The following is a 55,878-nucleotide window of genomic DNA, read 5'->3' as shown; positions in this document are numbered from 1 at the left end:
GATGTCGCTCATGGGGTTCCTTGTTGTTGCTATAACGTCATTTTTGACGGCGATCCCTATGATCAGACACGAATGCTGTCCCTCTCAACATAGGGTTTCAGCTCTGGCCTCAGAGCCTTGTCGGTGACCAGATCAACGGGGCAGCCGAGCAGGTCTTCAAGATAGAACTGCACACCGAAGTAGCGTTTTGAAGTAGCAGGGCCTTTAAAGCTGACGAGTATGTCGACATCGCTGCTATCGGTATTGGTCGCACGGGCGGTTGAGCCAAACAAAGACAGTTCCTGAACGCCAAAGCGAGACTGAAGTTCAGCCTTGCAGTTACGTAACGCGCTGAGTGTTTGTTCCCGGATCATGGCGATTCTTCCATGAGTAGGCTTTGGCTGAGCGTAGCGCCTTACCGGAGTTATGGGAAGGTGGGTTCGGTGCGCGGCAAGCTTCGGCCTTCAGGCCGGGGAAGGATAGCGCGGACGCCGTAGGCGTCCTTTCGGCGGTCAGTGTGGTGTCTGCTGCTGCTCGATGTACTGGCGGATGATTTCGATGGGAGCGCCGCAGCAGCTTCCGGCGAAGCAGGACGGCGACCACCGCGCCACCGTTTCTTGCGGATGCTCGAGTCGTTCTTCTTGCGGATCATCCGGCTGGAAACGCCTTTCAGGCTGTTTACCAGCGCCGAAACGGCAACCTTCGGCGGGTAGTTCACCAGCAGGTGGACGTGATCGTCCTCGCCGTCGAACGCCACCAGCTCCGCCTCGAAGTCGGCGCAGATGCCGGAACGATCGTCGAGGATTTCCCTGGTGAACACCTCGCGACGGTATTGGGTCACGAAGACCAGGTGAACGTGCATCAGGAAAGCGTCATGTCGCCCGCGCCGCATATCGTTTTCGTTACTCATAGGCTAAGCGTATAATTCCGGCCATGCAACGTCTTCAAGCCTTCAAATACGCACTCATGCCAAGCGGCGAACAGCAGTGCCAGATGCACCTAACAAGGCACTCGCATTGCAGCAGGAACGCTACGAGCAAGGTGAGAAGAAACTCGGCTACGCCGGGTTGTGCAAGCGGCTCACCGAGTGGCGCAACGGCACGGAAACACCGTGGCTCAGAGCGGCCCCGACGCACCCGTTGCAGCAGACGCTCACCTGGAGCGGGCCTATGCTAACTTCTTCGCCAAGCGGGCTGAGTTTCCACGCTTCAAGAAGAAGAGTCAGGGCGACAGTTTTCGCTATCCCGACCCGAAGCAGATCAAGCTCGATCAGGCCAATTTCCGCATTTTCCTGCCAAAACTCGGCTGGCTGCGCTATCGCAACAGCCAGGACGTGCCGGGTGAGGTGCGAAACGTCAGCGTCAGCCAGTTGTGTGGCAAGTGTTTCATCAGCATCCAGACCGAGCGCGAGGTTGTACAGCCGATCCCCAACGGCGGTGCGGTCGGCATCGACATGGCCCGTTTCGCTACGCTGTCGGACGGCACGTTCCACGCGCCACTCAACCGCTTCAAGTGGCACGAAATCGCGCTGCGCAAGGCGCAGCAGGCGATAATCCGCAAAACCAGATTCAGCAGCAACTGGAAGAAGGCAAAAGCCCGCGTCCAGCGTATTCATTCCCATATCGGCAACGCCCGCCGCGACTTCCTGCACAAGACCTCTACCGCGATCAGCCAAAACCACGCGATGGTGTGTATCGAGGAGTTGCAGGTACGGAATATGTCCAGGTCGGCGGCAGGGAGTACCGAGCAACCGGGCAAGAACGTACGGACCAGGTCCGGCCTGAACAAATCCATCCTCGATCAGGGCTGGTTCGAGTTCCGCCGTCAATTGGATTACAAGCTGGCATGGAATGGCGGACACCTGATAGCGGTGCCGCCGAAGAACACAAGTCGAACGTGCCCATGTTGTGGGCATATTTCGGCGGACAACCGGCGCACGCAAGAAGGGTTCACCTGCGTCGAATGTGGCTTTGAGAAAAACGCCGATTTGGTCGGCGCGATCAATGTTTTAAGGGCGGGACACGCCCGGTTAGCCTGTGAAGTGAGCGGTGCAATCATGTCGCCAGCAGCAGGAACCCACCGAGGTGAGCCAGGCGTTTTCGCCAATCCCCTCCTTCCCGGTCAAAGACCGGCGAGCGTTAGCGAGAGGACGTCAAAATCAACGGGTCATCAAGTCCTTTCCGGTGTGATTGCGGGCAGCCTGACCCGCGCGCAGAGACCGCCACCAGGAGTCGGGAGCAGTTCCAGTCGGCCGCCGTGCATCCGGGTTATACGCTCGACGATGGCCAGGCCCAGGCCGGTGCCGGGCGTACCACTGCGGGCAGTTTCACCGCGCACAAACGGCTGGCGCAGGTGGCGGGCTTCAGTGGCGGTGATACCGGGGCCGTGGTCGCGGATCTCAATCCAGACGTCGCTATTGCACTCTCCTGTATGCAGAGAAATCGGTGGCTGGCCGTGCCGCCAGGCGTTGATCAGCAGATTGCTGATAACCCGTTGCAGCGCCAGAGGCCGGCCGCACACTGCGGTGACGGCGGGCAGCTCCAGCTGAATGGCCTGTTGCCGATCGGGCAGCTGGCGGACCACGTCCAGGGCCAGCTCGTGCAATTGCAGCACTTGCTCCGGCTCGGCGCTGCCGGGATTGGCGAAGTCGAGAAACTGCCTGATAGCGGCATCAATCTGATCGATGCCTCGCTCCATACCGTCACGCAGATCGGCTTCGGTGTCCGCAGGCAGCAGTTCGACATACAGCCGCAAATTGGTCAACGGTGTACGCAGGTCGTGGGAGATACCCGCCAGCATCAGAGCGCGCTCCTGTTCGGCACTCGACAGACTTTCGACCAGCAGGTTGAAGCTGCGGCTAAGAGTAGCGATTTCCAGAGGGCCGTCTTCCGGCAGCAGTGGCGGTCGTTCGTCGTGGACTACCGCTTCGGCAGCAGCCACGACCCGCGCCAGTGGTCGATGCAGGCGACGTTGCAGCCACAGGGCGCTGGCCAATGCCAGCAGGATGCCAACAGCGGTCATGGTCAGCAGTGCGCCGTGGGTGCTGCTGTCGGGCACGACTTCCGACAGCACCAGCCGATAGATCTGGCCATCCAGCGGCATGCTGACCAGCAGATTGCCGGGGTGGTCGGGCCAGGGTTCCACTATCATCTGTTGGCTGGTCAGCCGCTTGCTCAAGGCTTTTACAATGTCGGCATCCAGCTGTCGCCGCAGTACACGCCAGGGCGCATTCCGGGTATCCGTCTGACGATCGTCAGGCCGGGCGTGGCGGTTGAAACGTTCGATAAATCCTAGGCGTTGCGCCTCCGGCAGTTCGGCAAGGCCAGCCTGTATGGCCTCCAGCTGGCGCGCAGTGAGTTCGGCCAGGTGTTCGGCACGTGGTAGAAAAATCAGTCGGCTGACCAGACTGACCCCCAGCAGTTGCCCTGCCAGTATGACTCCGATCAACATCAAGGCATGGCGGCTGACCAGCGTACGTGGCCAATTCATTGGTGCCGCCGGTTGCCGTCAGGAACAAACACGTAACCCACGCCCCATACGGTCTGGATAAAACGTGGTGCAGAGGGCTCGGTCTCGATGAGTTTACGCAGCCGCATGATCTGTGAGTCGATGGCACGGTCGGTTGCGACATGATCCCGGCCGTAGGCCAGCTCGATCAGGCGATCCCGTCCCAATGGGCGGCGGGGGTGCCGGGCCAGAGTGCTGAGCAAACGGAATTCGCCGCTGGTCAGCGGTACGTTCTCGCCGTCCCGGTCGAGACTGTGACTGTCCAGATGCAGGCTGTACGGGCCAAAGCGCAGCGGGCTGTTCTGAGTCGGCCCGAGGTGGGCTCCCAGTATGTGTTGACGACGCACCAGGGCCAGGATGCGTGCCAGCAGTTCGCGTGGATGGAAGGGTTTGGCCAGATAGTCATCAGCCCCCATTTCCAGCCCGACCACCCGGTCGACCGGGTCGCCCCGGGCGGTCAGCATCAGAATGGGGATGGTCTCGCCTTCGTGACGCAGGCGTCGGCACAGGCTCAGCCCGTCCTCGCCGGGCATCATCAGATCCAGCACCAGTACGTCGAAGCGTTCGCGGGCCAGCAGGGTGCTCACCGTTCCGGCGTGGGCCTCGGCGCGCACCTGACAGCCCTGATCACTGAGGTAGCGTCGCAGTAAACCGCGCAGTTCGGCTTCGTCATCCACCACCAATACCTTGACCGGATCGTTCATGAGGTATCTTCGTTGTTATCGGGGTCGTGGTGCAATTCTAGAGAGGCCTTCCGGAGGGAACCAGAGGAAATTATGGCAAACGATGGCAGACCGGCCATTGTGCCATACGTTGCCATACACCGCCTGTTGGCGGCCATGATTGCACCACACCGGCCGTTCAGTATGGCGTCATGGTCTGCAACGCCGGTTGATGGGCAACCTGTGTGAGTCAGACTCCATTCCACAAGGAGAATCCCCATGTTCCGATTGATATTGTCACTGCCACTGGGTTTGCTGCTGTTGGCGAGCGCCGTTGAAATCCGGGCTGAGGACGATACGCGTCAGCAACGCATTCTGGACGAACTGCAGCAGCGTTTTACCCAAGCGGATACCAACCATGACGGTTTGCTCAGTCGTGAGGAAGCCGAGACCGGTATGCCCAGGGTTTACAAGCGCTACGATGCTATTGATACCGACAAAAAAGGTGCTTTGAGTCTGGAGGATATTACCGACTACCTGGCGCAACAGCGTGGCAAGCGCTGAAACGGTCATCAGGGAATGGAGAACACCCCAAAGAGAGAGCCGCTGCGAGGCCCTGTGTACTGGTGGCTGGCTGCTCTGCTGCTGGCCTTTTGGCCTGTCCTGTTGCTGTTGCCTGAGCCTGGGACGGCAGCTGACACCCTGGACCCGGAGCGAACCTCCGGAGCGCTGCCCATGCGGGGAGCGGGAGAGCTGGTAGCGCGGGAGGAAGCGCTGCTGGCCAGTCGCAGCACTCTGAGGGTGGCATCGATAGTGGTGGATGTCGGTGACCCTGTGGTACGCGGGCAGGTCCTGCTGGAACTGGATGCTGCAGAGCTGGAGGCCAATCTGGCCGCTGCTCGGGCTGGATGGGATAACGCCCGTGAGGCCGAGGTTGTGGCACGGCTGGCACTGCAGCGTGCCACCGTCTTGCACCAGCAGACCCGGCTCGATGGCGAGCGGGCGGAGCAGTTGTCACGGCTGTCTCCGGGGGCTCTTGCTGTCAGTGAACTGGACGCCCGTCAGACGGCTGCCCGCACGGCGGCTCTGGATGCGAAGGCCGGAGAGTCGCAATGGCGAGCCGCCGAGGCTGCCCATGCGCAGGCACAGGCCAACTGGCTGGCGGCCAGCGCCCGTCTGGAGGACGCTACCCTGCGAGCCCCCTTTGACGGTGTTGTCATTGCCCGTCACTGCAGCGTTGGTGATGTGGTGGCTCCGGGCCAGCCTGGTCTGACCCTGGTGGATCCGGACTCGCTGCGGGTGCAGGCGCGTTTCGACGAGTCTCTGTTGAGCCGGATCCGGCCTGGAGACAAGGCTCAGGTATGGCTGAAGTCGCAACCATTGACCCCGATTGCAGCGCAGGTTGTGCGGCTGAACCGGATGGTAGACACGGACACACGAGAGTTTTCGGTTGATCTGCAGCTGATGTCATTACCACCAAACTGGGCACTGGGTGAGCGGGCTATGGTGGAAGTGCAGCCTGTCCTTGCTGGGTCGCCGGAAGGTTGCTCCGGGCCATCCTGTGCAGGCATACCGGCTCTGGCGGCGGAGGTGACCCCGTGAATCTGGCTGTAAAGGACATTCGGGCCAACCTGGCGCGATTTCTGTTAACGGGGCTGGGCGTTGGCCTGACCTTGCTCGCGGCGATGTCGATGACCGGGCTTTATCACGGAATTGTGAGTGATGCGCTGGCCATTATCGATGATTCCGGGGCCGACCTGTGGGTGATCCAGGCTGGCACCGAAGGGCCATTCGCCGAAGGCTCTTCCATTGACCGCCGCACGCTGGCGCGCACGCTGTCAGTGCCGGGGGTACGGGCGGCACGCCAGTTCACACTGCAGTCGCGGCGTTTTGAAATTCACGGCAATACCGTGCGTGGCTCGCTGATCGGGCTGGATTTTCCGGCCGATCGCGGTGAGTGGATTCCGCTACTGGCCGGACGTCCACTGGCAGCCGGACGTGGCGAGGCCATTGCTGACGAATCCACAGGTCTGCGCCTCGGTGATGAGCTGCATCTGGACGGTACTCGCTGTGTGGTCGTTGGTCTGGCGCGTCATTATCTGGATTCCAGCGGCAATCCGGTGGTGGCGCTGGGCATCAACGATGCTCTGGACGTTCAGACTCACCGTCCGGCGGATGCGGTGGCGATTGCCCGCGCTGCCGGGCGGCCGGTGCCAAGTGTTCGCGCTGCCAATGTCGCCGCTATCATGCTGGAGCTGGAGGACTCTGCCGATGTCACGGAGGTGCGTCGCACCATTGACCGCTGGGGCGATGTAACGGTTTTGAGTGCCGAGGAGCAACGCACCGTGTTTCTCTACGGGCGGCTGGGTCGTTTGCGCGGACAGATCTTGATGTTCACGGCGGTACTGTTGCTGGTGAGTGCGGTGGTGATTGCGGTGACCATCTACACCATGACACTGGAGAAGCAGCACGAAATTGCCTTGCTGAAACTGATTGGCAGCCCCAACGGCCCTATTGTCTCCATGATCCTGCAGCAGGCACTGGCGTTGGGCGCACTGGGCTACGGTATCGCGGTGCTGCTGGGGCCCTTGATCTGGCCCTTGTTTCCACGGCGGTTGGTACAGCCACCGCAGGATTTTCTGATGTTCGCGGCCATTGTGCTGGTGCTTTGTGGTGTGGGGGCGTTACTGGGTATCTGGAAGGCCATGCAGGTCGAGGCTCGGGAGGTGTTGTCATGACGGCTGTTTTACCGCTCCGGGAACCGGTATTGGCAGTTCCCGCGCTGGAGTTGCGCGGGGTGAGCAAGGTCTATGGTAGCGCAGACATGGCCGTGGCTGCTCTGTCGCGGATTAACGTGCAACTGCAGGCCGGTCAGATGGCGGGTTTGCTGGGACCCAGTGGAGCAGGGAAGTCAACGTTATTGATGATGGCAGGCCTGCTGGATGAACCGACCGAGGGTGAAGTGTGGCTGCATGGCCAACTGGCCAGCGGCGCCCGCGCCACGATTGGCGACCACCGGGCCTTTCGCCGCGCCTGCATTGGTTTTGTGTTCCAGAAACCCAACCTGATTCCCTTCCTGACCGGGCTGGAAAATGTGCTGCTGGCGCTGGAGGTCAACGGTGTACGCGGGGCTCCTGCCAGCGTACGTGCGATGGAACTGCTGAACTATCTGGAAGTCGCCCATCGGCGTGACAACCTGCCCAGTCAGCTCTCTGGCGGTGAACAGCAGCGAATCGCCATCGCCCGCGCTCTGGCCAACCGCCCGCCACTGCTGCTGGCCGACGAACCCACCGCCGCACTCGACAGTCAGCGTGGCCGTCAGGTCATGACCCTGTTCCAGCGTGTGGCCAAGGATACCGGGGCAGCGGTGCTGGTGGTCACCCACGACCACCGCAGCCTCGATCTTTTTGACCGGATCTTTGAAATGGATGACGGCTGTCTGGCGGAACGTCCCGGAGGATCATGATTTTGCCCTGCTTTTACGAACCCCTTTTGACTCAGCAAAAGGTGCCCAATGCCAGCCTGCAAAAATCAGAAAAAGACGACGCAATACTCGTTGGAGTTCAAGCAGAGTCAATCAGGAGGCAACCCGCAAGAGACAACCCGGACAACCACCCAAATCAGCATTCTGTAATTTGGAGAAAACCAGAGATTCACAAGACGAAAACCGGATTTCCGATGCATTCAATGACTACGCCAGGGCCTATGCAGCAGCTAGGATAAACTCTTGCTGCTCATCAGCCATTGGTGGATGTCCCGGTTGTTGCGGGCCAACAGCCAGTCGTTCAACCGTTACAGCTATGTAATGAACAACCCGGTCAGTCTGGTTGACCCGAGTGGTTATCTCTGGAATCCGGTTAGATCCCTGACCAGGGCGGTCAGTAAACTGGGCAGTTATGTTGGCAGCCGGGGGTCAAACAGGACGACTAGCAACGCTAATATACCGACCAGTCTGGTGCCTGGTTCCGCGAAAAAGCGGCCAGTAACCCCCGAACGTTTGCGTTATTGCCGGCGGCGGCGGGGTGTGCTGCGACGGCGGCTCCAACCGCAGGGATGGGGTGTGTGGCGATTCAAGGTATATCATCCGGGATCATTGCCAAGGGCTTCAAGGTTGGTTTGAAGACGGCAGCGATTGCGGCTGTTACTGTTGGTGCATCATACGGGATTGGTGAGCTGGCACAGGCTGGTTCCATTACCGGGGCTGAGCGAGTCGGGTTGCATATGTTGGTGGGTGGAGCATCGTCTCGGGCAAGTGGTGGCAGTTTCTGGCGTGGAGCTGCTTCCTCGTTTGCAGCCAATACCTTGCCACAGCAAATGGTCGAGATGGCACCACAAAGCTGGCATTCCGCTATGAACAGCGCCATGGGTCATGCCATGCTGGGAGCAATCGTGGGCGGCACCACATCCGTGATTACGGGTGGTGGTACGCAAGGGTTTGTCAATGGTGCAATGACTGGTGCCATGCAGCAGTTGTTTAATGATTTTATGCATCAGGGAGATGCACAAAAGGACTACTCCATTACAGATGCTGAACGCCAACTTGTAGCCGACGGAAAAATCCAAGAGTTTTGGGAATCCAGGTTGGCTGCAGGTGATCCAGTTGCAAGGGCAGGGTTAGGATCTTTAAATCCTGAGAGTGGTATCGTTGATTATCTATTCGGTGGAACCAGTATCAACAATCGGCTACAAGCATTTGCTAATGTGTAATTTCGATGAGTCGCCCATGCAACGATTGTAATCCGGTAAAACTGCGGTGCCAGTGTACTGCCCAGGGCGAGTGCGGAGCTGTATCATCGGATTCTTCAAAGTTCCAGCTGTCGCCTATCACTTCTCCGGGTTTAATATCGTCGTATTGGGTGTCGGCAAACAGATTGCAGGCGTTTTCCCGCAGACGTTCGAGATAGCTGATGGTATCGGTATCCGGGGTTAATCCCGAGACAATTTGCAGGCGTTTGCGGATGTCGATAATAGAGTGACTGCGCTGCCAGTGTTCGAACAGAATTTTATAACCGCTCCAGGTCTGACTGCCGTCAATCGCAAACAACAAGATCAATCTGGCGCCCAGATCGGTAATACAGCTGGAAGCGACTTCGTCGATACCGGCGCGGGAGTCGATCAACACAATATCGGGCTGATACTTGTTTTCGAGTTGTAGGATCAGCCGCTGCAGACGTTGCGACCAGCTTTCGCGGCTGCCGTTGGCCTGCAGTTTGGGCATCCAGACCCGGCCCAGCTTGGAAATATATTCGCCGGGATGTGCACCATGGGCAGGTATGACCAGAATCTCACCATCACGAGATAAATCACTGCTGGCGACCATGTGTTGCATGACGTTATCGCCGTTATCGACCAGATCCTCGACCAGCCAATCCGTAATACCGTAAGCGGGCTGCTTTTCGAGAGGCAGAATCGCAGTCGAGAGACCGGGGGATTCCAGATCAAGGTCGAGCACCAGAACCTTTTTACCAGCCTGCGCCAGAGACCAAGCCGTAGCAGCCAGAGCCGAAGAACGGCCAACGCCACCTTTGATGGAGAAGAACACCACACGGGCCGGGCCAGATTCAGATGCTTGGGTTATGGTTTGCCAGTCGGTTTCCGTCGCCAGGCGGTCAACAATGAATACGTCATCGAACCCGTCAAGCGCAAAACCTGGAGCTTCTTTTTTTATTGCGTCCAGATTTTCTTCAAACAGTACTAGTCTCTCTGCGGGCCATGCATGTGGAGCCAGTTGTTCACTGATGGCTTCAAGCAATGGCTGCAGTCGCGAAGTCAGTTCTGCATCATTTTCAACGGTTTCCGACAGAATCAGGCGCACACGACCGTTCAGGTCGCGGTTAATCAGCACGGTGCCAAGCTCCGTCAGTAACGGTAAGTGTTGGGCAAATATTGCCTGAAGAGTCGAGGTGATCTGGTCAAAGGTGATCATGGTTTTTCTTGGCTCAGTTGGTAGTCTTTAACCAGTTTTTGGATGGATTTTGCAGCTTTTTGGTGTTGTTGCACGCGTTCCTGAGTGAATTCATTTTCGTTAGCATAACGATCCGAGGCATCCCAATTTGAGAAGGGATTCTCGCTCGGAATGACATACTGAGTTGCCAGCTTGCCATCTATAAATGAATTGTATTTGGCCCATAGTTCGTTGATGTGCTTGAAAAATCTATGTTTTTCATTCTTATTCTCTGGCTGATCAGAGCCAGCGTTCCATTTAATACCAGTTTTCAGAGTGCAGCTTTTATGAGTGTATCGAGTGCTGGTTAATGCTTCGCCAGCCACTCTCGTCCCTGTTCGGCAAACTCAAATAGCTGCCGGGTGTAGCCACCCTGAATCACGCTGCGGACAATGTCCGGGTCAACGTTCAGATAATCGTGAACCAGGACATTTCGCAAACCAATGACCTTGCGCCATCCGACCAGTGACTGGGTTTCCAGTTGCTGGTGTTGTGCCAGTATTTCGAAGGCCATACCGGCATTTTCAGGACTGCTGCCAGACAAGGCTTTGGCCCAGTGTTTGGCGATGCCAATACAGCTTTCGATGGTGATTTGTAAGGTGCGCTCGGCAGCACGGTATTCAAGGTTTGAGAGTGAACGCTGGGCCAGCAGACCGGATAGCTCGTCCAGTTCAGCCCGACATCGGGCCAGAGAGTTTTTCATGGCATACAGGTAAGCGCTATCTGTCATGGATGCCTCCGTTGTGGGTCGTGGAGAAACTTTGGTAGTCCAGCTCCATCATCGACATGATCCGGGCTTCTTCTTGTAATCGCCGCCCTTTATCGGCGCTCCAGAGTACCCGATTCGCGGATATCACCGAATAGGCAAGCGGAATGGGCGATTGATTAATGTCCAATATCGAAAGTCCGTTTTCTGACAACCCCAATTGCTGCCGCCAGTCTTCCGCTAACAGCTCCGGACGCAAACGGGTTTCCAGCTTGTTGGCCAATTGCACAGGGTCGAATGCAACAGCCAGATCAATGTCCGAGTATGCGCCTGCATTGCCTTTGGCGTGTGATCCGTAGAGCCAGACAACCTGCACTTCGGGGCGCTGTTGCGCCAGAGCAATGATCTTTTGTTCAGGAAAACTCATGGTTTATTCCTGTCTGCTTGGTGGTCTGCTGCGCGGCATTCATTCAGAAAACGAGTGACACCGCTCAGAAATTGCCGATAGCTTTCTGACTGGTTATCGATCAGGGATAAATGGGGAGCGATGGCCCGAGCACCGGAGTTTTTCTGGTAACCCTTGATCAGCTTTTTCAGTTCCTGCTGGGCGTTTGCAAGAGCATCCGGGTTGCGAAACTTCTTGCTGTTTTGCTTTTTGGCCAGTGTCGGTTGGTTAAAAGCATGGGCGACTGCTGCAAGGTCTCCCAGAAACCAGCTTTCCAGTTCGTGAACCACGATACGTACCAGGGTTTCAGGTCGCCCATTGTCGGTGCAGAGTTGTTTCAGTCGTTGTTTGAGCGCAATGCAGTCCCCTTGATCCTTGTCTCTTACGACAACGAACCAGCTATTCGGGACGTTCCAGCCTCGTAGTTTATTGGGAATGGATTGCTCCAGATCGGTCTTCCCTTCATGAGGTATACAGATAAAAGTCACCTCTGTGGGAAGGAATCTGGGCAGTATTTCATCAAGTACCTTTTTGGCCGAAGGCTCTTCCAGCAGAAACACCAGCATGGTCATATCAAGGGTCTACTCCATCAAACAGTCCTTGTTTCCAGAGTGCACCGGGCAGGTCTCCGGCAGCCGCCAGGTTGACCAGCAACGGATTGTCAGAGGCGCGTTGAATGATCGTCAGTCCTTGCTCTTTTTTCAGCCAGAAAATTTCTGATAACTGAATACTGTTGAGCATATCGGGGGAGTGGCTGGACACCAGAACCTGTCCTCCGCGTTCGGCATAAAGACGGAATTCTTCCGCCAGTTCGGGCATCAAGCTGGGATACAGTTGGTTCTCGGGTTCTTCGACACAGAGTAGTGGATGAGGGGCCGGGTCATGAAGCAACAGAAGGTACGCGAACATCTTGATAGTGCCATCAGAGACATAACGAGAAATAAACGGGTCTTTGAATGAGCCATCCTGAAACTTGAGCAGAATACGGCCATCATCTGTTTCGATCGCCTTGACATCTTTGATACCAGGAACCCGTTGTTTCATCTTTGCCAGTACCTGGCTAAAGATATCCGGGTGTTGTTCGTACAGATACTGGGCTACCAGCGCGGTGTTATCGCCTCTGACCGACAGATGTTCGGCATAACCGGCATCCTGCGATGGGCGAGCCTCACTGATGTGAAAGTCAGACACATGCCAATGTTCTATCAGCTGCCGGAAGGCACTGGCCGCCTTGAAACGCTGGAATTGGCCCAGTCCCTTGATGGCCAGAATATCCGGGCTGTCCAGGGTTTGTTCTTCTCGCTCCAGCTCTGAGTCTTCTTTATTAAAATCGTCTTCATTAACGATGGCGTAACCCTTGCCTTTCTGGAAATCGATAAAGTGATAGGGAGAGCCATATTTACCACGTTTGTATCTGAGTATTTCGCTGGCAATGACAGGGCGATTATTGTCGAGACAAATTTCCAGCCGGTAGGTCACCAGACGTTCTACGTCGTTGATCAATAACCGAAATTGTACCGAAATTTCGATGGCTTCATGGGCGTGGCCACGGGTGACGACTTCATGAAAACCACCCCGTTTTTGCAAGGCAGTACGGACGTTGCCAGCCAGAGCATCCTTGAGAAAACCAAACACATCGAACAGGGTGCTTTTACCCGTACCGTTGGCTCCGACAAAGACACAGAGGCCCGGCATCTTCGTGATTTCCACTGACTGGAATACGCGGAAGTTTTTGATCGACAGAGACTCGATTTTCACTCTGTGCTCCTGTTATGCGTTCAATGGCGTACGTTAGCAGTTTTAACCGGGGGTTTCTTGGGGGGGCATCTATTTAATCCTGCACGGCTCTGCGCGAGTGTTGCCGTTGTTCAGGGCAAGGCGACGAATGCAGCGAAATGACGAGTCCTTTTCAAATTCGTCAACACCGCACTGGACGGCGGCAACCCGCGCCCTTCGGGGGCTGCCGGATGATCTCGACTCGGTGTCGCCGACTTTTGACTTGACCCGTCAGGCCTGCAAGTCGGCTTCGTGATTCGAAACCATCCGGTGGCCCAGAGTGAGCACCGGATTAAATAGATGATGAGATGGACGCTCCCCATATGATCCAGCGTCAAATGCGCTAAGGTTTTGTTACGAGCAAAACGTCAATATGAGGAGCGTCCACATGAATGATATTAGTACCATCGCCATCGATCTTGCAAAGTCCGTTTTTCAGATCTGCATCGTCTCCGGGCACAACAAGGTATCGAAGCAGTTACGCCTCAGCCGGGAGAAATTCAGGCAATTCATGCTGGAGCAAACACCCTCCAGAGTCGTCATGGAGGCCTGTTATTCCTCGCATTACTGGGCCAGGTTATTTCAGCAACAAGGCCATCAGGTACTGTTGATTCCGGCCCAGCATGTCACGCCATTTGTGCGGGGCAACAAGAACGATCAGAACGATGCTCTGGCCATTTATGAAGCATCCATGAGACCCAATATCCGGTTTGTACCGATCAAGTCATTGGGTCAACAGGATGTTCAGAGCCTGCATCGAATGCGAGAACGGCTGGTCAAGGATCGCACTGCGCTTTGCAATCAGATGCGCGGTTTGTTGACGGACTACGGTTATATCTTTCCCATCGGGATCAATGCTGTGTTTAAAGGGTTGCGCGAGATTCTGGAACAAGGTGAGCTGTCTGGCATGATGCAGTCGGAGTTGAATTGGACATTGACTGAATATGACCTGTTATCGCGTCGGATTGATCACATTAACGAAGAATTAAAGCGTTATGGCGAACAGGATCAGCAATGCCAGAACCTGATCTCTATCCCTGGAATCGGGGCTCATATCGCGACGGCCATCAAGAGTACGGTGGGCAATGCGGAGGTCTTTCATAACAGCCGGGATTTTGCGGCGTGGACGGGGTTAACGCCGAGACAAAAGGCCAGTGGTCATAAATCGGTGATGTCAGGGATTACCAAGCGTGGGGATGCCTACTTGAGAAAATTACTGGTGCAGGCTGCACGTCACACACTGCGCTGGGCCAAGCGAAACGAAGACACAAATCTGGCGCGCTGGATGATAGACATCGTCCAGCGTCGCGGATTGCACAAGGGCGTTGTCGCCATTGCGCATAAACTGGCGCGGATTATCTGGAGCGTTTTGACACGTCAAACGGTCTTTAATCCGGCCTGAAAGCAAGAACCCATCGGGTAGTCGTTGTTTGATGATGTAACGGGGCAATCCGTCCCTGGTAGAGCCTGAGCGGGACACGATCGGCGTGGTCAGATCGAATAGATGTTAAAGGTGCCAGGGTTCGGATTTCATCAGGGCTGCGGGAGCTGATCCCGAACAGAAGCCGGATATATGTCAGAACTGCCACTGTCATCGCAACGAACGACGAAGGGTCAACAGGAAAAAAGAAGGGCATTTGGAGGTGCCAGGGTGAAGTCGTCCTTGACACCGCGGGAGCGTCTATATATGTCCCCTTTAGAAGAGTTGCCGAAGGATTACTCCAAGAATAATTAATCCAGGCAGTATCATTATCTATTGCCGGTGTTGGTGACGCGAGCGGTTGAGCCAAACAGAGATAATTCCCGTACTCCAACGCAATCCTGAAGTTCGTGTTTGCAGCTACGTAAAGTGGTGAGTGCTTGCATGACGTTATCCCGTCAACAAAGCGGATCACAGCGTAGCGCCTGGCGGCGGTGAGTGGAAGTGCATCGGGTGCTGTCGGAAATGTCTGATGTCAGTATGCCTGGTCAAGGTGCTTGGTCAAAGTGCTTGGTCAAAGTGCCCGGGTTACTTGTCGGGTAACGGTGGCAAATGTTCCTGCTTGTATATCTCGCAGCCGCACTGGCTGCATGGCCAGTACGGGCTGTCCCATTCACCGGCTTGATTGATTACCGGCATTTCGCAACCGCCGATAATCACTTTCCCTGTATGTATGTCAGCCTGCATTTGTTCGTCGTACATTGGAAAACCGTAGAGAATATTTGCCGTGCTCAAGAGTGAATAACTTGATGTCGCTCATGGGGTTCCTTGTCGTTGAGGTGTCGTGCCCGGTTGTTGTGCTGCCGTCACTGCCGCCGTTTTTCCGGTTCTGGCAGCTCATTCTGAATAATGCTCCAGACCTTATCGTCACAATGCCGGAATCGCCATGGATCAGTCGATTCCGGATGGCACAGTAATACGAGGCAGGTATTGGGCGGACTGCCTCCTGATTGGCTGGTTTGGTACGGCTACCGAATATCGGGAGTGTGAAATTTGCAAAGGGAAACAGCAAGCGCCAGGTTTATATCCCGGTGCGTTGTGCCAGTCGCTCGGCAACAAAATCAATAAAGCAGCGTACTTTGGCAGACATGTGTTTGCGGCTGGGGTAGATCAGGTAGATATCAATCACCATCGGTTGGTAGTCGGTAAACAGTTCGATGAGTCGGCCACTGCTGATTTCGTTGGTGAATAAAAATGAGGGCATGCGGGCGATGCCTTGTCCGGCGAGGCAGAGGGATATTTCCATTTCTGAGCTGTTGCTGCTGACCCGGCTGTTTACCTCGACCTGGATGTCTTTGCCGTATTGGTTGCGGTAGTGCCAGAGACGCGGTGTTTTCAGGTAGGTGTAGGTGATGCAGTGATGTTCGGTGAGTTCTTCTGGCCGTTGCGGAGTTCCGTATTGTTGCAAATAGGACGGAGCGGCGAGTGTCACGGCCCGTGAACGCATAACGCGACGGCTGATGAGGCTGGAGTCTTCCAGTTGCGGGGTGGCTCGTATCACGACGTCGAAGCCGTCTGCGACGATGTCGACCTTGAGGTTGTTGAAGTCGATTTCGAGGCCGACCTGCGGGTAATGCTGCAGAAAGTCGGAGAATATGCCGCGCATCTGGGCCATGCCAAAGCTGACTGGGCAGCTGACCTTGAGGGTGCCGGTGGGTTGTTGTTGCTGGCCCATCAGGGCGTTTTGGGTATTGCTGACATCGGCAATGATTTGCTGGCATTGCTGGTAGTAGAGTCGGCCTTCGGCGGTCAAGTGCAGTGAGCGGGTGGTGCGGTTGAGCAGGCGGGTGCCGAGGCGTTCTTCAAGTCGGGCGATTTCTTTGCTGATGTAGGAGGTGGAGTGCCCGGTGTTGTCGGCGGCACGGGTGAAGCTGCCAGCACTGACCACTTCGGCAAAGATGATGATGCCGTCCAACAGGTGGGCATTGTAAGTCATGCTGTCTCCTTTTCTCACATCACGAGATGTTGGGTACTGACGGCGTGAATAATGGCTTATTGATAGTCAGGTGGAAACAATAACTCCACAAAAACGCTATTAATTAATCTGTGTGGCTAATGTAAGGTGCACCTCATCAACCAATCTTCATCTTGAAGGAGCCACCGCATGAAAGTATTAGCGTTTGCCGCTACTAACAGCCGTCAGTCCATTAACAAGCAGCTGGTCACTCATGCGGCCAAGCAGCTGCAGCAGACCACTGGCGCTGAGTTGGAAATCCTCGATCTGAATGACTTCGAGATGCCAATTTACAGTGTTGATCGTGAACAGGAGTCTGGTATTCCTGAACCTGCCCAAGCGTTTTTCAAGAAAGTCGGCGAAGCCGATGCCGTGCTGATCTCGTTTGGTGAGTTTAATGGTTCATTCAGTGTGGCGTATAAAAACGTGTTTGACTGGGCTTCCCGTATCGATCAGAAGGTTTATCAGAACAAGCCGGTCGTGGTAATGGCAGCTTCCCCTGGCCCTGGTGGTGCGCAGAGTGTATTAGCGACTGCTGTGGGTTCCGCGCCGTATTTCGCCATGGACGTGAAAGCTCAACTGTCGGTGCCGTCGTTCTACGATAACTTTGATGTTGAGAAAGGTGAGCTGAGCAATGCGGAATTGACTGCAGCGCTGACCGAAGCGTTGGCAACGCTGGCGTGATGCCTCGCATGGCCTGATCGCTGTAAATTTAAAAACCGGCTCTGCCGGTTTTTTTGTGCCTGAATGTAGGGACGCCCTCCGTGGCTGTCCGACGCCCTCCGTGGCTGTCCGACGCCCTCCGTGGCTGTCCGACGCCCTCCGTGGCTGTCCGAATACGTGTGAACCGGTTGGGTGGACACGGACGGAGCCGGTCCCTACGTTGTATCAATGGCGGTCAATGGTAGGGACGCCCTCCGTGGCTGTCCGAATACGTGTGAACCGGTTTGTGGACACGGACGGAGCCGGTTTGCGGACACGGACGGAGCCGGTTGGCGGACACGGACGGAGCCGGTTGGCGGACACGGACGGAGCCGGTCCCTACGGGCAAGGCCGATCCTTTCAGGCGACGATACGCATATCCATTTCACTGAGGTGGTTGAGGAACAGGGTGAAAATTTCGCTTTGTTGCGAGGTGTTCAACCGGCCATGGATGTTTTTGCGATGTACCTTGACGGTGCCAACACAGATGTTGAGCAGCTCGGCGATGGACTGGGAGCTGTGGCCTTGCAGAATCAGGGCGGTGATTTCCTGCTCGCGGCGGGTCAGGACGCCCTGGCCGAAAGTGCGTAATGCCTGGGTCAGGGTGCTGCGGCTCTGGCCGTTGGGCAGATATTCATCGGCGTTGGAGAGCCAGAATTGGCGAATCAATGCACTGACCATGGCGCAGTGTTCCTGCAGCCGGTTCATTTCTGCACGGGTGATGCTGCCAAGGCTGGATTTGCGACCGAGAGAAAGGGTGAAGTAGCGGTTTTCCGCCAGTTCGATGACCAGGTTGATTTCGTCAACGAGGTCAAATTCCTGATAGCAGCTATTAAAATATTCGCTTTGGGTGAAGGAATCCGGGGCGATGTTGCTGAGGCGGCTTAACCCGGTAATCTGGTTGCTACTGCTCTGCTGCAGAGCGCAGTAAAGCGGGTCGAGCAGATAGCTGTGGTGCAGGTAAGTTTCCAATGCTGCGCTGGGTGCGTCAGTCTCGGTGTAAATCAGCGTTGGTTTCGCACCGGGAACAAACACCAGCATCAGGCAGGTATCAAAATGCGCCAGGCTGGTGAGGTAACTGGCCAACTCCTTCGGAAAACTGGTCAGGCGAATGTGATCGACCAGATTCGCCAACGCTTTGGTTGCGGTTGTCTCAGACATCAGAGTGCTCCTGCCTGTTGTGCACTGGCCAGTGTCAGGTCGAGACAGAGGCGGACTTTTTGGCACAGTTCGTTGATTTCTGCTTTGTTGATCACCAAGGGTGGCGACAATACCATGCGGCTGCCGACCGCACGCATGATCAGGCCATTATCAAAACAGTGGTCACGGCAGATCAGGCCGATGTCCAGCGTTGATGGAAACAGGGTTTTGCTGACCTTGTCTTGCACCAGTGCCATACCGGCGATCAGGCCGATGCCTTCGATATGGCCCACTAACGGGTGATCAGACAGGCTTTCACGCAGGGTTTTCTGGAAGTAAGGGCCGGTGTTGTCACGGACTTGCTCAACAATATGTTCATTTTTCATGATGTCGATGGTTTTTAATGCCACTGCGGCGGCGACCGGGTGACCGGAATAGGTGAAGCCATGGTTGAAGTCTTCATCCTGCGCCATCAACGTGTTGGCAATACGATCACCGACCGCAACCGCTGCAATCGGCAGGTAGCCGGAAGACAAGCCCTTGGCCATCGACATAATGTCTGGCTGGATATTAAAGGTATCGCTGCCGAACCAGTTGCCAGTGCGGCCAAAACCGCAGATGACTTCATCCACTGCCAACAGAATGTCGTATTTGTGGCAAATACGCTGAATCTCGGGCCAATAACTGGCGGGTGGTACGATCACGCCACCGGCACCCTGAATCGGTTCTGCCACAAACGCGGCGACGTTGTCTGGCCCAACCGCGAGAATTTTTTCTTCCAGTGCCCGCGCTGCTAGCAGGCCAAATGCTTCTTCGCTTTGATCACCGCCTTCGCCATACCAGTAAGGCTGCCGGATACGTTCGATATTCGGCACCAGCGGCCCTCCCTGTTTGTGCATGCCACCCATACCGCCCAAGCTGGTGCCACCGATGGTGCTGCCGTGGTAGGCGTTCTCGCGGCTGATCAGAATGTTACGCCATGGCTTGCCCTGGAGCGCCCAGTAGTGGCGGGTCAGACGCATCACAGTATCAATGGCTTCTGAGCCGGAGTTGGCGAAGAAAATCCGGTTCAGATCCCCAGGCGTCACACTGGCGATGGCTTCAGCCAGTTCGACTGCGGGGCCATGGGTAGTTTGAAAAAAGGTGTTGTAGTAAGGCAGTGTGCGCATTTGGGCATCGGCGGCTTCGGCCAGCTCCTCACGGCCATAACCCAGATTGACGCACCACAAGCCTGCCATGCCATCGAGAATCTTGTGGCCCTGTTCATCCCAGATGTACACCCCGTCGGCGTGAGTGATCACCCGTGCACCCTTGTTGTTCAGGCGCGTTGTGTTGGTGAACGGATGCAGGTGGAAACGGGCGTCGCTCTGCTGCAGGGAGGAATGACTGGTTGCAGTAGTGGTGTTGGAATCGTGGCTCATGTCACGTACCTTAATTCTTTAAATGTGATCACAATTTTGTGATCACAAAATGAATTGGTCAATGGCTGTACAAAATGACTGGCCTGAAATCACCAATCGTCCAGATTGTCCAATAGCGGACGACGACAAAATATGCGTATCAGGCGGCGTCGGCGAAGAAATGTGTGCGAAGCGAAGTCCTGCAAAGAAAAGCCATGCAAAGAGATGTTGTTAAGGCGATGAGGAATACAAATGGCAGCGGCCCGGCAGCCGGGTCTTGCTAACCGAGCAATTGTTGCAGCTGTTCTGGTGAGGAGGCAAAAGCACAACCGTCGCGAATATCAGCGCTGATGGCCATTTGTAAGGCCAGAGAATCGCGCTCACGAATGGCGGCAACGGCCTCCTTGTGGCGATCGACCTGGTAATAATCATCAAGATTTTCGCTGGCGACTTGCATAAACGGCGCCAGTTGCAGCCACAGACTTTCGATTAACGACTGGGTAACCTGATGCGGGTTGGCGGTGTAAAGCAGACGGTGGAATTGCTGATTGTACCGGGTTACATCGTGGCTGTTGCCGGTCTCGCTGGCGATATCAATGCGGCTGTCGAGCTCTTCCAGCTGGGCCAGCCGGGTTTCATCAATGTAGGGCATGGCGCGCACAGCACTGTGGGTTTCGAGGCAGATGCGGGCTTCAACCAGCTCGGCAAATTTCATCGCCGTCATTTTCGGCACCATAACGCGGCGGTTTTCGAGAATTTCCAATGCCCCTTCTGCCGACAACTGGCGTAGAGCCTCGCGGATGGGCATTGGGGATACATCGAGCAATGTCGCCAATTCGCGTATGGTAAGAGCACGCCCTGGCGCTATTTTCCCCAGCAATACGGCCTGGCGCAGTGTGCTGTATACCCACTGGGTGATAGTTACAGCGCTGTGGCGCTCAGTTAGGGTGAGATCAATCGGGGTGTGTTTATCCATGCTGATAGCGCTCTGTCTGCGGTTTTTGCTCGTGTTTGCTACTTGCCTGTCATCGAATATGTGATCACAATTCGGGATATTCAAGCACAACACAGGCGGGGCAGCCAGAGCGTTTGTGTGCCCCTTCTTTCCTTGTGCTCCTTCATGACCAGGTGTTCCATGCAAAATGATTTTGATCTTTTTATCGTCGATCTGAACGGCAACCTGCGAGGCAAACGCCTGTTAGGCAGCTCGCTGGATAAAGTCTATGAAGAGGGCGTCAAGTTGCCACGCTCCGTTATCGGTGTCGATTTTTGGGGCGGTGATGTCCCTGATAACGGCCTGGTGTTCGAAACCGGTGACAACGACGGTATTTGTATACCCGTGCAAGACAAACCGACTCTGGTGCCTTGGGCTGGCGAAGAGCGCCATCAGTTGCAGGCGATGATGATGAACCCGGACGGCTCGCCCTTTAACGTCGATCCGCGCCAGGTATTAAAAAACATCGTCGACCGTTTCCATGAACGTGGCTGGTATCCGGTGATGGCCACCGAGCTGGAATTTTATCTGATGGATGGCGATTCCGAAGAAGTGCAGCGTCCGCGTCCGCCGGTACTGGATCGTGGCCATGGTCGCCGCCTCAACACCACCGATGCCTACTCAATTGAAGACGTTGATGGCCTGGAATCGTTTTTTGCTGAAGTGCGTGCCGCCTGTGATGTACAGGGTGTATTGGCCGATACCATTATTTCCGAGCTGGGGCCGGGTCAGTTCGAGATCAACCTCAAGCACGTCTCCGACCCGTTAAACGCTGGTGACCAGTCGATCTGGTTCAAGCGTCTGGTCAAGGGCATTGCCCGCAAGCACGGTTACACTTCCACTTTTATGGCCAAGCCTTACGCCGAACATTCCGGTAACGGCTTTCACGTGCATTTCAGCCTGGTCGACAAAGATGGTAACAACCTGTTCGACAACGGCGGCGAAGAAGGCACCGAGATGCTGACCCAGGCGATTGCCGGTTTGCTGGAATTGATGCCTAGCTCGATGCTGCTGTTTGCGCCGCACCTGAATTCCTATCGCCGCTTTCAGGACGGTTCCCATGCGCCGGTATTTGCCTGTTGGGGTTATGAGAATCGCACGACTGCAGTACGGGTACCGGAAGGTGACCCGGAAGCACGGCGGCTGGAGCACCGGGTGTCCGGTGCCGACGCTAACCCGTATCTGGTGTTGGCGGCCGTATTGGCCGGGTCTTTGTATGGCCTGAATAACAAACTCGTTCCGCCAGAACCGATGGAAGGCGATGCCTATGCCGATTCCCACGAGTCGACGCGTTTGCCTTATCGCTGGGACGACGCCATCAAGGCGCTGGACAAGAGTGCAGTGCTGCGTGAATACCTGGGCGATGAGTTTGTGGATGTTTTCTGTGCGATCAAGCGCCAGGAAATTACCGAGCTGAACAGCCGTATTTCCGACATTGAATATGAGTCGTACCTCGGCCTGCTGTAACCGCAGCACAAGCCTGGCACTGGTCGCGTCAGCGACAAGACGGGTGCGACAAACAATGAATGACACCATCGACACCACAATCTGAGTGACAACAGTGGGCGGCCCATCGGGTCGCCTGTTTTGGTTGTGGAGTACTGTGCTGGCTTTGGATGTGACCAGTGCGGCTCAGATTCGCAGGGTGGCGCGGCTGGTAATGTGAACATTGTCGGCCAGCTTGTGGCGGAAATAAGCCACTATTGGCTCTACAGGGCCTGATTTTACTGGCCTGTATAAAGCCCACCGGGGATCTAGCCCCTGGGGGGTATGGGAATGCCTCGGCGGCATCCGTAGCGTGACGATCAAGGTTGCTCGACTAACGTGTTATTTCTGGAGAAACATATGCTCAAACTGTCTGCTCTGATGGCCTCTGTATGCGCGCTGACGGCCGCATCCAGCGCTCTGGCCGCTGATAAGGAACTGAATATCTACAACTGGTCGGATTATATCTACCCGGAAGCGGTGGCTGAATTCGAACAAAAAACCGGCATCAAGGTGAACTACGACGTTTACGATTCCAACGAAGTGCTGGAAGCCAAATTGATGACGGGCAGCAGCGGTTACGACCTGGTAGTACCGACCGGTGCTTTTCTTGAACGTCAGATTCAGGCCGGTATCTACGCCACCATCGACAGCAGCAAGCTGAGCAACTACGGCAACCTCGACAAGACCCTGCTGGAAAAAGTCGCCCGTCACGATGCCGGTAATGCCCACAGTGTGCCATGGGCCTGGGGCACCATTGGTCTGGGTTACAACGTGGAAATGATCAAGGCGCGACTGGGTGAGATGCCTGTCGATACCCTCGACCTGATCTTTGATCCAAAAATTTCTGCCAAGCTGAAAGACTGCGGCATTGGCTTGCTGGACTCTCCGGCTGAAGTGATGTCGATCGCCCTCAACTACGTCGGCCTTGACCCCAACTCAGAAAGCAAAAGCGACCTCGGCAAAGCCGAAGCCCTGATGAAAGCCAATCGTGACAACTACCGTTATTTCCATTCCAGCCAGTACATCTCCGATCTGGCCAACGGTGAAATCTGTGTCGCGCTGGGCTACAACGGCGATATTCTGCAATCCCAGAGCCGCGCAGAAGAAGCCGGACAGGGAGTGGAAGTGGCGTACGTCATTCCGAAAGAAGGCACGCTGGTATGGTTTGACCTGATGGCGATTCCTGCCGATGCCCCCAATAAAGACGCGGCTTACCAGTTCATCAACTTTGTCCTCGAGCCAAAAACCGCAGCCGGTATCTCCAACTACGTCTATTACGCCGTACCGAACACCGCTGCCGAGCCATTCCTGAACGAAGACGTGATCAGCAATCCGGGCATTTACCCAAGTACCGCCGTGAAAGCCAAGCTGTTTACCCAGCAAGCCCACACAGCCAAGTTTGACCGCGTGCTCAACCGTGCCTGGTCAAACGTCAAAACCGGCCGTTAATTGATATTCGCACCGACCCGGAGAAACATCCGGGCGGTGCTGCCATTCCCGAGGGGGGCAGCCCCCGTCTAACTGGTAGCCAGGTTATGACAACAGCACAACAACCCGCCCCGAAAACCAACCCGCTGACGGCACCCACGCCAGACTTGTGGCGCGACCCCAATGCCCATCCGTTTGTCTTCTTTGACGGGGTGACCAAACAGTTTGGTGACTTTACCGCCGTCGACAACATCAGCCTGAAAGTCTACAAGCGCGAGCTGTTCTGTTTGCTGGGCGGCTCCGGTTCGGGCAAAAGTACCCTGCTGCGGATGCTGGCCGGGTTCGAACAGCCGACCAGTGGCCGTATTCTGATTGACGATGTGGACATGGCTGGCATTCCGCCGTGGAATCGACCGGTGAACATGATGTTTCAGTCTTATGCGCTGTTCCCGCATCTGAGCGTTGAAAAAAACATTGCCTTTGGCCTCAAGCGCCAGCGGCTGGCCGACGTCGACATCAAGCGTCGCGTGGCCGATATGCTCGACATGGTGCAACTGGGCCATCTCGGCAAACGCAAGCCACACCAGCTCTCCGGTGGCCAGCGCCAGCGGGTCGCGCTGGCGCGCTCACTGGTAAAGCGTCCGAAGTTGCTGCTGCTCGACGAACCGCTGGGAGCGCTGGATAAAAAACTGCGCGAAGAAACCCAGTTTGAGCTGGTGAACATTCAGGAAGAGCTGGGCGTGACCTTTGTGGTGGTGACCCACGACCAGGAAGAAGCCATGACGCTGGCGACCCGCATCGGCGTGATGAACCAGGGCAACATTGTCCAGGTGGGTGAACCCCATGATATTTACGAATACCCCAACAGCCAGTTTGTCGCCCGGTTTGTCGGCTCGGTCAACCTGCTTAATGGTCGGGTGACGGAAGACGAACCGGATCGCGTGCGTATTCGCTGCAACGACTTTGAGCCAAGCGTGTACCTCAACCATGGCATCAGCTGTGCACCCAATCAGGAAGTGTGCGTGGCCATCCGGCCAGAAAAAATGCTCATCAGCCACGAGCCACCGGTACAAACCGACAACACCTGCTCCGGCGTGATCGAAGACATCGCCTACATGGGCAGCCTGTCGGTCTTCCGTGTACGCCTCGACAGCGGCAAGGAAGTCCGTGTGACCCAGCCCAATACCTCCCGCGACAGCGGTGCCCGTTTTACCTGGCATGAACGGGTACACCTGTACTGGGATGTGGATAGCGCCGTCGTGCTGACCAGCTGAGGATACCCTTATGAGTCAATTCAACGGCTACACAGCCGCACAAGCGCTGTTGCAACGCGCGTTTCACAAACTGCCATTGAAACGGATTAACTGGGGTCGCCAGCTGGTGATCTCGGCCCCGTTTGTATGGCTGGCGGTGTTCTTTTTTATCCCGTTTCTGGTGGTGTTCAAGATCTCGCTATCGGAAACCGCCATCGCCATACCGCCCTACACCGCGTTGGTTGAGCTGGAAGACGCCTACTTCAACATCAAGCTGAATCTCGGTAATTACCTGTTTCTGTGGGAAGACTCCTTCTACCTGGAGGCTTACCTCAGTTCGATCCGGATTGCCGGTATCTCGACTCTGCTGGCACTGATCATCGGCTTCCCCATGGCCTACCTGATTGCCCGCAGCGAATCCCGTACCCGCACCCTCTTGCTGGCGCTGGTGGTCTTGCCTTTCTGGACCTCGTTCCTGTTGCGGGTATACGCCTGGGTCGGGCTGCTGAAAAAGAACGGCCTGGTCAACGACATACTGATCAACCTGGGCATCGTCAGCGAACCAATCCAGATGTTACAAACCGACTTCGCGGTCTATATCGGCATCGTCTACACCTACCTGCCGTTTATGATTCTGCCGCTCTACACCACGTTAGAGAAAATGGACATCTCGCTACTGGAAGCCGCAGAAGACCTGGGCTGTCGGCCAATGCAGAGTTTCTTCCTGGTGACCGTACCGCTGGCCATGCCCGGTATTCTGGCAGGCTGCACCCTGGTGTTTATTCCGGCGGTGGGGGAATACGTGATACCGGCGTTACTGGGTGGCTCCGATACCCTGATGATTGGCCGGGTACTGTGGGATGAATTCTCGCTCAATCGCGACTGGCCGATGGCATCGGCAGTGGCCACCGTGATGCTGGTGGTACTGGTATTACCCATCATGCTGCTGCGTAACCGCAAGGAGGCCGAATAATGGCCGCACAACGTCGTTCCTGGTTTTTATATTCTGCCTCGGCACTGGGGTTTCTGTTTCTCTACGTGCCGATTATTTCACTGATCATCTACAGTTTTAACAAGTCCAAACTGGTTACCGTTTGGGGTGGCTGGTCGCTGAAATGGTATGGCGAACTGTTCCAGAACGAACAGATACTCAGCGCCGCCTGGCTCAGCATCAAGATTGCCTTTATCTCCGCCTCGCTGGCGGTGGTGCTCGGCACCATGGCAGGTTTTGCACTCAGTCGAATGGGCAAGTTTCGCGGCAAAATGATGCTCTCGGGCTGGATTTCTGCCCCGTTGATCATGCCGGAAGTCATTACCGGCCTGTCGTTGTTACTGCTGTTTGTGGCCATGGAAGACCTGTTTGGCTGGCCTGCCGGACGTGGCACCCTGACCATTATCCTGGCCCACACCACCTTCTGCATGGCCTACGTGGCCGTGATTGTGCAGGCGCGGATGGCGGATTTTGACGAATCCCTCGAAGAAGCAGCGATGGACCTGGGAGCCAAACCCTCATCGTTATTCTTTCTGGTCACCTTGCCATTGATTGCCCCGGCGATCCTGTCGGGCTGGCTGCTGTCGTTTACCCTGTCGCTCGACGACCTGGTGATCGCCAGCTTTGTCTCCGGGCCAGGCGACAGCACCCTGCCCATGGTGATCTTCTCCAAGGTGCGCCTGGGCGTGACCCCGGAAGTCAACGCACTGGCAACGCTGATGATCCTGATCGTGGCGATTGGTGTCGTCGTGGCGATGATGCAAATGAAAAAACGGCCTCAGCCGTAACGCCTGCTTGTAACAGGCAACCCGCATAACACACCACTGGCGTGTTATGCGCACCCTACGACCGTTAACAACGAGCACTTTATGAAAATCGGTATTCTGGTCACCGGGATCACCCCGGATACCTTGATCGACCAATACGGCTCCTACGCCGATATGTTTATCCGCCTGTTCCAACCCCACAACCCCGGCTTCGACTACGTCATCTACAACGTCAGCCTTGGCGAATTCCCCGCCAGCGCCAACGACTGCGACGGCTGGGTGATCACCGGCTCGAAACACAGCGTCTACGAACAGCTGGACTGGATTACGCAACTCAAGGAACTGGTGCGCCAGATAGCCACATCGAAACGACCGTTAGTCGGCATCTGCTTTGGCCACCAACTGATTGCCGAAGCGCTGGGTGGCAAGGTCGAAAAATACAGCGGCGGCTGGGGTTTGGGAATCAACACCTACCAGCTCGACAACGGCTTTGCCCAACAGCTCGAACAAGCCACCGGACAAGCGCCGCCAACACTCAACATCAACGCCGTGCATCAGGATCAGGTGAGCATACTGCCAGAAGGTGCGACCGTACTGGCCCACTCCGACTTCTGCCGCTACGCCGCGCTGAGCTACTGCGACAACCGCATTGTCAGCCTGCAACCCCACCCGGAATTTACCCTCGACTTTGAAGATGCCCTGCTCGACGAACGCGGCGGCGAGGGCATTCCGTTGCAAGACGCCCAACAAGGACTAGCCAGCGTACGACAACCCGGTGCCTGCCTGGACTCCCCGGTGATTGCAGGCTGGCTGGTGGCCGTGTTGCAGCAAAAACAGTAATAAACGGCCGCAACGACGATGACGTAGGGACGCCCTCCGTGGCTGTCCTAACGCCCTCCGTGGCTGTCCTAACGCCCTCCGTGGCTGTCCTTAACGCCCTCCATGGCTGTCCTTAACGCCCTCCGTGGCTGTCCTTAACGCCCTCCATGGCTGTCCTTAACGCCCTCCGTGGCTGTCCTTAACGGAGCCGGGCGGACACGGACGGAGCCGGTCCCTACCCGAAACGCTACGAAAAATGGAAAGCGGCAAAACGTCTTAATCCCTTTTTATTCAGGGTTGGTTTCTTACTTTAACGACGGCATCATGGGTTCTATGGCATCGAGTGCGGCACTGGTATAGGCGGCGTGAACATGGGTGTAGTAGCCGCCTCTCTCTTTGCTGACTTTTGGGCAGTATTGTTGTTTGGCGAAATCCAGATCGGATTCTTTACGACAGCGCAAAGTGAGCCTGTTTAATAAATTATATTGCTCACAATTTAATTTTTAGCAATACTCCTTTCATTAAATGGAGTTCTGTATGACCGATTCCGCTGCGCCTGATCTTGCGGCAAGCACTGTTGATGACCGTGGACTCCGGCTGGATGAGCAGTTGTGCTTTCCGCTGTATGCTGCATCCAATCTGATTGTGAAGGCCTATGGCCCGTTGCTGAAGCCGTTGGGGCTGACGTACCCGCAGTATCTGGTGATGTTGTTGCTGTGGGAGCAAGCGGAATGGACGGTCGGCGCGCTGGGCAAGCGTTTGCACCTGGATTCCGGCACGTTGACGCCGATGCTGAAGCGTATGGAGCAGACCGGGCTGGTTTGCCGTCGGCGTTGTCTGGAGGATGAACGCCGGGTGCTGGTATCGGTCACAAGTGGCGGTGCGGCGTTAAAGGCGTCCGCTGCTGGTATTCCTGCTGCAATGGCATGCCGTCTGGCAGCCGATAACGAGTGGCTTGCGCGGCTGCGAGCGGATTTGAATTCACTGATTGAACTGATGGATTAGCACGTAACGTGCTGCACACCCACCCGCACTCCTTTGGAGATATATTATGAGTACGATTTACGAAACCACGGTGAACACCATTGATGGCGAAGCAAAATCCCTGGCCGACTACGCCGGTAAAGCTTTGCTGGTTGTGAATGTGGCGTCCAAGTGTGGTCTGACGCCACAGTACGAACAGTTGGAAGCGCTGTACAAGGAAGCGCAGGCCAGCGGTCTGGAAATTCTTGGTTTTCCATGTAATCAGTTTCTTGGTCAGGAGCCGGGTACGGAAGCGGAGGTGAAGGAATTCTGTTCGCTGACGTATGGTGTGTCGTTCCCGATGTTCAGCAAGGTTGAGGTGAACGGTGAGGGTCGTCATCCGCTGTATCAGCAGTTGATTGCCGCTCAGCCACAGCGTACTACCGAAGAGGGTAGCGGCTTCAAGGACAAGCTGGCGGGTATGAATCTGTTGTCTGACGATGAAACCGATGTGATGTGGAATTTTGAAAAATTCCTGATCAGCAAAGACGGTGAAGTGATCGGTCGTTTTGCGCCCGACATGACGGTGAATTCGCCGATTCTGAAAGCCGCTGTCGACGCCGCACTGACAGCCTGATCGTCTGGAGCCCGGTATCGCCGGGCTTTTTTTGTTATAGCGCTATTCCTCCTTCCTGAGTCGGGTACTTTCAACCCGAAGGCACCATGGTATGCATGTGGCAGATGAGTAATCTGACATGGATACTCTGAGTTGGTGACCTTATGTCTGCTCCGCTGTTTCTTTTACCGTCGTCAATGGCGGATGTTGCGCTGATGCTTGCTTGGCGCCGCTGGTTGTTGTTCTGTTTATGGTTGGGTTGCTGGCCGTGGCTGCTGATTGGTTGGGCGGCGCTTGAGTCTCCGACGGTTGCCCGTTCTGATTTGGAGCAACAGCAACGCATTCAGGCGTTGGTTTCGCCACTACTGGGCTTGGGAGAGACAGAAGCGGCTTACAAGTTACGGGCGTTGGCGTATGAATCCATCGATATTGAGTTGGTCGTGCGGTGGCAGGCGGGTCATCGGGTGTATCCGGATCTCTCCGGGATGTCGACGTTTCCTGAGTCGACACTGTTGACGGAAGCTTTGCCCGGCATGACGGAGTTGCGGCGTCGTCTGGAGTCTGGCGACACGGGTGTGGTGTCATTAGCTGTGTATCTCAGTACTGGCCAAGCCAGGCTGTATTGTTGGCAACCGCATGTTACGGCGCTGGCAGAGACCTTGTGTGTGGCGGCTGCGGTTCCTGCTGCTGTTTCTTCCGCTGTTGTTTCTGCTACTTCTTCTATGGCAGCGATGCCTGATCGTCAGCTGTTTGCCAGTCTGCTGCACGGTGGAATAGCTGGTAGCCAAGATGATGAGAGGCTGGGGCGACAACAGGCATCACAATCCTGGACTCTGCTCTGGGGTAAAGACGATCTGCTGTTTCTGGGGTTGGTGATCAGTACACTTGCGGGCATGGTGTTGTGGGGTTGGCGCTGGTTAACGGCAGCCCGGACACGCCGTGTGCTTGCTGTCGAGCTCCGCGAGCAACTGCGGGAGTTGATCCATGATCTGCGTTTGCCATTGGCAAATGTGCTGTTGTACAGCGGTCTGATGTCCCGTCAGCCCGACGCTGCAAGACGTTATTGTCCGGTGTTGGAGGAAGAAGGGCAGCGGTTGCAGTCGCTGGTGTCTGAGCTGGCTGCTTTGCTGTTTCCGCTGCAACCCCGGCGGTGGAGCAACAGTCAGGTTTCGCGACTCGCGCATTGTCCCCAGGATCAGATTCGCCGTCTGGCGCGTGCTACGGCTGCCCGGCTAGAGCAGTCACAGTGTCAGTTGACGCTCGATCTGGGTGGCACAACGTTGTTGTCTTATTCCCCTGAAGCATTGAATCGTATTCTGCATAACTTGCTCGATAACTGTGCACGCCATGCACCGGGTAGCCGGGTGACTCTGGCCTGCAGGGAAGAGGGCAGTGGGACGGCAGCGGCTACTCTGGTGATTGAGTTGTGTTGCAGGTATCCGGCGGGCACTCGGCGACGTTCTGGCTGGTGGCGGTGGCATGAGTGGGCGGGCACGGGCCTGGGATCTTGCCGCCGTCTGGTGCGAGAGCAAGGCTGGTGCTGGCGGAGCCAATTGACCGCGGAGGGCTATCGGGCGGTGCTACAGATGCCGTTATCTGACGCGGTGCCGGTTTTTGAGTCGGGTGTGTTGCGTGTATAGCTTGTTGCTGGTGGAAGATGATCGGCATCTGCGTCTCGGGCTGGTCGAGTTGCTGACGGCGGCGGGTTATAGCTGTCATGCTTGTGCTTCGGTAGAAGAGGCGGAACAGCTGCTTGCGGGGGGAGCAGTGGCCGGGAATCTCAGCGCCTTGGTGCCGGATTTGTGTATTCTGGATCGTCATTTGCCCGGTGTCTCCGGCGATGAATTGTGCCGCCGCTTACGCCAACATCACCCGCTGCTTCCGGTGCTGATGCTTTCGGCCAGGGGTCAGGTGGCTGACCGGGTGAGTGGATTACGCGCCGGTGCAGATGATTATCTCAGCAAACCCTTTGTGATCGATGAGCTGCTTGCCCGTCTTGCTGGTATGACGCGTCGATTGTCATGGATGCGGTCGCCAGAGCGCTCAGTCAGTGGCTTTTTTATCGGTGACCGCTATATCAATTGTCAGGCCTTGAGTCTCGGCTTTGCCGATGGTCGACAGATGACGCTGCACCTGAGGGAATTCCGTTTGCTCGAACTGCTTTATCAGCGTCGGGGTGAGGTCGTCAGCCGTGATGAACTCTATGATCGTGGCTGGGGACGAGAGCATTTACCGAACTCTCGCGCACTCGATCAGTACATGGTAGGCCTGCGTGCCAGGCTGGAGGATACCGCCAAACATCGCAAACTGATCCAGACGGTTCGCGGTGTCGGTTATTGCTATCAGCCCGATTTGGCCGACCCTTGATTACTCTGTTCTCCAGCGGTTATTTCTGACCGCAATCTGACATTGGCGTTGGCCTTCCCCGTTAGGCTCGCTGTGACCATAACAATAAATGCAAACGGGGGTTTTTATGTCAGATCAACCGCAATCATCGGCGGACAGCTGTGGTTGTCATCCGCTGACGGATTCAGACGTGAATGTCGGGCGTCGTCATTTGATGACATCCATGGTGGCAGCGCCGTTACTGGCGGGGCCATGCGCTGCTGCAATGGCGTTGGGTTCCGGCCAGCCAGAGCGCACGTTTGAGGTGGCGAGCGTGCGGGAGCAGTTTCGGGCGCTGGCTCGCCTCAGTGCCGCGCCTATCGATCGTATTGAATCTTTTACCTTGCGGCCGGATAACCTGCCCTGGACGCTAGCGCTTGGTCAGTTGCAAGAGGGGCAACAGGTATCGTTTTTTCTGGGCGGACGGTGGTGGTTTGCGAAAGATGCGGGGCGGTGGCTGGAGCCGGGGTTTGTGTTTTGTACCCGCGTGCGGGGTGTGGATGGCACCACGCCTTTTCATAACCTGATGCAGAACACCGGCACGATGACGGCCACTCAGTCCGGCACGCTGGAAATTGCCCGTTCAGTCGGGGAGTTTGCGTCGCCTGCGGGGGATTTATGGGTTCCTCCGGAGCATTATCTGGCGGGGGAGGGGCAGGTTGATGGCGTTGCCATTGTCTGGAACGAAGCTGCAATCTCTGGCCTGCTTAAATTATCTGCGGCTGGGGATGTACAGGGTTTTCTCAAGGCGGAGCTGAATCGCTTGCGGCTGCTGGAACGAATGCCAGTGGGCTGGAGTAACTTTTTTCAGTTTGGAGATGGCAGTATCTACCAGGACTCCGCTGCCGGGGATATCGACTGTTACACCCATAAAAACGTTGGCATTTTGCAATACCCGTTAGCGCACCAGCCACTGGTTGCGGGGTTAACACTGGATTGGTCCTGGGTGGTGGATCAGCTGCCGTCCGACTTGCCGGAAGATCAGCTGCTAAACCACGATTATCTGTCCATTGCTGTGGCGTTTGATGACGGCCAGGACATTACTTATATGTGGAGTTCGCAGCTTCCGGTGGGCAAGGTTTTTCGTTGTCCGATTCCAGGCTGGGATGGAGTGGAAACCCATGTCGTGCAGCGCTCCGGGGTGGCGCAATTGGGGCAAGAGGTGATGGACAGTGCCGACATCCACGCTGATTACCAGCGTATTATTGGTGGCCCGGCAAAGAACGTTGTACAGGTTTGGCTGATTGCCAATTCCCTGTTTATGCGTGGCCATGGCCGCTGCGCGTATCGGCAAATTCGTATCGGTCAGCCAGGATACCAACAGCGGATACTGTAGAGGTCATCGATTACATCCTGCAGCGCGAGCGCCTGGGATTCCTGCTTCGCTCTACCCCCTGTATCCATGCCATTGTGCGCGAGTGTTACTGGATGTCAGGGCAAGGCGGCGAACGCTGCGAAATGATGACATCATCCGCAGCGTTCAGCCTCTGCACCATTACGGCTCATTTTATCGGCTCTGGTTCACATTTCTCCCTATAAACGGGCGCTCCATGCATAGATAGCGCCTTGTTTTATCGCAGTGGCGCGTTTTTTTGATCTGGAGCAGTTATTGCATCGAGGCTCAAGCTAACTTTCTTTCGAATATGCCAGATCTGAGTCGTTACGCCCCTTGACCTGCTAAAAGCCCACTATCTGGTGATTCTTTTACTGTCAACGTGCTAGCGAAGCACTAACGATAATATGGAACCCAGGAGAATAAGATGAGTGGAAACCAGGCGCGCCTGATGGCGATCAGCGACATTGTCAATCGCCAGCCTATGTCCGTGGAAATGCCCAAGCCGTTAAGCCGCATCTGGGCGACCGATGTGTTCAATATGGCGACGATGGAAGAAGTGCTTTCCAAAAATGCTTTCAAGGCGATGAAAAAAACCGTACAAACCGGTGCGGCGCTTGCTCCTGCTACGGCCGATGTGGTCGCTGCAGCGATGAAAGACTGGGCTCTCAGTAAAGGGGTGAAGTTTTTCTCCCATATATTCTACCCGATGACCAACGCCACGGCTGAGAAGCACGATGGCTTTATTATTACCAATTCCGACGGCGGTGCGATTACCGAGTTTACCGGTAGCCTGCTGATCAAGGGTGAGCCAGACGGCTCCTCATTCCCTAACGGCAGCCTGCGGATGACCAACGCGGCCCGTGGTTACACTGCCTGGGATCCAACCAGCCCGGCCTACATCATGCACACGGATAACGGCGCGACGCTGATGATTCCTAGTGTGTTTATGTCGTGGACCGGTGAAGCACTGGACAAAAAAATTCCATTGTTGCGTTCTAACGCGGCGATGAACAAGGCCGGACAAAAAGTTCTGGCATTGATGGGCGAAGCCGAGATCGCCACTCTGAACTCCAGCTGCGGCGCCGAGCAGGAATACTTCCTGGTTGATGCGGCTCTGGCCTCTGCCCGCCCGGATTTGATGCTGGCTGGTCGTACCCTGTTTGGTGCGCCGTCGGCCAAGGGGCAGGAATTCGACGACCATTATTTTGGTGCCATTCCTGAGCGTGTTCAGGTGTTTATGCAAGATTTCGAGGACAAGCTGTATCGCCTCGGTATCCCAGCCAAGACCCACCATAATGAAGTGGCACCGGGACAGTTTGAAATTGCCCCTTACTTTGAAGCCGCCAACGTGGCATCGGATCACCAGCAGCTGCTGATGACGCTGATGAAACTGACCGCCAGACAGCATGGTTTTATGTGCCTGTTGCATGAAAAGCCATTCGCAGGGGTCAACGGTTCCGGCAAGCACGTGAACTGGTCTGTAGGTAACGCCACACAAGGTAACCTGCTGGATCCGGGTGATACGCCGGACAAAAACCTCAACTTCCTGCTGTTTTGTGGTGCCGTGATTCGTGGTGTTCACGTTTATGGGCCACTGTTACGCGCTGCGATTGCTTCGGCTGCCAACGACCACCGTCTGGGTGCGAACGAAGCGCCTCCTGCGATCCTGTCTGTGTACCTGGGTGATCAGCTGGAAAAGCTGTTTATGGATATCAAGGACGGGGCGATCAGTGAGACGGTTAACGGCGGCCTGATGGATCTGGGTCTTGACCAGATTCTCAAGTTTGAACGTGATCCGGGCGACCGTAACCGTACTTCGCCGTTTGCGTTTACCGGTAACCGTTTTGAATTCCGCGCCGTTGGTTCTTCGCAGTCGGTCTCCGGGCCGCTGGTGGCGATGAACACCATGCTGGCAGATTCTCTGACCTGGATTGCGGCCAAGCTGGAAGCTGCGCTGGAAACCACCAGTGACAAGACCGAAGCTGTGGTTATTGTGCTGAAAGAACTGATGGAACTGCACAGTAATGTGATCTTTGGTGGTGACGGTTACTCCAGTGAGTGGCACACCATGGCCGTTGAAGAGCGCGGTCTGAAAAACATTCCGACCACCGCCGATGCCTTGCCAGCCTTTCTGGATCAGACGGTGATCGATCTGTTTGATTCTACCGGTGTACTGACGCCGGTAGAGCTGAAAAGCCGCTATGAGGTGTATGCCGAACAGTATGTGCTGTCTATTGAAGTGGAATCCAAGCTGGTGGTGAACATGGCTAAAACCATGATTTTCCCGGCTGCGGTGAGCTACTTGTCAGACTTGACCGATGCCATTGGTGGTGCGGCTGAGCTGTCGATTACGCTGGATTCTTCGGTTGCAACCGCCGTCGGTGAGAACATCAATGGCATGATGGCAGCTGTGGCCAAGCTGGAAACGGCAATGGCAACACATGACTTTGCTTCAACCGAAGAGCATATGAAGTTTTGTGCCGATACTGTCTGTGGCTTGATGCTGGAAGTCCGTGGCTTTGCGGATACGCTGGAAACTCTGGTGGCTGATGATGTTTGGCCATTACCGAAATACAGCGAAATGTTGTTTATGCGTTAACGCCCGCCTGTGCGTTAAAGGCTGAACGGAAAGCCCTCAGTGAGCAATCACTGAGGGCTTTTTTTTGTTTCCGCGTTTCCGCTTTCACGCTCGCAGTTGTGTCACCAGGACAACCGGGCAAAACGGCAGGGATGAGTTTTGCCCAGGCTAGGAGCCTGTCGGACTTAGGTGTTCGTCGCGAGGGAAAGACTGGTTTGAGCGATGTTTGCGCAAATTTGAGGTGAATAGTGGTTCTATTTAACCAGAATTTGCTCAAAAAAGAGCCAGGTTCAGCTTTTCCACAGTAGAGCAGCCCGACAGACTCCTAAATTTCGGTACCCACGGCTTTATTCAGCAATTGGAGCAGCGTGTGTGCTTCGGCATGACTCAGTCGGGCCAGGTATTCGCTGTTACAGGCAATGGCTTGTTGCAGTGCCGAGTGTCTGAGGTCTTTGCCCTGATCGGTGAGATAAATCTGTAAGGCCCGACGGCTGGTCGGGTGAGGATGACGTTCGACCAGCCCCATTTTTTCCAATGTATCGAGTGTTCTGGTGGTGGTGTAGTGGGCGGTCATACAGCGCTCGGCCAATTCCGTCTGGGTCAGACCTTCTTGTTCCCACAGCGCATACAGGGTGGGCCAGACGCCAATGCTCAGCCCGATATTTTTTAGTCGCTGATCCAAATCCTCGGCCAGTTGTTTACCTGATACCGCGATCAGCCAGCCCAGGCTGTTATGTCTGGGCAGGATCAACTCTTCTGCATAACTCGTCATACCAACACTCTCATCGAAATGGCCAGATAGCCAACGGACACAATAACACTGAGCAATAATAACCCGGCAGCGAGGCGGTTACCTTGCCGATGTGGCGACTGCCCGCCGATGTCTTGGATACCGGTGAGCATTGCCCGGATCAGGCGCTCTCTCTTTAACTCGTGCAGCAGTAACAGCCAGGCCAGGAGCCTGTCGGACTTAGGCGTTCGTTGCGCGGGAATGACGGGTTTGAGCGATTGTTGCGCAGGGTTGAGGCGAATGGGTAACTCCCGGATTTGCATGGTTTCAGACTTTTATTGGGATGATTTCTAGGGTGTCGACTATTTTTTCATAATTGTTGCTATTGCAATAGTTGCATTTGCAAAATAGCATAACGCCTGTCATCGAGAAACCACAGGATTAACCCATGAAAAAATGGATCGCATTATTATTGTTGGCTGCATCTGCCGGTACTTATGCCGAGCACCCGGCGGTTGAGCAGCGTCAGCAACTGTTCGAGCAGATTGACGAGCAGTCTGATTATCTGGAGACCTTGCTGGACGACAAGGAGTGGCAACAGGCGGAGGCAACGGCGTTGCAACTGCAGCAGAAGGTGCAGCGTCTGGTGATGCTGTTTCCGCCGGAGTCGGCGGGGCAGGGCAGAAGCCGACAGCGGGTGTGGCGTCACTGGGAGGAATTCCAGCATCAGCTGGAGCAATGGCAAGCCGACTATCGGGCCGTAGCCGATGCGGCGGTCGGGGCCATGCGGGATGAGGCAGCACTCGATCGGGCCACCTCTGCCTGCCGCTCCTGTCATCGAAAATATCGTTCATTCTGGTGAGGCAAACAGCATGATTCAACGAGCACACAAACTCTTTTCGCTGTTGGCGATGAGTCTGATCGTCGGCTTTTTCTGCAGCACGCTGGTCGTCGAGTTGATGGGGGATCCGGGTCTGATTTATCAGGTTAAAAACGCTATTTTTTACGCTATCTGGCTGTTGGTGGTTGCCATGGCGGCAACAGGAATAACGGGGGTCAGAATGGCGGGTAAACGTCGCGGGGGACTGATTGGTAACAAGAAAAAACGTATGCCGCTGGTGGCGCTCAATGGTCTATTGATCCTGATTCCGTCAGCGATCTACCTGCGCTCACTGGCCGCCGCCGGTGATATTGGCACGGTTTTTTATCTGATCCAGACGCTGGAGCTGTTGGCGGGGGCGGTCAATATCAGCTTGATGGCGTTGAACATCCGGGATGGTTTGAAAATCGCAGCGGCCAGTCAACAGGCGGTCGCTGCTGGAACGTCGTCGCATACCGGGCAACCTGGCTGACTCCGTGTGTCAGTCCTGATTTTTGGATGTGGCGAGGTTGTTGTTCACCTTTGATAACAGGCCCAGCAGGGTTTGGCACTCTGTGAGTGTCAGCCCGCTGATGGCTTGTTCTGCCACCTCGTTATTGACCTGTTTGAAACTGGCGTACAGCTGTTGTCCGGCGGTTGTCAGAATCAGCCGCGAGATGCGTTTGTCTTGCTCATCTGCAATTGCGTGCACCAGCCCCTGTTTTTTCAGATTACCGATCACTCGGGCAATTTGGCCCTTGTCCCGCCCTGAGCGTTCGACCAGATCTTTCTGGGTGGCTCCTTGATGGCTGGTCTGGCTGGCGATATAACGCAGCGCCTTGAATTCCATACCGGCAATGGCAGTCCCCTGGTCGCGACTGGCCTGGTGATGGCGGGAACGAATCTGGTGATTCAGTGCAGCAATGGCCTCAAAAATATCATCGGAAATCTGTTTGTTCATTGGTTGACTTTATCAACTTATTGGAAGATTATGATTTGGATGACATTATCAACTAATACAAGAGAACACAAGATGAACAGATTTGAATCCCGCTTGGCGCAGAGAGCCATCAAAGCCGATCGGTTATCCGGCCGCGAGCCTGAACGTCGTTCCGGGCAGAGTCGGATACAGCGTGTACGGCATGAGATCCGCCAGCGTTATCCTCTGGTGGAAGCGGTGACCAGGGTGTCCCCCGGATTTGTATCGGTCACGTTACGTGGTGACGATTTGAAGGACTTTCCGTCACTGTCGTTCGACGACCATATCAAGGTCTTTATACCGGGTGCCGATGGGCAGGAAGAACGTCGTGATTACACTCCACGCCAGTTTGATGCCACCAGCGGCACATTGGTGCTGGAATTTGCTCTGCATGACGGCGGTGTTGCCTGCGACTGGGCGAACAATTTGAAGGTGGGTGAGCGCGTGCATTTGGGTGGCCCCAAAGGTTCGATGGTGATTCCTCTGGATTACGACTGGCACTGGCTGGTGGGTGATCCGACGTCGCTGCCCGCCATTCATCGCCGGGTAGAAGAGTTACCCACAGGTGCCAACGCTACCGTGATTGTGCAGTGCGAGCATGTGCACGATCAACGTGTCCTTGAGTCAGCGGCTGAGCTGGAGGTGGTGTGGGTGGCGGGTTATAACGAGCTGCTGCAAGCGGTGACTGAACGACCGTTACCGGCTGGCGACGGATTTGTCTGGGCCGCAGGGGAAGGCAAGGCGATGGCGGCGCTGCGTGCATTGGTGGTCAACGACAAACAACAGCCCTCCGACAGCACCCGGATCTCGGCGTATTGGAAAGCCGGTGTGCAAGGCTTCAGCGAAAAAGGCTGAGGCCATCAGGCGGTCGCAACCGTTCGTCCTCTCTCCGTTATCCATGCCACTGATAGCTGGCCGGTTCAGCGACTGGCAAGCGGCAGGGTGGCTTCTGCCTTGACGCATTCCAGCAGCATGTAGGAGTGTATGCCAGCAATAAAGCTCACTTGAAACGTCTCGTTGATCAGTCGGTTAAAGATGCCCATGCTGGTGCAACAGACGCGCAGCAGAAAATCGTATTCGCCGGTGATGGAGTAACATTCCAGAATCACATCGGTTTGCCGGATCAGGGTCAGCACCTTGTTGCGGGAATCTGCCTCCGACTTGCGGTATTGCAGCATCACCATCGCTTGCACATCAAATCCCGCCTTCTGTTTGTCCAGCTCGACGGTATAACGCCGAATCAGGCCGCACTCTTCCAGTCGCCGGATACGCCGGAAACATTGCGACGCCGACAGGTTCACCTGTTCTGCCAGTTGCAGGCGCGGGATCTGGCTGTCTTGCTGTAAAAGCGTCAGGATGCGAATGTCCTGTGGTTCCAGTGTGATCTGCTGCATGATCTGAATCTGTTTTAGCTACCGACTGACTGATTTATTGCATCTGACGACTATTTGCAAGTGGATCTTGCAAAGACACGGTCGTGTTATCTGGTACAGGATAAGCCGTTACCCATCTCTGTCGGATACCCCCATGACCAGCCTCGATCTCGACTATGTGCGCCAGCAATTTCCGGCTTTTGCCGAACCCTCATTACAAGGTACGGCATTTTTTGAAAATGCCGGTGGCTCTTACTTGTGCCAGCCGGTGCTGCAGCGGCTGGACGAGTATGTTCATCAGCTCAAGCTTCAACCCTATTACCCCAACCCGGTATCGGCCAAAGCCGGAGCCTGGATGGACGCCAGCTATGAGGCGCTGGGGCAATGGATGAATACGCCGGGGGATACGGTCTACTTTGGCCCGTCGACCTCTCAGAATACCTGGGTGCTGGCACACGCGGTAATGGAGTGGCTGCGGCCAGGCGACGAGATCATCGTCACCAATCAGGATCACGAAGCCAATACCGGGGTCTGGCGCAAGCTGGCACAGTATGGACTGGTGATCAGGGAATGGCGGATGGATGCGCAGGGGGGGTTGCAGCTGGCCGATCTTCAGGCGTTGCTGGGGGATAACACCCGCTTGCTGGCGTTTCCTCATTGCTCCAACATTCTCGGGGATATTAATCCGGTTGCCGAGATCTGTGCGCTGGCAAGCCAATATGGCGTTCGTACGGTGGTGGATGGTGTGTCGTTTGCCGGGCACGGCTTGCCTGATATTCAGGCGCTGGGCTGTGATATCTACCTGTATTCACTCTACAAAGTGTATGGGCCACATCAGGGAGTCATGGTAGTACAACCGCAGATGGCGGCGTTGTTGGGTAATCAGGGCCATTTTTTTAACAGCGATGTGCGCGCCAAACGCCTGACCCCCGCCGGGCCGGATCATGCTCAGGTTGCTGCCGCCAGCGGTGTCAGTGATTATTTTGAGGGCCTGTACCAACATCATTTTGCTGCTGCTGACGCGCTATTACAGCAACCGTCACCGTCACCGCAACCGTCACCGCAACCGTCACCGCAACCATCACCGCGACCATCACCGCGACCATCACCGCGACAGAAAGCCGAGGCAGTGCGTCACCTGCTGCATCAGAGTGAACTGCGGCATATTCAGTCTTTGCTCGACTATTTTCGCCAGCATCCGGCGATTACCCTGATTGGCCCGGATCGACTGGAAAATCGCGCGCCGACCCTGTCGATTCAGGTCGCCGGACATCAGCCGCTCGAATTGGCGCAACAGCTGGGGCAACAAGGCATTCTTTGCGGTGCCGGGCACTTCTACTCCTGGCGGTTGCTGGAGGCGTTGGGCATTGATCCGCAAGCAGGCGTGTTGCGCTTTTCCATGGTGCACTACACCTCGGCCAACGACGTGGTACAGCTGCTGCAAGCTCTGGATGGATTGATTGGATCGGATTGATCAGGGGCGGCGGTGCTGTTTACCCGTCTCGTGGTCAGGCGGCATAAAACCAATATTGTTGTATAGCAAAACAATTGTGGTTCTTCGCTTGTCGAATGTGTAGAGTATCTGGTGTGGGCGCTGCCCGAGGTTATCGGCGAACAGAGACAAGTCTTCGCCGTCCTGCAACTGGTGCACAACAACCCGGTGCACAACAACCTGATATATAACAACCTGATATATAACAACAATATCACCCGCTATTTGATCACAGGGGATACACCATGATTAACATCGACGACATCATTGCCATCGACTTCCATACCCACGCAGAAGAACCCTGCACCTGTGACCGGGATGACGGTTACTACCAGTTTCAGGAAGACTTCGCCAAGTATTTCAAGAACCCGGCTGGCCACAATATGATGCCAACCGTTCAGGACACCGCCAGCTACTACCGCGAGAAAAAAATCGCGGCGGTGATTTTTCCGGTGGATGCGGAACGTGAAACCGGCTTCAAGCGTTATGAAAACGAGGAAGTGGCGGCTATCTGTGCCGAAAACAGCGATATTCTGATTCCGTTTGCCTCTATCGATCCGGCCAAGGGCCGTTTGGGTGCCCGTGAAGCCCGTCGGCTGGTACGTGAGTTTGGGGTGAAAGGCTTTAAATTTCATCCAACGATGCAGGGTTTTTACCCTAACGATCGTTCGGCTTATGTGTTGTATGAAGCCATTGCCGAAGAAGGTGCCATTGCCCTGTTCCACACCGGCCAGACCGGCGTGGGTGCTGGCGCTCATGGCGGCATGAACATGCGCTTGAAGTATTCCAACCCCATGTATCTGGATGATGTGGCGGCCGATTTCCCGGATATGCCGATTGTTGCCGCTCACCCGGCGTTCCCCTGGATTGAAGAGCAGCTGTCCGTCGCGACCCATAAACCGAATGTGTATATCGACATGTCGGGCTGGTCGCCGAAGTACTTTCAGCCGATCTTTATCCAGTACGCCAACAGTATTCTGAAGCACAAAATGTTGTTTGGCTCAGACTGGCCGGTGATTACCCCGGATCGCTGGATCAGTGACTTCGAGAAAATCAAGATCAAGGACGAAGTACGGCCTCTGATTCTGAAAGAAAATGCCGCCAAGCTGCTGGGTTATATGAAATAGCCAGGCTTGATGGATAGATAAGTTGATTGATGGATGACCCCCGGATAAATACCGGGGGTCATCGTAATAGGCCATTGGCCCCTAAAGATCAGTACTCAATCCAGGTCGTTTTTAACTCGCTGTAATCATTCAGCGCATGCAGAGACTTGTCCCGGCCATTACCGGATTCACCGAAGCCACCAAACGGCACGGTGATATCGCCGCCAAAATAATTGTTTACCCCCATGGTGCCAGTACGCACGCCGTTAGCGACGCTCAGCGCCGTGCTGATGTTCTGGCTCCAGACCGCACCGGCCAGCCCATAACGGGAGTCGTTGGCAATGCGGATCGCGTCGGCGGCATCCTTGAAAGGAATGGCCGATACCACCGGGCCAAAGATTTCTTCCTGCGCGATGGTCATGTTGTTATCAACATCGGCAAACAGTGTGGCCTGATGGAAACAGCCGTTGGAGCCGGAGTCTGCCACTGGCTTGCCACCCAGTACCAGCCTGGCCCCTTCCTGCTGGCCAATCTGAATGTATTTCTGAATGGTATTGATCTGGTTCTGGTCGATCACGGCTCCCATGCGGGTATCCGGGTCGAGCGGGTTGCCCGGTGTCCAGCTCTGGCTGTTTTCGATCACCCGTTCGATCACCTCATCGTAAACAGACTGCTGAATCAGCAGGCGAGTACCGGCGGTACAGGTTTGGCCACAGTTGTAGAATCCGGCCACCGCTGCCCATAACGCGGCTTTATCGAGATCGGCATCAGCAAACACAATATTGGCACTTTTGCCGCCCAGCTCCAGAAAAGTGCGTTTGAGGTTACTTTGGCCAGCGTACTGCATCAGTAACTTGCCGACCGCAGTGCTGCCGGTAAAGGTCTGGCCATCGATATCCGGGTGCAGGGACAGGTGTTGACCCAGATTGATACCATCGCCGGGTAAGACGTTTAGCACGCCGTCGGGCAAGCCTGCCTCAGTGGCCAGTGCTGCCAGCTGCAGTGCTGTCAGCGGGGTTTTGGGGTCGGGTTTGAGGATCACCGAGTTACCTGCCGCCAATGCCGGTGCCAGTTTCCAGGCGGTGGTCGAGAGCGGAAAGTTCCACGGCACAATCGCCAGCACGACCCCCAGCGGCAGGCGCTGGATCAGCGCCAGCGTACCGGCAGCCGTCGGCGCGATTTCGCCGTAGATCTTGTCGATGGCTTCCGCCGTCCAGCGGATGGTATTCACTGCGCTGGGGACGTCGATATTCAGGGTGTCGCTGATGGGTTTGCCGACGTCGAGGGTTTCCAGCAGGGCGATCTCGTGCTGGTGCTGTTCGATCAAATCGGCCCAACGCAGCAGAATCCGTTTGCGATCCTTGGGGGCCATCGCCGACCAGACACCGCTATTAAAAGTATGGCGTGCGACCCGGACGGCGGCGTCGGCATCTTCCGGTGCGTTGTCGGGCAGCTCCGCCAGTACCGCCCCGGTTGCCGGGTTGAAACAGGTTTGTGTTGCACCACTGAGTGCGGCCACCGGCTTGCCATTCACCCAGGAGTGAGCAGGAATGGTGATTTGGCTGGCTTTTTCGGTCCAGGTGGCGCAACTGTTCAGGCTGGTCTGGTTCTCGCTCATCGAAGTCTCCGGGGCATCGTTATTACGGGGATTGTGCGCCAGGCATGGCGCCAGCGGTATATATCCTGATGGGTAGTTTCAGGGGTTGTTCCGGGGGTTGTTCCGGGAAATCGTTCCTCTGACTACCAAGCCCTTGTCCGCGTTGGCGGATCAAGCCGTTCTGCGTCGATCCAAACGGCCATAGAGCACTTGGCGCGTTTCAGTAGGGAGCATCCGGTTTGCCATGGCGATGCAAGGCCCGCACGGTTTGAATAAAAAGCGAGCGGGCGCGGTTGGGCTGGGTACTGCGTTTGCTGATGACGGCGACGCCGAGGGAGTAGTGCCGGGTTTGCGGGCAGAGGGCACGTAGCTGGCCTGTCTTGGCATAGGGCTGGGCGATGTTCTCTGGCAGGAATGAGCCGTAAATACCGGACAATATCAGCGCTACCCGGGTTTCGTAATGATAGGAAATAGCCGCCAGGTTCATCTCGGATATTTGCTGGTAAACCTCTTCATGAGGTTGCAGGCCTGCATGTACCAGTGGGATGGCGTTGATTTGTGCTGCACTGATACGGCTGTCCTCTTCAGCAAACAGTGGGTGGCTGGCACCGCAATAGAGGTAGCAGCGATCGCTGAACAGATGAATATAGTCCAGTCCTTCCAAGTGTCTGTGATACGGGATAAAGGCCAGATCCAGTTCGTCGTTCAGTACCTTGCGTTCCATCTCGACCATATGGGCAACATCGACGGTGACTTCCACATCCGGTGCCTGGCGGGCGTAGTGATTAATGATGGTGGCAAAATCGCAGCGCGGGTCGTTGGCGAAGGAATCGCTGAGGGCGACCCGTAATTTCCCCGATGGCGTTGAACTGAGGTTGTTGATGGTATTACGGAACCCTTCCAGCGCTTCGAGCAACTGCCGGGTTTGTTGGTAGACGACTTCCCCTTCACGGGTCAGGGCAAAACCACCACGGCCTCGGCGACACAGGGTCAGGTTCAGCCGCGATTCCAGATTGGCAATATGAATACTGATGGTCGGGCGGCTGATATTCAGTAGCGCCTCGGCGGCACTGAAGCCACCACATTCGGTGACGGCCTTGAACACCTTGAGTTGTTTGATCTCGTAATCCCCCAGCTGTCCCAGGGAGTGTTTGATCGTCATGGTACTAAAACACCTCGATAGCGTGCGTATTCAACAACGTCGTGCCAGATAGGTCATGGCGCTGGAACCAGAGTAACATCAGGGTTTTCCTGTAGCGTCTTGCAGTCTGTGCGTTCGATGATTTTGACCAGCGCAGACTGGATGGTCGCATTTTCGCGGGCATCATCGGTGCTTTTGAAACGCTCTTCCAGTGCTTCTGCACCTTCTTCCAGCGTCAAGGTGACCGACACTTCGTCAGCCTGGTCGGTGGTGCTGCCAAAATAGGTTATGGCAATCAGTGGATAACCCTGAAACCCTCGTTTGACTTTTTTGGCGATGCGTTTTTTCGCTTTATCGAGCTGCATAAGGGATTCTCAAGGTGGCTGGAGCGGATCGGTGGATGTGTTGGTATAAGCCGAGTATGCATCGATTCACCACGAAAATACCCCCGACGATTCTGCTGCCAGCAATCAGGCTGATTTAAAAGATGTTGTTGGTTTGAGGAATCATCTTAATACAAGCGATGGCCAATGCCGTTGTAGATCATAGCGGCCAACTGTCGTGCAAGGTCGGCCGGTTGCTGGGTGATCTTGCCGGAGATAACGCCGGAGATAATCCCGATGGTGGCGGAGCCGTAAAAGGTCGAGATCAACAGGATGTCGTCTTCTGTCGGCGGTTCGTTAAAGCTGCGACTGGCCCGGCGGCGAAAGAAGTCGGTATTTTGATTGGTGACCCGCTGTAAGGCCTGCTCTCCGGCGCGACCGGAAAGTGCCAGCTGTAGCAAGGTATCGTCGGGGCTGAGGGTGTTCAGCAGATGCTCGATAAAGGCGACCAGCCGATCGGGTTCCGGAGTTTGCTGATCTTCCAGAAACGCCTGAAACAGCGTTTCCCGGCGCGCCAGCCAATGTTCAACGTGCTCGATAATAATGTCCTGGCGGCTTTGATAATTGGAATAAAAGGTCGGGCGGGTAACACCGGCCTTATCCGTAATCTGTTCAATACTGATCTGTTCCAGCGACTGCTCACGGAGCAGCTCGGCCAGTGCATGCCTCAACTTTTCACGACTTTTTTCTCTGCGAACATCCATCAGCACCCTCCTGCAACAACGAGTAAAGCGATAGCGGAGAGTACCTTATCCTTGCTTCACTGGTAACTGGGCGGTTTCCTTGACCTCTTCCATGACGATATAGCTTTTGGAGTTTTTCACTCCTGGCAAGGTCAATAGCATATCGCCAAGCAGTGCGCGGTATTCCGACATGTCGTTGATGCGGGCCTTGATCAGGTAGTCGGCATCGCCGGAGACGAGATGGCATTCCAACAGGTAGGGCAGGGTGCCGACGGCCTTATTAAACTTCTGGAAGGCATCCGGCGATTGGTAAGATAACGAAATTTCGACAAAGACCAGCATGCCATAGCCCAGCAACGCCGGATTCAGCCGGGCGTAATAGCCTTCGATATAGCCGTCTTTTTCCAGCCGTTTGACCCGTTCGATACACGGGGTGGAGCTGAGGCCAACTCGTTCGGCGAGGTCGACGTAGCTGATGCGGCCATCTTGTTGCAGTTCTTGCAGAATTCGGCGGTCGAGTCTGTCCAGTGGTCTTCTTTTATTGTCGCTGGTTGTTGCCATGAGGTTGATCTCCCTGGAATTGGACTGTCATAAATGGCATTGATTTGGCTGTATCTTCTGTAATTTCTTTAATGTGTAGTGAAATATTCTGTATTTAAGCGAACTTCAAAGGCTTTTTCTATAGGGTTTTGGCTAGAATTTCACTATTAAACATGGCAGCGTTTTCCGCTAATAGGTTGAAATATCAGCCTGGAACTGCTCGTCGGACTTTGTGGCGTTGTGAGGGTGGTCGTTATGAAAATTCTGGTGTTGGGTGCCGGTGTGTTGGGTGTCTCGTCTGCCTGGTATCTGGCCAGGTCTGGTCATGACGTCACCGTGGTTGAGCGTCGGGCTGGCGTGGCAGATGAAACCAGTTACGGTAATGCTGGCATGTTGTCTTACGGTTATACCAATCCGTGGGCGGCACCGGGTATTCCGTTCAAGGCGATCAAATGGATGCTGCAGGATCTGGCACCAATTATGGTCAGTCCGTCGGCGTTGAATGTGAATACCTCGGCCTGGATGCTGAAAATGCTGGGCCAGTGTACCGAGGATGCCTATCGGCTCAACAAGAACCGCATGCTGCGGATTTCCGAGTACAGCCGTATCTGTTTTGAGCAACTGCAGCAAGATTGCCCGATTCATTACGATCAGCGTCATCAGGGCACGATTGAGCTGTTCCGTAATCAGGAAAAAATGGATTCCATCGGGGCGGATCTCGAATCGCTGCGTGAGTGCGGTGTTGAGCATCGGGTGATTGATCACGCGACCTGTATCCAGCATGAGCCAGCGTTGGCAAATGTGGCGGAAAAGTTTGTCGGCGGCTTGATGTTCCCCAACGATGGCACTGGTGATTGCCGCAAGTTTACCCAGGGGCTGGCGGATGCCTGCCGTACGCTGGGGGTGACTTTTATGATGGACACCGAGGTCAAGGGGCTGGAAGCATCCGGCGGTGAAGTGCGTGGCGTGGTGACTTCTAACGGTCGTCTGACGGCTGACAAGTATGTGGTGGCCATGGGCAGTTACTCACCGATGCTGGTGAATCCGCTGGGCATCAAGTTGCCGATCTATCCGATCAAGGGTTATTCACTGACGTTGCCGCTGCTGGATGAAAGCAAGGCACCGCAGTCCACGGTGATGGATGAAGAATTCAAGGTGGCGGTAACGCGTTTTGATGAACGTATTCGTGTTGGTGGTACGGCTGAGATTGCCTCGTTTGACCTGAGTCTGAAAGAGAGCCGTCGCAAGGCTGCGGATTTCGTCGTCAGTGACTTGTTTCCGGGTGCCGGTGATCTGGAGCAGGCGGAGTTCTGGTGTGGCTTGCGGCCAATGACACCAGACAGCGTGCCGGTGATTGGCAAAACACCCTTCAACAACCTGTATCTGAATACGGGCCACGGCACGTTGGGGTGGACCATGTCGCAAGGTTCGGCGCGTTTATTGGCGGATATTATGAATGAACGTGATACCGAAATCAGTGCAGAAGGATTGTCGGTACATCGGTATCTTTAGGGGGCATCTATTTAATCCGGCAGCCCCCGCAGGACGCGGGTTGCCGCCGTCCAGTGCGGTGTTATTGGACTTGAAAAAGATGCGTCATTCTCGGCGTCCAACGCCTTGCCTGACGGGATTTATCCTCCTGACAGGCCGTGGCAAATAATTGAGAACGCCCCCTGGTTCCGGATACTCCCGAACACGACGAGACTTTTTTTCTCGCGATCGTTTGGGATGCCCCCCGGCGGCAGTACTATTTACTTACCCGCGCGTCCGGCGACCCGCCTGGACGTGATTCAATGAATAATGAGGTTTTTATGAGCAACAAACAGATTATTTCGACCAGCAAGGCCCCGGCCGCTATTGGCACCTATTCGCAGGCGGTTCAGGTGGGTAACACCCTATATATGTCAGGTCAGATTCCGCTGAACCCGGAAACCATGGAAATGGTTACCGAGTCGTTTGAAGCCCAGGCTGTACAGGTGTTCGAGAACCTGAAAGCCGTGGCTGAAGCGGCGGGCGGTTCGTTGAATGATGCCGCCAAGCTGACTATTTTGCTGTCGGATATGAGCTTTTTCCCGCAAGTGAACGAAGTGATGGCCCGCTATTTTGACGAGCCGTACCCGGCCCGCGCTGCATATGCGGTCAAGGCGCTGCCAAAAGCAGCTGATATTGAAGTTGAGGCGATTCTGGCGCTGTAAGCGCCAGATCGACGCTGTGGAGTGGTAAGCATGTCTCGTCCTGCGCAGGCCCGGATTCATCTGGATCATATTGTTGCCAATTATCAGTTGGCGTGTTCGTTACATCCTGCTGGTCAGGCACTGGCGGTGGTCAAGGCGGATGCCTACGGCCATGGGGTTGTCCGGGTGGCTCAGGCGCTGGCACCTTATGCGCCTGCGTTTGCGGTCGCGTGTATTGAAGAAGCGCTGGAGTTGCGCGCGGCCGGGTTGACTCAGCCGGTGTTGTTGCTGGAAGGTTTTTTCAGTAATGACGAATTGCCGGTGATTGCTGAGCAGAATTTCTGGACGGCGATTCATCGACCCGATCAGATCAGCGCAGTGGCGGAGACTTGCTTTTCCAGGCCTCTGAATATCTGGCTGAAAGTGGATACCGGTATGCACCGCCTGGGCTTTGCGCTGGAGGAGGTGGCTGGTGCTTGTCAGCAATTGCTGGCGTTGCCACAGGTGGGGCGTGTCACGCTGATGACGCACTTCGCCAATGCTGATTGTTTGGTGGCTCCGGGGGTGGATGTCAGCACCCAGCTGGCTGGTCTTGCGGCGGCTAGGCAGGGACTGGATCTGGATATCAGTGTGGCTAATTCGGCCGCTCTGATGGCGCATCCCGCCGCCCGTCAACAGTGGCAGCGGCCTGGCATTATGTTGTACGGCTCATCGCCGCTGGCATTCCCTGACGAGGTCGCACAACAGCTGCAACCTGCGATGTCGCTGGTATCAGAAGTCATTGCCACTCGCTGGGTTCCGATCGGTGAAAGTGTCGGCTATGGCAGCCGCTTTGTCGCCAATAAACCGACTCTGGTGGGTACCGTTGCCATGGGGTATGCCGATGGTTATCCGCGTCAGGCACGGGAAGGTACGCCGCTGATGGTTAACGGCCAGCGCACCCGGCTACTGGGGCGGGTATCGATGGATATGCTGACCGTTGACCTGACCGAGGTTGCTGCTGCTGCACTGGGTAACCCCGTTGAATTCTGGGGCTTGCAGCTGGATGCCAATGAGGTGGCGGCCTGCTGCGATACCATTTCCTACCATCTGTTTACCGGGATTACCCGGCGTGTTCCTCGTCTTTATCTGACCCGTTAGGGAGTCGATTCAGCCTGGATCGCTATCCTGGCCGTCGGGCTTAGGGCTGCTCTACTGCGGAAAAGCTGAATCTGGCTCTTTTCTGAGCAAATTCTGGTTAAATAGAACCACTATTCGCCCCATGTTGCCCGCAATGACAAACGGCCCGGCGGCTCAGCGATCGATGGTCGAACCAGTCATAAAGCGGGATATGCCGCCAGTCAGATTGTGCGTAAACGCGTCGAAGAACCCTTCGGCTGGGGCAAGACCGTCGGCCAGCTACGGCAGTTAAAAGTGAAAGGACTGGCGAAGGTCAACAGCGTTCTTGAGATGACCATGATGGCCTACAACCTGGTGCGAATGGCAAAGCTACAGGGTCAATCCGTCTGAAGACCGGAAACAGGGTGGAGAATCCTGCTTCCAGCGGAAAAACCACTCAGAAAACAACCAGATAAGCGTGAATTATCGGGTTGAAAAGCTTCTGTCGGCGAAGCGAATAAGAATTTCAACAGCCTGCTATCACGTAATGCCAGATCAACAAGGGTAGATGGGTAGGAGGGAGGGGCTGCCTCCCAGAGGCAATTCCAGATACGTGTTATAGAGAAACGCCAACGCATTCAAGGCCAGCTTCTGAGTATTGACCGAGACATGACGATCATTCGCCAGAAACCCCAGAAACTGCACCACCTCAGCAGCCCCTATCTCTTTGGGATGTCTCCGCTTTTGGTAACGATAAAGAACCGAATCCAGTAAACATAGGTTTTCTCGGTTCGCAGGCTGTAGCCGCGGGTGCGCATAAAGCGGCGAATGTCATTGAGAAAGGGGCTGGAAGTCATTGATCACTCCTTGATCTGATGTGTGTGCATATCCAGTATAATTGAAAGTTTGCCCAAATCAATGCGCGCTTTTTCAGAAGCCTTGCGCGCTTTCCCGGACGTTGTTATCGTTAAGGCATTGATACACGGAAATTTGTTGCGCAGGTTTACAGATTAATGCGCAAGGCGCAAAGGAGTTAATGCGCATGCTCGCTTTCACAGAATGGACTGATCTGGAAATGGATTTTACTTCCTATTATTCAAGTAGTTACGGTGATTTCCCAGAAACCGACTTGCCCAGAAACCGCGCATGCGCACTAATAAACTGTTAAGCACCTAAAGAGAAATTGTGCAACTTATGGAAATTCGTGACTGGATTCTTATTTCTTCGGCAATAATTGTCGTGGCTGGTTGGTTCGTAAATAGCTATTTAAGCCGCCGTCACGAGATGGCCAAGAAGCGAACTGAACATCGGTTAGAAGCGTTGCGTTCATTCTTGCCAGTGTGGTTTTCTCTCCAGAATAGCGAAAAGCCATTTGAAGAGGACAAGGGGCTAGTCCAAAAGTTGGCTACAGCTAGGTCTAACTTTCATCTATATGGGTACAAAGATGAAATCGAAACAATTGAGAAATTTATTGCAGCTGTTGAGTCAGGCAATGCTTCAGAGGCAAATGATACTTTGAAAGTTCTGGTTCCTCTCGTAAGAAACAGAGTGCGGAGGGAGCTTGGAATCAGTGCTTAACAAACAGCGCAAGCGGGACAATTTTTCCGCTGCGCTCCAAAATTTCCCCTTCGCTGGGCGTTAGCACTCCAAGCCGATATGAGACAATTTGAACTTAGTAAGGAACTGTATTAGATGCCTACGCGTACTGTTGAACAGGGATTTAAGGCCTTCCATACAAGAATAACACCTAATGGTTATCAATCAGGGAAAGCTGCTTCACACAAGTCATCAATCACATCAAGGCTTGAAGCTTATTATGATTTGAATCAGTTGTTCTATTCCGGATCAGCAAACAATGGGACAAATATATCTAATTTGAGTGATGTAGATTTTTTCGCTTCGATACCAACTAATAAGTTAAAGCAAAATTCAGCAACTAGCCTACGAGAGATTAAAGAGTGCTTGCAAGATCGTTTTAAAAGCACACATGTCTATGTTGATTCGCCAGCAGTTGTATTGGACTTTGGTTCTGGTGATTGGGATACTGCTGAAGTGATACCGGCTGATTACACCGGAAAAACTAATAAAGATAGGAATATATACGATATCCCAGATGGTAATGGAGGCTGGATGAAGTCTAGCCCATCCACACACAATGCTTACGTTACTTATCATAACAATCGCTTGGGGAAGAAATTAAAGCCTCTCATCCGATTTGTGAAGGCGTGGAAATATTACTGTGAAGTTCCCATATCATCATTTTACTTAGAGCTAAGAGTGACTAAATTGATGGAAACTGAAAGTTCAATAATTTATGACATAGATCTGAATTCGATTCTCCAAAAATTGAAAAGCTCTAATCTAGCTGCAATTCAGGACCCAGAAGGGATTTCAGGCCTAATATATCCGTGCTCTTCAGATGCCACAAAAATCACAGCCTTATCAAAGCTAAATACTGCAGCCACCAGATCACAAAATGCAAGGGACGCTGAGAGTTCTGGAGACGTGCGCAAGGCATTCGAATGGTGGGATAAGGTATTTGCCTATAATTTTCCTAGTTACTATTACTCAAATTAGGAACATCTACTGATGTCTAGAAGAATAGATCAAGTTGAAAAATATTTTAAACCAGTAGAAGACCTTAATTCCCTGAGTGGAGTTATTTTTTATATTTCAGCGTTGTTTGCTATAGCAATTCCATTGCTTAGCGGAAGGGTCAGCGAAAGCACGTTTCAATATGCATCTATATTTTTTGTGCTAATGGTTGTCCTGCATTCAATTTCTCAAAGTGTTAGCTCATTTTATTTCTTACCAAGAGCAGAAAGAGAAAGAAGAAAACAGCTGCTATCCAATTCAATGGGGGTTCCTTTGACGCACTCCCAGACCAATAATTACTATAATAATGAAAGAGAAGTTGGCTTGGAGAGATTAGCTTCTAATCTTTTGGAAAACTCTTTCTTTGGGAAAAGCTTATGCGCAGCAATGTTAAATTCAGAGAGAATAAAGGTGGCATTTTACTCAGTGCTTCTACTATTTTCACTTCTGAACCGTGAGTCAGATTTGGGGGTTATCTTGGCGCTCACCCAGATGTTTTTTGCCGGAGGAATTCTTTTAGGTTGGGTGAAATTAGAACTTTTGAGGATGAAGAATGAGCAGGTTTATAGCTCTCTATATTCTCTTCATCTAAATCAGAGCGGGCCTTTTAATGTTAATGAGACTGCCTTACTTCTAGATGAATTTGCGGAATACGAATGTGCGAAATCGTCCGCATCTATCAAACTATCCAGCAGAGTTTTTCATAAATTAAACGAAAGTCTGACAGAAGAATGGGAATCCATAAAAAGAACTGTTGGACTATAACGCCGAAAGTGCTAACAAGCGCATGTTGTCGGACTGGTTTTCCGCTGCGCTCAAAACCAGCCGCAAATGCGGGCGTTATGCCTCTTTGCAACTTACATCACTTATGGATAAATAATGTCATTTGATTTAGAAGCTTTAAAATTAGCGGATACCTACCATTTTGAAGGGGCTGTAAATGACGGAAGCAATGACTTTGCGGCAAAGTTATATCTTTCCCCAGAAAAAATTACGATTACGATAATGGGGGAAAAAAACGATGAGCGAAATTGTGACTTTGGTTGGGGAGATATAGAAACTCTATTATTTACCGATATGAATAAGACTTTCATATTACACGATCTTTGTTTTTGTAGAGGTGGCAGTAGAGTAATATCTCAATACCCTAAATATATTGGTTTTTTCGAAAGTGTTTTTGAAGTTGGTTACCTCATTTTTGCACCGTCAGGTTTGTATGAAAATGATTTAGTTCAATCGATTTGTATACACTCCAATAAAATAAGTGAATGGGTAGGGAATACTAATAAACAAGAAGAAATAATTAGAGCTTATAATAACAACGAACGACTATTTGACGATCACAATAAATTAGATGAATTTTATATTCCACTTGAAGAAACGGGAATTTTAGGGGTTAGTTATAACCTATCAATGCATCATTCATCGCCTGATTTTAGTGCTGGAATAATATTCCCGCCTTCATTAATTATAACATTCTGTGTAGGGCACACTTCTAAAGAGGTAATGAATGACTTCTTTAAGCTATACGCTTTATTAGCATTTTTTATAGGGAGTGATTTTATAATTGAGCAAATAGATCTCAATATGAATTCGAGTCATTTTGGTAACAAAGGAACTCTTTATTACCCTTCAAAAATGTACCACCCTAAATATGAACAAGACTATTCTACATTCCCACTCGGTAAAGATATTCGCTTCGACTCTTTAGGGCTTCCACCACTTCCATTAACAGCTTTCAGCAAATATTACGCGCTTCCTGTAATTCAATCTGGTTACTTTTTAAAATACTTGAAGTACAAAAGATTGGAGAATTCAGAAGAAAGATTTTTAGGTTATTTTCGTATTTTAGAGTCATTATGCTTTAACAAAAAAAGCTATCTAAATGAAGAGTTACTTGAAAAGTTGAGTAACAGGATTAAACCATATCTAATAAAAGTATTTGGTGATAAAAAGAGTGTAACTAGCTTTTTAAAAGGGCTCCCAAGGTATAACAATTCAAAATACAATACGCAAAAATGCATTTTAGATTTTTATGTAAAAATTCCACAACAGACATCTGGTAGATGGAAATTATACAAGAGAGATATAAGCGGAATATGTAAACTTAGAAATGATATAACCCATGCAAATGACTATTCTATTAATGCTTCTGAACTTGTAGAAAAAGAAAAATTCATTGAAGTGTTGTTGGTGTTCTCATTGTTTGAAAAGTTAGATATTACTTTGCCTATAACATCAGAAATTATTGATAGACTATCTGGATATTCATCGCTAATTAGATATGAGGCATAACAAGGCATTTAAACGGAACTAAAACAGTGGGTTACGTTCCGCTTCGCTCCACAGTATAACCCACAATTTTAGTCCGCTTAATGCGGCGTTATAAATCACTCTAGCCTTGAATGCTCGCATGTACTAAAATGTATTACAAATTAGTACAGGAGAGCGTTTCAATGGGTATTACAAGTATTCGGCTAGCAGATGACATAGATAAGCCACTTGAATTTTTAGCTAGCAAGCTAGATAGAAGTAAGAATTATCTTATAAATCAAGCGGTTAAAGAGTTTTTGGCAAGGCAGTCCGTAGAGGAGTCTCGGTGGGCAGACACTCTGGAGGCTCTAGAGTCTATTAAAGCAGGTAAATCCATTGCGGAAGCAGATGTGAATGCCTGGCTAAACAGCTGGGGCACTGGTGAGCGCAAAGAGCCACCGAAATGATAGAGGTTGAATATTCCCCAGAGTCGATGAAAGACCTTCAACGGGTTGTCGAGTGTGTTGAGGTTAAGAATCCTTATGCCGCACGAAGAATCGCAATTGATCTTCAAGAAGGAGTTTTCAAACTAAAGCAATTCCCTGAAATTGGCTTGCCGGTCATAAAAGCGCCTGATCCTGAAAAAATCCGAGATCTATATATTGGTGATTACACCGTCCGGTATTTAATCACCAGTGGTATTGTTTATATTTTGAGAGTTTGGCACAGCAAAGAAAATGAGAAAAATTTATAACAAAATAAAGCAGCAGTTTCGCTATGCTCCCCGCTGTTTGTGGCGTTATATTTCCGAGTATGAAACTACTAACGAATAAAGGAATAGATGAGATTGAGGGTGCTCTAGGTAGAGAGACTCCCAGATTCTACAGGAAGCTTCTTGTTGAAGTCGGTTTTGGAGAGTCAGGCGATATCGAGTTGTATCACCCAAAGGAAATCGATGAGCTTTATGAATTCAAGGCGCTCACCCACATCGATTGGAAGCTCAGCCTGATCTATTCCGAGCGTGGGCGGGAATCCATTCCTCCGGAGCGTTTATTGAGAGCCTTGCTGCTGCAAATCCTCTTCAGTATTCGCAGCGAACGGCAACTGGTCGAGCAGATTCAGTACAACATGCTCTATCGCTGGTTTGTCGGTTTGAGTATTGATGATCCGGTCCGGGATCATTCGACTTTCAGCGTCAATCGGGATCGCTTGATCCACCATGACGTCAGCACCGAATTATTCGCCGAGGTGATTGCCACAGCCCAAAAACAACAGCTCCTGTCGAACGATCATTTCAGTGTCGATGGCACTTTGATGCAGGCCTGGGCTTCCCAAAAGAGTTTTCGGCCGAAGCACCCTGATGACGACCATGATCAGGGCCAAGGGCCTTCCGGACGCAATCAGGAAGAGAATTTTCGTGGCACCAAACGCAGCAATGACACGCATGAATCGACCACCGATCCAGATGCAAGGTTGTTCAAAAAATCCAAAGGGCAATAAGCCCGATTGTCCTTCATGGGACATACAGTCATGGAAAACCGGCATGGTTTTGATCGGCCCCT

59 protein-coding genes and 4 pseudogenes (2 of these 63 running past the window's edge) are annotated in these 55,878 nt (G+C 53.9%); 38 read left to right on the top strand and 25 right to left on the bottom strand.

The features are described from left to right. The 3 genes and pseudogenes from SOJ49_RS17260 to tnpA all read right to left on the bottom strand — a co-directional run. Window positions 1–12: the beginning of a DUF5655 domain-containing protein gene (locus SOJ49_RS17260; RefSeq protein ID WP_369855720.1), read on the bottom strand. Its footprint begins 951 nt before the window's first position; the window shows 12 of its 963 coding nt (coding positions 1–12); it begins with the start codon at window positions 10–12; its stop codon lies off the left edge, out of view. A 50-nt stretch (window positions 13–62) separates the two neighbouring features. Beyond that, window positions 63–353: a nucleotidyltransferase family protein gene (locus tag SOJ49_RS17255; protein WP_369855719.1), complete on the bottom strand. Its 291-nt coding sequence runs from the start codon at window positions 351–353 to the stop codon at window positions 63–65. Between the two features lie 138 nt (window positions 354–491). Further along, a pseudogene (tnpA, locus tag SOJ49_RS17250) lies at window positions 492–889 on the bottom strand (IS200/IS605 family transposase). A gap of 159 nt (window positions 890–1,048) precedes the next feature. Between tnpA and SOJ49_RS17245 the strand changes: the two are divergent. Continuing rightward, window positions 1,049–1,933: pseudogene (locus tag SOJ49_RS17245) on the top strand (RNA-guided endonuclease InsQ/TnpB family protein); the annotation flags it as partial. A gap of 215 nt (window positions 1,934–2,148) precedes the next feature. Here the strand turns inward: SOJ49_RS17245 and SOJ49_RS17240 are convergent. After that, window positions 2,149–3,468: an ATP-binding protein gene (locus SOJ49_RS17240; RefSeq protein ID WP_369855718.1), complete on the bottom strand. Its 1,320-nt coding sequence runs from the start codon at window positions 3,466–3,468 to the stop codon at window positions 2,149–2,151. Further along, window positions 3,465–4,190 carry a response regulator gene (locus tag SOJ49_RS17235; RefSeq protein ID WP_369855717.1) on the bottom strand — a complete coding sequence of 242 codons (726 nt, stop codon included), beginning with the start codon at window positions 4,188–4,190 and terminating at the stop codon, window positions 3,465–3,467. The genes SOJ49_RS17240 and SOJ49_RS17235 overlap by 4 nt, the downstream gene beginning before the upstream one ends. Window positions 4,191–4,427: 237 nt before the next feature. Here SOJ49_RS17235 and SOJ49_RS17230 point away from each other — a divergent pair, with 237 nt between their 5' ends. From SOJ49_RS17230 to SOJ49_RS17210, 5 genes are all read left to right on the top strand, one after another. After that, entirely contained in the window at window positions 4,428–4,712 is a 285-nt protein-coding gene (locus SOJ49_RS17230; RefSeq protein WP_369855716.1) for a hypothetical protein, read from the top strand. A gap of 54 nt (window positions 4,713–4,766) precedes the next feature. After that, entirely contained in the window at window positions 4,767–5,750 is a 984-nt protein-coding gene (locus SOJ49_RS17225) for an efflux RND transporter periplasmic adaptor subunit (protein WP_369855715.1), read from the top strand. After that, a complete protein-coding gene (locus SOJ49_RS17220; RefSeq protein ID WP_369855714.1) occupies window positions 5,747–6,886 on the top strand; it encodes an ABC transporter permease in 1,140 nt (379 codons plus the stop codon). The genes SOJ49_RS17225 and SOJ49_RS17220 overlap by 4 nt, the downstream gene beginning before the upstream one ends. Beyond that, window positions 6,883–7,614: an ABC transporter ATP-binding protein gene (locus SOJ49_RS17215; RefSeq protein ID WP_369855713.1), complete on the top strand. Its 732-nt coding sequence runs from the start codon at window positions 6,883–6,885 to the stop codon at window positions 7,612–7,614. Before SOJ49_RS17220 ends, SOJ49_RS17215 begins: the two co-directional genes overlap by 4 nt. 596 nt (window positions 7,615–8,210) lie before the next feature. Further along, complete coding sequence (locus SOJ49_RS17210; RefSeq protein WP_369855712.1) at window positions 8,211–8,855, top strand: hypothetical protein; 645 nt, start codon at window positions 8,211–8,213, stop codon at window positions 8,853–8,855. Here SOJ49_RS17210 and SOJ49_RS17205 read toward each other — a convergent pair. From SOJ49_RS17205 to SOJ49_RS17180, 6 genes are read right to left on the bottom strand one after another with little or no spacing between them, the layout of a single operon-like run. Then, complete coding sequence (locus SOJ49_RS17205; protein WP_369855711.1) at window positions 8,845–10,074, bottom strand: tyrosine-protein kinase family protein; 1,230 nt, start codon at window positions 10,072–10,074, stop codon at window positions 8,845–8,847. The two genes, SOJ49_RS17210 and SOJ49_RS17205, sit on opposite strands and share 11 nt — an antisense overlap. Further along, window positions 10,071–10,418, bottom strand: a complete 348-nt coding sequence (locus SOJ49_RS17200) for a hypothetical protein (protein WP_369855710.1) — start codon at window positions 10,416–10,418, stop codon at window positions 10,071–10,073. Before SOJ49_RS17200 ends, SOJ49_RS17205 begins: the two co-directional genes overlap by 4 nt. Then, a complete protein-coding gene (locus SOJ49_RS17195) occupies window positions 10,400–10,822 on the bottom strand; it encodes a DUF86 domain-containing protein (RefSeq protein ID WP_369855709.1) in 423 nt (140 codons plus the stop codon). The genes SOJ49_RS17200 and SOJ49_RS17195 overlap by 19 nt, the downstream gene beginning before the upstream one ends. After that, window positions 10,812–11,225 carry a nucleotidyltransferase domain-containing protein gene (locus tag SOJ49_RS17190; RefSeq protein ID WP_369855708.1) on the bottom strand — a complete coding sequence of 138 codons (414 nt, stop codon included), beginning with the start codon at window positions 11,223–11,225 and terminating at the stop codon, window positions 10,812–10,814. The genes SOJ49_RS17195 and SOJ49_RS17190 overlap by 11 nt, the downstream gene beginning before the upstream one ends. After that, the gene (locus tag SOJ49_RS17185; RefSeq protein ID WP_369855707.1) at window positions 11,222–11,815 is read right to left on the bottom strand and encodes a DUF4276 family protein; all 594 of its coding nucleotides are present in this window, start codon (window positions 11,813–11,815) and stop codon (window positions 11,222–11,224) included. Before SOJ49_RS17185 ends, SOJ49_RS17190 begins: the two co-directional genes overlap by 4 nt. Before the next feature lies 1 nt (window position 11,816). Beyond that, on the bottom strand, window positions 11,817–13,001 hold the full coding sequence (locus SOJ49_RS17180; protein WP_369855706.1) for an AAA family ATPase: 1,185 nt from the start codon (window positions 12,999–13,001) through the stop codon (window positions 11,817–11,819). Window positions 13,002–13,128: 127 nt separating this feature from the next. Here SOJ49_RS17180 and SOJ49_RS17175 point away from each other — a divergent pair, with 127 nt between their 5' ends. After that, window positions 13,129–13,275: a hypothetical protein gene (locus SOJ49_RS17175; protein ID WP_369854690.1), complete on the top strand. Its 147-nt coding sequence runs from the start codon at window positions 13,129–13,131 to the stop codon at window positions 13,273–13,275. A gap of 132 nt (window positions 13,276–13,407) precedes the next feature. Further along, window positions 13,408–14,421 (top strand): IS110 family transposase, encoded by a 1,014-nt coding sequence (locus tag SOJ49_RS17170; RefSeq protein WP_369854977.1) that lies wholly within the window; start codon window positions 13,408–13,410, stop codon window positions 14,419–14,421. 1,099 nt (window positions 14,422–15,520) lie between these two features. On the opposite strand, the gene SOJ49_RS17165 is transcribed toward SOJ49_RS17170, so the two are convergent. Beyond that, window positions 15,521–16,435: a LysR family transcriptional regulator gene (locus tag SOJ49_RS17165; protein ID WP_369855705.1), complete on the bottom strand. Its 915-nt coding sequence runs from the start codon at window positions 16,433–16,435 to the stop codon at window positions 15,521–15,523. A 168-nt stretch (window positions 16,436–16,603) separates the two neighbouring features. Here SOJ49_RS17165 and SOJ49_RS17160 point away from each other — a divergent pair, with 168 nt between their 5' ends. Further along, window positions 16,604–17,137: an NADPH-dependent FMN reductase gene (locus SOJ49_RS17160; RefSeq protein WP_369855704.1), complete on the top strand. Its 534-nt coding sequence runs from the start codon at window positions 16,604–16,606 to the stop codon at window positions 17,135–17,137. 378 nt (window positions 17,138–17,515) lie between these two features. On the opposite strand, the gene SOJ49_RS17155 is transcribed toward SOJ49_RS17160, so the two are convergent. The 3 genes from SOJ49_RS17155 to SOJ49_RS17145 form a co-directional block, all read right to left on the bottom strand. Continuing rightward, window positions 17,516–18,316 carry a LuxR C-terminal-related transcriptional regulator gene (locus SOJ49_RS17155; protein ID WP_369855703.1) on the bottom strand — a complete coding sequence of 267 codons (801 nt, stop codon included), beginning with the start codon at window positions 18,314–18,316 and terminating at the stop codon, window positions 17,516–17,518. Further along, a complete protein-coding gene (locus SOJ49_RS17150; protein WP_369855702.1) occupies window positions 18,316–19,716 on the bottom strand; it encodes an aspartate aminotransferase family protein in 1,401 nt (466 codons plus the stop codon). The genes SOJ49_RS17155 and SOJ49_RS17150 overlap by 1 nt, the downstream gene beginning before the upstream one ends. A 259-nt stretch (window positions 19,717–19,975) precedes the next feature. Next, window positions 19,976–20,671 carry a GntR family transcriptional regulator gene (locus tag SOJ49_RS17145; RefSeq protein ID WP_369855701.1) on the bottom strand — a complete coding sequence of 232 codons (696 nt, stop codon included), beginning with the start codon at window positions 20,669–20,671 and terminating at the stop codon, window positions 19,976–19,978. 159 nt (window positions 20,672–20,830) lie between these two features. On the opposite strand from SOJ49_RS17145, the gene SOJ49_RS17140 reads away from it, so the two are divergent. From SOJ49_RS17140 to SOJ49_RS17115, 6 genes are all read left to right on the top strand, one after another. Then, on the top strand, window positions 20,831–22,156 hold the full coding sequence (locus tag SOJ49_RS17140) for a glutamine synthetase family protein (RefSeq protein WP_369855700.1): 1,326 nt from the start codon (window positions 20,831–20,833) through the stop codon (window positions 22,154–22,156). Window positions 22,157–22,534: 378 nt separating this feature from the next. Continuing rightward, window positions 22,535–23,626: a polyamine ABC transporter substrate-binding protein gene (locus tag SOJ49_RS17135; RefSeq protein ID WP_369855699.1), complete on the top strand. Its 1,092-nt coding sequence runs from the start codon at window positions 22,535–22,537 to the stop codon at window positions 23,624–23,626. 86 nt (window positions 23,627–23,712) lie between these two features. After that, a complete protein-coding gene (locus SOJ49_RS17130; protein WP_369855698.1) occupies window positions 23,713–24,879 on the top strand; it encodes an ABC transporter ATP-binding protein in 1,167 nt (388 codons plus the stop codon). A gap of 10 nt (window positions 24,880–24,889) precedes the next feature. Next, a complete protein-coding gene (locus SOJ49_RS17125; protein WP_369855697.1) occupies window positions 24,890–25,831 on the top strand; it encodes an ABC transporter permease subunit in 942 nt (313 codons plus the stop codon). Further along, entirely contained in the window at window positions 25,831–26,637 is an 807-nt protein-coding gene (locus SOJ49_RS17120) for an ABC transporter permease subunit (protein ID WP_369855696.1), read from the top strand. Before SOJ49_RS17125 ends, SOJ49_RS17120 begins: the two co-directional genes overlap by 1 nt. An 81-nt stretch (window positions 26,638–26,718) precedes the next feature. Next, a complete protein-coding gene (locus SOJ49_RS17115) occupies window positions 26,719–27,456 on the top strand; it encodes a gamma-glutamyl-gamma-aminobutyrate hydrolase family protein (RefSeq protein WP_369855695.1) in 738 nt (245 codons plus the stop codon). 284 nt (window positions 27,457–27,740) lie between these two features. Here SOJ49_RS17115 and SOJ49_RS17110 read toward each other — a convergent pair whose 3' ends face one another. After that, window positions 27,741–27,896 (bottom strand): hypothetical protein, encoded by a 156-nt coding sequence (locus tag SOJ49_RS17110; protein ID WP_369855694.1) that lies wholly within the window; start codon window positions 27,894–27,896, stop codon window positions 27,741–27,743. A gap of 76 nt (window positions 27,897–27,972) precedes the next feature. On the opposite strand from SOJ49_RS17110, the gene SOJ49_RS17105 reads away from it, so the two are divergent. From SOJ49_RS17105 to SOJ49_RS17080, 6 genes are all read left to right on the top strand, one after another. After that, window positions 27,973–28,440 (top strand): MarR family winged helix-turn-helix transcriptional regulator, encoded by a 468-nt coding sequence (locus SOJ49_RS17105; protein ID WP_369855693.1) that lies wholly within the window; start codon window positions 27,973–27,975, stop codon window positions 28,438–28,440. A gap of 46 nt (window positions 28,441–28,486) precedes the next feature. Next, the gene (locus SOJ49_RS17100; protein ID WP_369855692.1) at window positions 28,487–29,035 is read left to right on the top strand and encodes a glutathione peroxidase; all 549 of its coding nucleotides are present in this window, start codon (window positions 28,487–28,489) and stop codon (window positions 29,033–29,035) included. A gap of 143 nt (window positions 29,036–29,178) precedes the next feature. Beyond that, window positions 29,179–30,654, top strand: a complete 1,476-nt coding sequence (locus SOJ49_RS17095; RefSeq protein ID WP_369855691.1) for a sensor histidine kinase — start codon at window positions 29,179–29,181, stop codon at window positions 30,652–30,654. After that, the gene (locus tag SOJ49_RS17090; protein ID WP_369855690.1) at window positions 30,647–31,381 is read left to right on the top strand and encodes a response regulator transcription factor; all 735 of its coding nucleotides are present in this window, start codon (window positions 30,647–30,649) and stop codon (window positions 31,379–31,381) included. Before SOJ49_RS17095 ends, SOJ49_RS17090 begins: the two co-directional genes overlap by 8 nt. Before the next feature lie 106 nt (window positions 31,382–31,487). Next, window positions 31,488–32,735 (top strand): DUF3047 domain-containing protein, encoded by a 1,248-nt coding sequence (locus SOJ49_RS17085; protein ID WP_369855689.1) that lies wholly within the window; start codon window positions 31,488–31,490, stop codon window positions 32,733–32,735. A gap of 424 nt (window positions 32,736–33,159) precedes the next feature. Next, window positions 33,160–35,334 carry a glutamine synthetase III gene (locus SOJ49_RS17080; protein ID WP_369855688.1) on the top strand — a complete coding sequence of 725 codons (2,175 nt, stop codon included), beginning with the start codon at window positions 33,160–33,162 and terminating at the stop codon, window positions 35,332–35,334. Between the two features lie 304 nt (window positions 35,335–35,638). Here the strand turns inward: SOJ49_RS17080 and SOJ49_RS17075 are convergent, their stop codons facing one another. After that, window positions 35,639–36,085, bottom strand: coding sequence for a MarR family winged helix-turn-helix transcriptional regulator (locus SOJ49_RS17075; RefSeq protein ID WP_369855687.1), 447 nt, complete (start codon window positions 36,083–36,085; stop codon window positions 35,639–35,641). Between the two features lie 406 nt (window positions 36,086–36,491). Between SOJ49_RS17075 and SOJ49_RS17070 the strand changes: the two genes are divergently transcribed. Continuing rightward, window positions 36,492–36,905 carry a cytochrome c gene (locus SOJ49_RS17070; RefSeq protein WP_369855686.1) on the top strand — a complete coding sequence of 138 codons (414 nt, stop codon included), beginning with the start codon at window positions 36,492–36,494 and terminating at the stop codon, window positions 36,903–36,905. A gap of 10 nt (window positions 36,906–36,915) precedes the next feature. After that, window positions 36,916–37,395 (top strand): hypothetical protein, encoded by a 480-nt coding sequence (locus SOJ49_RS17065; protein ID WP_369855685.1) that lies wholly within the window; start codon window positions 36,916–36,918, stop codon window positions 37,393–37,395. Between the two features lie 9 nt (window positions 37,396–37,404). Here SOJ49_RS17065 and SOJ49_RS17060 read toward each other — a convergent pair whose 3' ends face one another. Further along, the gene (locus SOJ49_RS17060; protein WP_369855684.1) at window positions 37,405–37,863 is read right to left on the bottom strand and encodes a MarR family winged helix-turn-helix transcriptional regulator; all 459 of its coding nucleotides are present in this window, start codon (window positions 37,861–37,863) and stop codon (window positions 37,405–37,407) included. A gap of 72 nt (window positions 37,864–37,935) precedes the next feature. Between SOJ49_RS17060 and SOJ49_RS17055 the strand changes: the two genes are divergently transcribed. Next, a complete protein-coding gene (locus SOJ49_RS17055) occupies window positions 37,936–38,736 on the top strand; it encodes a siderophore-interacting protein (protein ID WP_369855683.1) in 801 nt (266 codons plus the stop codon). A gap of 65 nt (window positions 38,737–38,801) precedes the next feature. Here the strand turns inward: SOJ49_RS17055 and SOJ49_RS17050 are convergent, their stop codons facing one another. Further along, window positions 38,802–39,275 carry an Lrp/AsnC family transcriptional regulator gene (locus SOJ49_RS17050; protein WP_369855682.1) on the bottom strand — a complete coding sequence of 158 codons (474 nt, stop codon included), beginning with the start codon at window positions 39,273–39,275 and terminating at the stop codon, window positions 38,802–38,804. Window positions 39,276–39,408: 133 nt separating this feature from the next. On the opposite strand from SOJ49_RS17050, the gene SOJ49_RS17045 reads away from it, so the two are divergent. Together SOJ49_RS17045 and SOJ49_RS17040 are read left to right on the top strand one after the other, a co-directional pair. Continuing rightward, window positions 39,409–40,728 carry an aminotransferase class V-fold PLP-dependent enzyme gene (locus SOJ49_RS17045; RefSeq protein WP_369855681.1) on the top strand — a complete coding sequence of 440 codons (1,320 nt, stop codon included), beginning with the start codon at window positions 39,409–39,411 and terminating at the stop codon, window positions 40,726–40,728. A gap of 263 nt (window positions 40,729–40,991) precedes the next feature. Beyond that, entirely contained in the window at window positions 40,992–41,873 is an 882-nt protein-coding gene (locus SOJ49_RS17040; RefSeq protein WP_369855680.1) for an amidohydrolase family protein, read from the top strand. An 88-nt stretch (window positions 41,874–41,961) separates the two neighbouring features. Here the strand turns inward: SOJ49_RS17040 and SOJ49_RS17035 are convergent, their stop codons facing one another. From SOJ49_RS17035 to SOJ49_RS17015, 5 genes are all read right to left on the bottom strand, one after another. Beyond that, window positions 41,962–43,470 (bottom strand): aldehyde dehydrogenase, encoded by a 1,509-nt coding sequence (locus SOJ49_RS17035; protein WP_369855679.1) that lies wholly within the window; start codon window positions 43,468–43,470, stop codon window positions 41,962–41,964. A gap of 199 nt (window positions 43,471–43,669) precedes the next feature. Then, the gene (locus tag SOJ49_RS17030; protein ID WP_369855678.1) at window positions 43,670–44,611 is read right to left on the bottom strand and encodes a LysR family transcriptional regulator; all 942 of its coding nucleotides are present in this window, start codon (window positions 44,609–44,611) and stop codon (window positions 43,670–43,672) included. Window positions 44,612–44,664: 53 nt separating this feature from the next. After that, entirely contained in the window at window positions 44,665–44,955 is a 291-nt protein-coding gene (locus SOJ49_RS17025) for a hypothetical protein (RefSeq protein ID WP_369855677.1), read from the bottom strand. A gap of 146 nt (window positions 44,956–45,101) precedes the next feature. Next, entirely contained in the window at window positions 45,102–45,677 is a 576-nt protein-coding gene (locus tag SOJ49_RS17020; RefSeq protein WP_369855676.1) for a TetR/AcrR family transcriptional regulator, read from the bottom strand. A gap of 45 nt (window positions 45,678–45,722) precedes the next feature. Next, complete coding sequence (locus SOJ49_RS17015; RefSeq protein ID WP_369855675.1) at window positions 45,723–46,217, bottom strand: winged helix-turn-helix transcriptional regulator; 495 nt, start codon at window positions 46,215–46,217, stop codon at window positions 45,723–45,725. A 234-nt stretch (window positions 46,218–46,451) separates the two neighbouring features. Between SOJ49_RS17015 and SOJ49_RS17010 the strand changes: the two genes are divergently transcribed. From SOJ49_RS17010 to SOJ49_RS16995, 4 genes and pseudogenes are all read left to right on the top strand, one after another. Further along, window positions 46,452–47,708, top strand: coding sequence for a D-amino acid dehydrogenase (locus SOJ49_RS17010; protein ID WP_369855674.1), 1,257 nt, complete (start codon window positions 46,452–46,454; stop codon window positions 47,706–47,708). 299 nt (window positions 47,709–48,007) lie between these two features. Beyond that, entirely contained in the window at window positions 48,008–48,391 is a 384-nt protein-coding gene (locus tag SOJ49_RS17005) for a RidA family protein (RefSeq protein WP_369855673.1), read from the top strand. Between the two features lie 30 nt (window positions 48,392–48,421). Beyond that, window positions 48,422–49,510, top strand: a complete 1,089-nt coding sequence (gene alr / locus SOJ49_RS17000) for an alanine racemase (protein WP_369855672.1) — start codon at window positions 48,422–48,424, stop codon at window positions 49,508–49,510. A 114-nt stretch (window positions 49,511–49,624) separates the two neighbouring features. Next, window positions 49,625–49,879 (top strand): annotated as a pseudogene (locus SOJ49_RS16995) (transposase); the annotation flags it as partial. Between the two features lie 144 nt (window positions 49,880–50,023). Here SOJ49_RS16995 and SOJ49_RS16990 read toward each other — a convergent pair. After that, a pseudogene (locus tag SOJ49_RS16990) lies at window positions 50,024–50,286 on the bottom strand (phage integrase N-terminal SAM-like domain-containing protein). Window positions 50,287–50,662: 376 nt separating this feature from the next. On the opposite strand from SOJ49_RS16990, the gene SOJ49_RS16985 reads away from it, so the two are divergent. The 8 genes from SOJ49_RS16985 to SOJ49_RS16950 all read left to right on the top strand — a co-directional run. Continuing rightward, a complete protein-coding gene (locus SOJ49_RS16985; protein ID WP_369855671.1) occupies window positions 50,663–51,046 on the top strand; it encodes a hypothetical protein in 384 nt (127 codons plus the stop codon). A gap of 114 nt (window positions 51,047–51,160) precedes the next feature. Beyond that, complete coding sequence (locus SOJ49_RS16980) at window positions 51,161–52,045, top strand: hypothetical protein (RefSeq protein WP_369855670.1); 885 nt, start codon at window positions 51,161–51,163, stop codon at window positions 52,043–52,045. Between the two features lie 12 nt (window positions 52,046–52,057). After that, window positions 52,058–52,828, top strand: a complete 771-nt coding sequence (locus SOJ49_RS16975; protein ID WP_369855669.1) for a hypothetical protein — start codon at window positions 52,058–52,060, stop codon at window positions 52,826–52,828. 114 nt (window positions 52,829–52,942) lie between these two features. Further along, a complete protein-coding gene (locus SOJ49_RS16970; protein WP_369855668.1) occupies window positions 52,943–54,358 on the top strand; it encodes a HEPN domain-containing protein in 1,416 nt (471 codons plus the stop codon). Window positions 54,359–54,519: 161 nt separating this feature from the next. Further along, entirely contained in the window at window positions 54,520–54,783 is a 264-nt protein-coding gene (locus SOJ49_RS16965; protein ID WP_369855667.1) for a CopG family ribbon-helix-helix protein, read from the top strand. Further along, the gene (locus SOJ49_RS16960) at window positions 54,780–55,070 is read left to right on the top strand and encodes a type II toxin-antitoxin system RelE/ParE family toxin (protein ID WP_369855666.1); all 291 of its coding nucleotides are present in this window, start codon (window positions 54,780–54,782) and stop codon (window positions 55,068–55,070) included. The genes SOJ49_RS16965 and SOJ49_RS16960 overlap by 4 nt, the downstream gene beginning before the upstream one ends. Window positions 55,071–55,093: 23 nt before the next feature. Further along, entirely contained in the window at window positions 55,094–55,816 is a 723-nt protein-coding gene (locus SOJ49_RS16955) for a transposase (RefSeq protein WP_369855665.1), read from the top strand. A 43-nt stretch (window positions 55,817–55,859) separates the two neighbouring features. Then, on the top strand, window positions 55,860–55,878 hold the 5' end (the start) of the coding sequence (locus tag SOJ49_RS16950) for a hypothetical protein (protein ID WP_369855664.1). It continues 110 nt past the right edge of the window; the window shows 19 of its 129 coding nt (coding positions 1–19); it begins with the start codon at window positions 55,860–55,862; the stop codon falls past the right edge of the window.

Source organism: Candidatus Thalassolituus haligoni, from assembly GCF_041222825.1.
Lineage (GTDB): Bacteria > Pseudomonadota > Gammaproteobacteria > Pseudomonadales > Oceanobacteraceae > Oceanobacter > Oceanobacter antarcticus.
Note: the sequence above shows the minus strand (reverse complement) of the source record. Positions and strands in the feature narration are given on the sequence as shown.

Coding starts and splice junctions, on each gene's coding strand:
- SOJ49_RS17190 (WP_369855708.1), bottom strand. CDS start 11,225: ATGAGTTTTCCTGAACAAAAGATCATTGCTCTGGCGCAACAGCGCCCC.
- SOJ49_RS17115 (WP_369855695.1), top strand. CDS start 26,719: ATGAAAATCGGTATTCTGGTCACCGGGATCACCCCGGATACCTTGATC.
- SOJ49_RS17105 (WP_369855693.1), top strand. CDS start 27,973: ATGACCGATTCCGCTGCGCCTGATCTTGCGGCAAGCACTGTTGATGAC.
- SOJ49_RS16985 (WP_369855671.1), top strand. CDS start 50,663: ATGGAAATTCGTGACTGGATTCTTATTTCTTCGGCAATAATTGTCGTG.
- SOJ49_RS16970 (WP_369855668.1), top strand. CDS start 52,943: ATGTCATTTGATTTAGAAGCTTTAAAATTAGCGGATACCTACCATTTT.
- SOJ49_RS17235 (WP_369855717.1), bottom strand. CDS start 4,190: ATGAACGATCCGGTCAAGGTATTGGTGGTGGATGACGAAGCCGAACTG.
- SOJ49_RS17030 (WP_369855678.1), bottom strand. CDS start 44,611: ATGACGATCAAACACTCCCTGGGACAGCTGGGGGATTACGAGATCAAA.
- SOJ49_RS17100 (WP_369855692.1), top strand. CDS start 28,487: ATGAGTACGATTTACGAAACCACGGTGAACACCATTGATGGCGAAGCA.
- SOJ49_RS17160 (WP_369855704.1), top strand. CDS start 16,604: ATGAAAGTATTAGCGTTTGCCGCTACTAACAGCCGTCAGTCCATTAAC.
- SOJ49_RS17060 (WP_369855684.1), bottom strand. CDS start 37,863: ATGAACAAACAGATTTCCGATGATATTTTTGAGGCCATTGCTGCACTG.
- SOJ49_RS17130 (WP_369855698.1), top strand. CDS start 23,713: ATGACAACAGCACAACAACCCGCCCCGAAAACCAACCCGCTGACGGCA.
- alr (WP_369855672.1), top strand. CDS start 48,422: ATGTCTCGTCCTGCGCAGGCCCGGATTCATCTGGATCATATTGTTGCC.
- SOJ49_RS17055 (WP_369855683.1), top strand. CDS start 37,936: ATGAACAGATTTGAATCCCGCTTGGCGCAGAGAGCCATCAAAGCCGAT.
- SOJ49_RS17120 (WP_369855696.1), top strand. CDS start 25,831: ATGGCCGCACAACGTCGTTCCTGGTTTTTATATTCTGCCTCGGCACTG.
- SOJ49_RS17135 (WP_369855699.1), top strand. CDS start 22,535: ATGCTCAAACTGTCTGCTCTGATGGCCTCTGTATGCGCGCTGACGGCC.
- SOJ49_RS17140 (WP_369855700.1), top strand. CDS start 20,831: ATGCAAAATGATTTTGATCTTTTTATCGTCGATCTGAACGGCAACCTG.
- SOJ49_RS17205 (WP_369855711.1), bottom strand. CDS start 10,074: ATGATCACCTTTGACCAGATCACCTCGACTCTTCAGGCAATATTTGCC.
- SOJ49_RS16955 (WP_369855665.1), top strand. CDS start 55,094: ATGCTCCCCGCTGTTTGTGGCGTTATATTTCCGAGTATGAAACTACTA.
- SOJ49_RS17230 (WP_369855716.1), top strand. CDS start 4,428: ATGTTCCGATTGATATTGTCACTGCCACTGGGTTTGCTGCTGTTGGCG.
- SOJ49_RS17020 (WP_369855676.1), bottom strand. CDS start 45,677: ATGGATGTTCGCAGAGAAAAAAGTCGTGAAAAGTTGAGGCATGCACTG.
- SOJ49_RS17155 (WP_369855703.1), bottom strand. CDS start 18,316: ATGTCTGAGACAACCGCAACCAAAGCGTTGGCGAATCTGGTCGATCAC.
- SOJ49_RS17085 (WP_369855689.1), top strand. CDS start 31,488: ATGTCAGATCAACCGCAATCATCGGCGGACAGCTGTGGTTGTCATCCG.
- SOJ49_RS17170 (WP_369854977.1), top strand. CDS start 13,408: ATGAATGATATTAGTACCATCGCCATCGATCTTGCAAAGTCCGTTTTT.
- SOJ49_RS17080 (WP_369855688.1), top strand. CDS start 33,160: ATGAGTGGAAACCAGGCGCGCCTGATGGCGATCAGCGACATTGTCAAT.
- SOJ49_RS17095 (WP_369855691.1), top strand. CDS start 29,179: ATGTCTGCTCCGCTGTTTCTTTTACCGTCGTCAATGGCGGATGTTGCG.
- SOJ49_RS17255 (WP_369855719.1), bottom strand. CDS start 353: ATGATCCGGGAACAAACACTCAGCGCGTTACGTAACTGCAAGGCTGAA.
- SOJ49_RS17195 (WP_369855709.1), bottom strand. CDS start 10,822: ATGACAGATAGCGCTTACCTGTATGCCATGAAAAACTCTCTGGCCCGA.
- SOJ49_RS17240 (WP_369855718.1), bottom strand. CDS start 3,468: ATGAATTGGCCACGTACGCTGGTCAGCCGCCATGCCTTGATGTTGATC.
- SOJ49_RS17035 (WP_369855679.1), bottom strand. CDS start 43,470: ATGAGCGAGAACCAGACCAGCCTGAACAGTTGCGCCACCTGGACCGAA.
- SOJ49_RS17005 (WP_369855673.1), top strand. CDS start 48,008: ATGAGCAACAAACAGATTATTTCGACCAGCAAGGCCCCGGCCGCTATT.
- SOJ49_RS16965 (WP_369855667.1), top strand. CDS start 54,520: ATGGGTATTACAAGTATTCGGCTAGCAGATGACATAGATAAGCCACTT.
- SOJ49_RS17175 (WP_369854690.1), top strand. CDS start 13,129: ATGCAGCGAAATGACGAGTCCTTTTCAAATTCGTCAACACCGCACTGG.
- SOJ49_RS17215 (WP_369855713.1), top strand. CDS start 6,883: ATGACGGCTGTTTTACCGCTCCGGGAACCGGTATTGGCAGTTCCCGCG.
- SOJ49_RS16960 (WP_369855666.1), top strand. CDS start 54,780: ATGATAGAGGTTGAATATTCCCCAGAGTCGATGAAAGACCTTCAACGG.
- SOJ49_RS16980 (WP_369855670.1), top strand. CDS start 51,161: ATGCCTACGCGTACTGTTGAACAGGGATTTAAGGCCTTCCATACAAGA.
- SOJ49_RS17075 (WP_369855687.1), bottom strand. CDS start 36,085: ATGACGAGTTATGCAGAAGAGTTGATCCTGCCCAGACATAACAGCCTG.
- SOJ49_RS17065 (WP_369855685.1), top strand. CDS start 36,916: ATGATTCAACGAGCACACAAACTCTTTTCGCTGTTGGCGATGAGTCTG.
- SOJ49_RS17145 (WP_369855701.1), bottom strand. CDS start 20,671: ATGGATAAACACACCCCGATTGATCTCACCCTAACTGAGCGCCACAGC.
- SOJ49_RS17070 (WP_369855686.1), top strand. CDS start 36,492: ATGAAAAAATGGATCGCATTATTATTGTTGGCTGCATCTGCCGGTACT.
- SOJ49_RS17050 (WP_369855682.1), bottom strand. CDS start 39,275: ATGCAGCAGATCACACTGGAACCACAGGACATTCGCATCCTGACGCTT.
- SOJ49_RS17045 (WP_369855681.1), top strand. CDS start 39,409: ATGACCAGCCTCGATCTCGACTATGTGCGCCAGCAATTTCCGGCTTTT.
- SOJ49_RS17185 (WP_369855707.1), bottom strand. CDS start 11,815: ATGACCATGCTGGTGTTTCTGCTGGAAGAGCCTTCGGCCAAAAAGGTA.
- SOJ49_RS17125 (WP_369855697.1), top strand. CDS start 24,890: ATGAGTCAATTCAACGGCTACACAGCCGCACAAGCGCTGTTGCAACGC.
- SOJ49_RS17040 (WP_369855680.1), top strand. CDS start 40,992: ATGATTAACATCGACGACATCATTGCCATCGACTTCCATACCCACGCA.
- SOJ49_RS16975 (WP_369855669.1), top strand. CDS start 52,058: ATGTCTAGAAGAATAGATCAAGTTGAAAAATATTTTAAACCAGTAGAA.
- SOJ49_RS17015 (WP_369855675.1), bottom strand. CDS start 46,217: ATGGCAACAACCAGCGACAATAAAAGAAGACCACTGGACAGACTCGAC.
- SOJ49_RS17150 (WP_369855702.1), bottom strand. CDS start 19,716: ATGAGCCACGATTCCAACACCACTACTGCAACCAGTCATTCCTCCCTG.
- SOJ49_RS17165 (WP_369855705.1), bottom strand. CDS start 16,435: ATGACTTACAATGCCCACCTGTTGGACGGCATCATCATCTTTGCCGAA.
- SOJ49_RS17025 (WP_369855677.1), bottom strand. CDS start 44,955: ATGCAGCTCGATAAAGCGAAAAAACGCATCGCCAAAAAAGTCAAACGA.
- SOJ49_RS17010 (WP_369855674.1), top strand. CDS start 46,452: ATGAAAATTCTGGTGTTGGGTGCCGGTGTGTTGGGTGTCTCGTCTGCC.